The sequence below is a fragment of the Methylobacterium sp. Leaf91 genome, from assembly GCF_001422815.1.
In the GTDB taxonomy this organism is placed as follows: Bacteria; Pseudomonadota; Alphaproteobacteria; order Rhizobiales; family Beijerinckiaceae; genus Methylobacterium.
This window is the reverse complement of sequence record NZ_LMMP01000011.1, coordinates 53,850-109,298: the sequence shown is the minus strand read 5'-3', so window position 1 is coordinate 109,298 and position 55,449 is coordinate 53,850. Positions and strand designations below refer to the sequence as shown.

The following is a 55,449-nucleotide window of genomic DNA, read 5'->3' as shown; positions in this document are numbered from 1 at the left end:
AGACCAACCTCCCTCACCGCTCGACCATTCCGGGTAAGATGCACGCCTGCGGTCATGACGGCCACACCACCATGCTGCTCGGCGCGGCCCGCTACCTCGCCGAGACGCGGGATTTCGACGGCACCGCCCTGTTCGTGTTCCAGCCGGCGGAGGAAGGGCTCGGCGGCGCCCGCGCCATGCTGGCCGACGGGTTGTTCGAGCGCTTCCCCTGTGACGAGATCTACGGGCTCCACAACACCCCCAGCGGCCCGCACGGCAAGCTCAAGATCCGCCCCGGGCCGATGATGGCGGCGGCGGACTTCTTCGATATCCGCATCACCGGACGCGGCGCCCACGCGGCCGAACCGCATCGCGGGCTCGATTCCATCGTGGCGGCCTCTGCCCTGGTCCAGGCGCTGCAATCCATCGTCTCGCGCAATGCCGACCCGCTGAAGAGCGCGGTGCTCTCGGTGACCCAGATCCATGCGGGCGCGGCCTACAACGTCATTCCCGAGGGCGCCCATCTCGCCGGCACGGTGCGGACCTTCGATGCCGGCGTGCGCGCGCTCGTCTCGCGCCGCATCCGCGAGGTCGCGCAAGGCATCGCCCTCGCCCACGGCGTCGAGATCGGGGTGGAGATCCGCGACACGTTCTCGGTTCTGGAGAACAGCGCCGCCCATGCCGCCGCGGCGGCCGAAATCGCCCGCGAGATCTTCGGGGCCGCGAGCGTCGACGACGACGCAGTGCCGCGCATGGGCAGCGAGGATTTCGCCGATATGCTGATGGTGGTGCCGGGCGCCTATGCCTGGATCGGCGGGACGCCGGGGCCCGGCCTGCACAACGCGGCCTTCGATTTCGACGACAGCATCATCCCCCTGGGCAGCTCCTACCTCGCCCGCCTCGTCGAGAAGCGCACCGCCGCATGACCAGCCTGTTCGATTTCGCCCCCAAGGCCGCCGACGGCACGCCCTATCCCCTCGACCGGCACCGGGGGCAGGTCGTGCTCGTGGTCAACACCGCCTCGAAATGCGGCTTCACCCCGCAATACGAGGGGCTGGAAGCGCTCTGGCGTAAGCACCGCGAGGAAGGGCTCGTGGTGCTCGGTTTCCCCTGCAACCAGTTCGGCGCCCAGGAGCCGGGCGATGCCGGGGAGATCGCGCAGTTCTGCAGCCTGACCTACGATGTCAGCTTTCCAATCCTCGCCAAGGTGGAGGTGAACGGGGCCGGCACCGACCCGATCTTCGCCCATCTGAAACAGGAGAAGCCCGGCCTCCTCGGCACCAAGGGCATCAAATGGAACTTCACCAAGTTCCTCGTCGGCCGCGACGGTAAGGTCATCGGCCGCTACCCACCCACCGCCAAGCCCGCGGATCTCGAAGGCGACATCGCGAAGGCCCTGGCCGGACACTGAGCTTCAGGCGGCGGAGTCCTTCGCCTGGATCTCGATGAAGACGCGTTTCACCGCAGGATTGCGCGCCTTCAGCCGGGCATCGAGGCGGCCGACCATCGCCTCGACCTCGCCGGCCTTGAGGTCGTCCTCCATGTCGAGGCTGACATTCACCAGGATGTCGGAGGGGCCGAGATGCTGGGTCAGCACCGCGTTGACGTGGCGGACGCCGGGCTCCGTCCGCACCGTCTCCTCGATCGCCGCCACGGTCTCGGGGGCGGCCGCCTCGCCGACGAGGAGGCCGTGCGTCTCGATCATCAGGAACAGCGCCATCCCGATCAGGATCGCGCCGATGCCGATGGACGACCAGCCGTCGAGGGCGGGCATCTGCAGCCATTCGGCGAGGATCACGCCTGCCAGCGCGACCGTCAGACCGAGAAGAGCGGCGACATCTTCGATCAGGACCGTGAACAGGGCTGGATCCTTGCTCCGGCGGATCGCGGTGATCGCCTCCCGATCGCCCTTCTCGGCCCAGAACGCCTTGAGGGCGACGGCGCAGGAATAGCCCTCGGCCAGCACCGCGAAGCCGAGGATCGAGAGGTTGACCCAGAAGCCCGGAATGGTGCGGCCGAAGATCACCGCGTCGGCAGAGGCCTCCGGGTAGTGGATCTTGTGGATGCCCTCGTAGACCGCGAAGGCGCCGCCGCCGAGGAAGATGAACAGCGCGACGATGAAGGCGTAGAAATAGACCTCGCGCCCATAGCCGAAGGGAAAGCGCGCATCGGCCGGTTTCTTGGCCCGCGACAGGCCGACGAGGAGGAGGATCTGGTTGGCGGTGTCCACCAGCGAATGCACGCCCTCCGCCAGCATGGCCGAGGAACCGGTGAAGAAGGCGCCCACGAACTTCGCCGCCGCGATGGCGAGGTTGGCCCCTGCGGCGGTGTAGATCGCGCCGTTGCTCTCATGCGCCATGCCGGCGAAACTCTCATCGAAGGGACGATCCCCTCGCCGTGGACGCCGGGGGCCAGTCTGTGCAAGGTCCGGCCGGAAAACCGCAGACGCACATCCGCGATGGAGACCGGCCCATGCCCTCAAACGTCGAAGCTGCGCAGTATGATCCCGACAACGTCTTCGCCAAGATCCTGCGGGGCGAAATTCCCGCCCACAAGGTCTACGAGGACGAGCACACCCTCGCCTTCATGGATGTGATGCCCCAGGGGCCGGGCCATACTCTGGTCATCCCCAAGGCCCCGGCGCGCGGCCTGCTCGATGCGGATCCCGCATCGCTGGCCGCGACCATTGCCACCGTGCAACGCGTCGCCCGCGCGGTGAAGACGGCCTTCGCGGCCGATGGCCTGACGGTCTTCCAGTACAACGAGCCCGCCGGCGGACAGACGGTGTTCCACCTCCACATCCACATCGTGCCGCGCTTCGACGGCGTGGCGCTGGGCCGGCATACGGGGGGGATGGCCGACAGCGATCTTCTCGGCATCCACGCGGCGCAGATCCGGGCGGCCCTCGACGCGGCGTGAACGATCAGGCGACGCTGGCAGGCGCCGGCGTCGCGGCGATCAGCCGGCGCAAGGCGGCGTTCTCGGCTTCGAGTTCGGCGATGCGACGGATCAGGGCCAGCATCGCGGCCGGATCGTCCTGGGGCGGCGGAACCGGAGTGGCGGCCGTGGTCTCGTCCGCGAAGGCGACACCGATGCCATCGGCGCGGCGCCAGCGCAGGTTCGCCTTATAGGTCCGCTCTTTCTGGGGGATGAAGAGGTCGAACATCTCCGGAAGGGTCGCGGTCTCCGTCAGCGCGAGGCGCGCACCGGTCGCGGACATATCGCGGACGAGGCAATCCATGCTCGACGCGCCGTTGTTGAAGATGATGCGGCCCTTGAGGAACGTCCTCTGCCGCGCTTCCTTGCGATTGTCCGACATGACGGCCGGTCTCCGGCTCCGCTTGGTGCGACCGGCGGGACACTCGCATGGGGCCCCTTAAGGAATGATCGCCGCGGCGAGGGCGCACCCGCTCAGTTGAAGCGCCGGTCCATGGTCTCGAACAGGTAGAAGCCGTTGAAGCGCACCGCAGTGGTCGCGGCCCGCTCGTCGAAATCGGCCGGGGCCTCGGCTTCGTCGCGCAGGCGGCCGCTGAACGCCCAGTTCCGTGCGCTCAGAAAGCTCGGAACGGCACGGCACTCCGGTACCGCGCAGCACAGGCCGCTGACGGACTTCAGGCAGAACACGTTGTAGCTTTGCATCGGTCGGTCTCCGACTGGCCACCCCGACTCAGCCGATAGTGCCATAATCGGACCGGACTATGTCGATCAGTTTTCGGGGACGTTGCGGGCGAGCTCGTCGAGCCAGATCCGGGCATTGCCGTCGGAGGGTGCGCGCCAGTCGCCGCGCGGCGAGAGCGAGCCCCCGGCCGCGACTTTCGGGCCGTTGGGCATGGCCGAGCGCTTGAACTGGCTGAAGCCGAAGAAGCGCTGCAGGAACACGCCGAGCCAGGCGCGGATTTCCGGCAGCCCATAGGCCTGACGCTTGCCCTCGGGAAAGTCCGGTGGCCATGCGCCGCGCTCCGCATCCCCCCAGGCATGGAGGGAGAGGAAGGCGATCTTCGACGGTTTGAAACCGTAGCGCAGGGTATAGAACAGGTTGAAATCCTGCAGCGCATAGGGGCCGATCTTGGCCTCCGTGCTTTGCGGCGTGCCGCCCTCCTCCGTGGGTACGAGTTCGGGCGAGATCTCGGTGGCGAGGATCGCCTGCAGGGTGGCGTTGGCGCCCTCGCCGATCTGGCCGCTGGCGATGACCCAACGGATCAGATGCTGGATCAGCGTCTTGGGCACCCCGGAATTGACGCCGTAATGGCTCATCTGGTCGCCGACGCCGTAGGTGCACCAGCCGAGCGCCAGTTCCGACAGGTCGCCCGTGCCGATGACGATGCCGCCATTCTGATTGGCCAGCCGGAACAGGTAATCGGTCCGCAGTCCCGCCTGCACGTTCTCGAAGGTAACGTCGTAGACCGGCTCCCCCTGCCCGAACGGGTGGCCCATATCGGCGAGCATCTGCCGCGCCGCCGGCCGGATATCGATCTCCCCCGCCGTGGTGCCGAGGGCTGCCATCAGCGCGTGGGCATTGGCCTTGGTGGCGTCCGAGGTGGCGAAGCCCGGCAGGGTGTAGGCGAGGATGTTCGTCCGTGGGAGGCCGAGCCTGTCGAAGGCCTTGGCCACGACGATGAGGGCATGGGTCGAATCGAGGCCGCCCGAAATACCGATGACTGCTTTCTTCGTGCCGGTGGCGGCGAGACGCTGGGCGAGGCCCGCCACCTGGATGTTGTAGGCCTCGTAGCAATCCTGGGCGAGGCGGCCGATATCGGCCGGTACGAAGGGGAAGCGCTCCACCCGGCGCCTCAGGCCGAGATCGCCCGAGGGCGGATCGAGCCGGAGGCGGATCGTGCGGTAGGACAGCCCACGCCCGCGTGCATTGTCGTCGAAGCTTCCGGTCTGGAGCCGTTCCTGGGCCAGGAGATCGAGGTCGATATCGGCCAGCGTCGCCACCGGACCGGCGGCGAAGCGCTCGCCCTCGGCGAGGCGGATGCCGACCTCGTCGATGCTGGTCTGGCCGTCCCAGGACAGGTCGGTGGTGGATTCGCCGAGGCCCGCCGCCGCGTAGACATAGGCGCAGGAGCAGCGCATCGAGGCCGACCGCGTGAGCATGGCCCGTGATTCCGCGCGCCCCACGGTGATCGGGCTGCCCGACAGGTTGGCGAGCACGGTGGCGCCGGCCAGGGCCGCATCCGTGCCGGGGGAGGCGGGCACCCAGAGGTCCTCGCAGACCTCGATGCCGAGGGTGAAGCCGGGCAGGTCCTCGGCCGAAAAGAGCAGGTCCGGACCGAAGGGGACGACACCGCCGCCAAGGGTGATCGACTCGCCGAAGAGACCGGCGCCGGAGGCGAAATGGCGCTTCTCGTAGAATTCCCGGTAATTCGGCAGGTAGCTCTTGGGCACCACACCGAGCACCCGGCCCCGGTGGATGGCGACCGCGCAATTGTAGACGCGGTGGCGCCAGCGCAGGGGCGCGCCGACGACGAGGATGGGGGTCAGCTCGGCCGAGGCGGCGGTGATGCGAATGAGTGCCGTCTCCACTGCGTCGAGCAGGGTCGCCTGCAGCAGCAGGTCCTCGATGGAATAGGCCGAGACGCAGAGTTCCGGGAACACGGCGAGGACCGCTCCCGCTCGATGGCATTCCTCGGCGAGCGACAGAATTCCATCGGCATTGCTCTCCGGGTCGGCCGGATGGCTACGCCCGGCACAGGCCGCCACACGGGCGAAACCGTGACGATAGAGGGACTTGAAGGCGGTTCTTCGTGTCGTTTCGGCCAAGGGGCAGGGGGCCTCTAGCGAGTGTGACGCACTATCTGCATGGCGCGGGGACGGACCGGCAGGGTCGCCGAAGGAAACCCGTGTGATCCGAAGCGCTTCATTGGGTTCCCTAACCTAACCGGTTACGCGCCGGGGCTCCAGGGGGAGGCGGCGTCGCGTTCCCTCGGCAATCCGACACTTCGCGGGATACGGGCAAGCGTCTGTTAACGACGTTGGCCCTAGCTTGGGGAAGAACCGCTCCTGTCGAGGACGCGGACCGGTACCCTACGAGTCAATTCAGAGCATCATGCGCGCATCGGGACGGCCTCCCTATTCTCATCGTGATCCCTCTCGGCCCGGACGCGGTGGTGACCGCCCCGGCCTGACCTTGGGCGCCCTCGCGCACAGGCTGATCAGCCTGCGCGCAAGCCTGACCCGGCGCCTCGCCGGACCGCCCCAGCGCCCGAGCCTGGTCTCGCCGCGCCCGGCGCAATCCTGGCTCACGGCCCCCCGGGACATGGTGCACGACGCCCCTGCTCCCCAGGCCCAGCCTTGGTTGGAGCAGGGCAAATGGGCCGAGGCGCAGGCCTGGCCGGACCACGTCTTCGACGACCGCGCCACAACCGATCTCGCCCGCTCCTCGGGCATCGCGGCCATGGACTCGACCGGCGAGAGCCGGATCGACCACGGCGCATCGAGCCCGCGCGTGCTGATCCGTTCGCCGCGTCGTCCCGCCTCCATCACCCCGGAGGGCTACGACGCGCCGGCCCATTCCGCGCCCGAGCAGGATGCCCCGGCGGTACGCTACACCCGCACTCCGGATCCGGTGCTGCAGGAGCGTCGCCAGCGGGCGCTCGATGCCGAGCGCCTGGCGCAGGAGGAGCAGGTCCGCGCCGCGCGGCAGGCCGAGGACGAAGCACGGCAGGCCGCCGAACGCGCCGCCCTCGCCGCCGCGGAAGCGGAACGTGCCGCCCAGGAGGCGGCCGAGGCCGCGCTTCTCGCCGCGATCCCCCCTGAGCCGCCGCAGCCCCTGTGGCGCCAGCCCTATACCCCGCCGCCCGGCGTGCGCTTCTTCCGCTCGCCCGATCGTCGCCCGCAGGCCGTCCTCGCCGCCATCGTCGATGAGCCCCTTCCGATCCCCGCATCGGTGAGCGAGCCGGTGGCCGCCGCCGAGCCGGCGCCGCTGCCCGTCGACCGCGATTGGACCGAGGTTCCGGATTGGGCCGCCATGCGCGCCTGGTTCGATGGCGAGGATTCGACCGCCGTCGAGACATGGTCGGCGATCCAGGCCGATTCCGATGAGGCTGTGGCTCAGGCCGTGCCGGAAGTTTCTCCCGTGCCGGAGATGTCTCCGGTGCCAGCGGTTTCTCCGGTGCCGGATCTCGCTCCGGTCAGCGCGCAGGAGGACGAGACCTCACCCTTCATGGTCTCGCCGCCCGTGGACATCTCGCTCCTGCGCCCGCTGCCGCCCAGCCCCGTCTACGTCCTCGACCGGCTGATGCGGTTCGACCGCGGCGGCGCGCCCCTGCCCGCCAATGGCCAGGATAACGGCCAAGACTATGGCCAGTCCGCGCCCGTCCGGGACGAGCCGAGCCACGAGGACCGCGTCGCCGAGGTCGCCGAGGCGGCCACCCTGGCTCTCGTCATCGAGCAGACCGGGCCGGCTCCCCAGCGTTCGGTTGCCGTCTCCGCCATGGCCGCCCGCGCGGCGATCCGCCCGGCCCGCATGCCCGCCGCCCCGGTGGCGCAAGCTCCCGTCATGCAAGCTCCGGTGATGCAGCCCCCCGTCGCGGAAGCTCCCGTCATGGACGCCTCCTTCGCGCAAGCCACTCCGATGCAGGCCCCCTCCCCTGCCAGGGCCGCTCCGGTCTTCACGCCACTGCCGCCGCGCCCGGTCCTGCTGCGCAACCCTAAGGCCGCCGCCCCGGCTCCGGAGCCCGAGCCTCAGGTGGCGGAAGCGCCAGCCGTCCCCGAAGCCGCCGCACCGGTCGAGATGGAGGAAGCCCCGGCTCCCGTCCTCGCCCTGCCGGCTCCGCCGCCCGCCCCGTCTCCGTCGCGCGCGATCTTCCCCGAGCCCCGCGCCACACTGATCCCGGCCGGCCGGCATACGCCGATGTCGCTGGTGGAGAACGAGGATTACGAGCACCCCTCGCTGGAATTGCTGGCCGAGCCGCCGGTGACCGGCACCGAGGAGGTCGATGCCGACGTGCTGGAGCAGAACGCGCTGAACCTCCAGCAAACGGTGCAGGATTTCGGCGTGCGCGGCGACATCCTCGCCGTGCGCCCCGGCCCTGTCGTGACGCTGTACGAACTGGAGCCGGCCCCCGGCACCAAGTCGAGCCGCGTCATCGGCCTCTCGGACGACATCGCCCGCTCCATGTCGGCTGTTTCGGCCCGCGTGGCGGTGGTGCCCGGCCGTAACGTCATCGGCATCGAACTGCCCAACGAGACCCGCGAGACCGTCTACCTGCGCGAGCTGTTGTCCTCGGCCGATTTCTGCATCAGCAAGCACAAGCTCGCTTTGTGCCTCGGCAAGAACATCGGCGGCGAACCGATCATCGCCGATCTCGCCAAGATGCCCCACCTGCTGGTGGCCGGCACCACCGGCTCGGGCAAGTCGGTGGCGATCAACACCATGATCCTGTCGCTCCTCTACCGGATGAAGCCGGAAGAGTGCCGCCTGATCATGGTCGACCCGAAGATGCTGGAACTGTCGGTTTATGACGGCATCCCGCACCTGCTCTCCCCCGTCGTCACCGACCCGAAGAAGGCGGTCATCGCCCTCAAATGGGCCGTGCGCGAGATGGAAGAGCGCTATGACGGCATCCCGCACCTGCTCTCCCCCGTCGTCACCGACCCGAAGAAGGCGGTCATCGCCCTCAAATGGGCCGTGCGCGAGATGGAAGAGCGCTACAAGAAGATGTCCAAGATCGCGGTCCGCAACATCGACGGCTACAATGCCCGGATGGCGGAAGCGCGGGCCAAGGGCGAGATCATCACTCGCGAGATCCATACCGGCTTCAACCGCGAGACCGGCCAGGCGGTGTTCGAGACGGAGGAGATGGACCTCTCGGCCCTACCCTACATCGTCATCGTGGTCGACGAGATGGCCGACCTGATGATGGTGGCCGGCAAGGACATCGAAGGCGCGATCCAGCGTCTCGCGCAGATGGCGCGCGCAGCCGGCATCCACCTCATCATGGCGACGCAGCGTCCCTCGGTGGACGTCATCACCGGCACGATCAAGGCGAACTTCCCGACCCGGATCTCCTTCCAGGTCACCTCGAAGATCGACAGCCGGACGATCCTCGGCGAGATGGGCGCCGAGCAGCTGCTGGGCCAGGGCGACATGCTGTTCATGGCGGGTGGTGGCCGTACCACCCGCGTCCACGGCCCGTTCTGCTCGGATTCGGAAGTCGAGAGCGTGGTCGCCCATCTCAAGCGCCAGGGCCGGCCGTCCTATCTCGAAGCCGTCACCGTGGACGAGAACCCGCCCGAGGAGAAGCCGGCCAAGGCCTCTAAGGCCGACAAGGCGGCGGCCGCCGAGGCCGAGGAGATCGACGCGCCGATCTTCGATGCCGGCGCCTATGCGGGCGGCGGGATCGATGCGGGGGCCGACCTCTACGACCAGGCGGTGCAGGTGGTGATGCGGGACCGCAAGGCCTCTACCAGCTACATCCAGCGCCGCCTGCAGATCGGCTACAACCGCGCCGCCTCGATCATGGAGCGGATGGAGGTCGAGGGCATCGTGGGCCAAGCCAACCACGCCGGCAAACGCGAGATCCTGATGGAAACCGCGCCGTCCAGCATGGGGTCGATCTCCATGTCCTCGTCGATGATGGACGATGACGAGTGAGACATGATCCGCTGGACCGATTCCGTCGAACCGGCTGATCATCGAAGAACGAGATGTACCGCGGGTACCCTCTCCCACACGGGAGAGGGAGCCCCGCGGCGACCGCTCGATCCGAGGCGATCGAGCGGAGAACGGTGTGAGTACCGTCCGTCTCCCTTTTGGGGCGAGGGAGGTCCCGTCCCATATTCGCCACAGGGTCGAGTTCTAAGCCGAACCCCACCCGACTTCGGAGAACGCCCCAGGATGACCGGCCGACGCCACCTTCTCGCCGCCGGCTCGCTCCTCGTGCTGGCGGCCAGCCTCCAACCCGCGCCGGCCACGGCGCAGGTCTCGTCCTTCCTCGACGGCCTGTTCGGCCGCAAGGAGCAGCCCGCGCCGGCCCCCGCTCCCGAGCCGGAAGTGCCCCCGGCCGCTCCCACCGCGCCGAAGAAGCCGGCGGCCCAGGCGCCCAAACCCGCCAAGGACGCCAAGGCGGGGGCGGACAAGGCCGCCTCCGGCGCGAAACCCGCCGCGAAGGCTGCGCCCTCGGACGCGCCCGCCAAGGTCGCCGCCGTCGGCGCCCCCACCGCCGCGTCGTCCATGCTGGATGCCGAGCCCGCCGCCGTGCTCGCCCAGGCCAATGCCTATTTCAACGGAATGACCACGCTCAGCGGCAACTTCGTCCAGATCGCCGCCGATGGGCGCCGCATCGGGGGCAAGCTGACGCTGGCCAAGCCCGGCCGCTTGCGTTTCGACTACGACCAGCCCTCCCCTATGGAGGTGGTGGCCGACGGCACGTCGGTGGCGGTGAAGGACCGCAAGCTGAAGACCCAGGACCTCTACTTCATCTCGCAGACGCCGCTGAAATTCCTGCTGCGCGACAAGATCGACCTCGCCCGCGACCTCACCGTGTCGGACATCGCCAACGATCCGGGCGGCATCCGCATCTCGCTGGAGGACCGGGCGACACTGGGCGGTACCTCGAAGATCCAGCTGTTTTTCGACGCCGAGGTGAAGACGCTCAGCCAGTGGCGGATCACCGATCCGCAAGGCTACCAGACCACGGTCCAGCTCTCGAACCTGCAGAAGGGCAAGGCCATCGACGGCAGCCAGTTCTTCATCAATTACGGGCGCAGCGAGGACAAGGCGATGGAGAAGCAGATCAAGGCGCAGTGATCGCGAGCGCCTCCCTTCTCCCCTCTGCGGGAGGAGGTGGCCCGCGTCAGCGGGTCGGATGAGAGGCGTGAGCCATTCGGAGAGGTCGCGCCCTCTCACGCCTGCTCCGCAGGCACCCTCCCCCGCTGAGGGGGGAGGGCTTTCGATCAGGACGCCTGAAGCTCCATTGTTGTTCCGCTCCGCCAACGGTTCAGCTCGGCATCGATCGCGTCTTGCGTGCCCCGCATGAACTCTCCGCCCGAGAGGCCCGGCTTCAGGGTTTCCAGGTAGCTCACCACCACCGTCCCGGGGATGTGGCGCGAGCCGCCATGCGGCCAGTACAGGCCCGAATTCACCGCCACCGGCAGGACGGGCAGACCGAGCTTGGCATAGAGCAGCTCGACCCCGCGCTTGAACTGCACCGGCGCGTCGATGGTGCTCCGGGTGCCTTCCGGGAACATCAGGATGGAGCGGCCTTCCGCGATGGCGAGGCGGCTCTCGTCGATCATCGTGCGCAGGGCCTGGGTGCCGTTGGCCCGGTCGATGATGATCATCGGCGAGCGGCGCAGGAACCAGCCGACGATGGGAATCGCCACGAGTTCGCGCTTGGCCACGATGGCGACGTTCGGGATCAGGATGAGAAAGGCCAGGGTCTCCCAGGCCGATTGGTGGTTGGCCACGATCAGGCACGGCTCGGAGGGGATGCGCGCGCGCCCCTCCTCCACATAGGTCAGGCCGACGATGTGACGCAGGCCGAACAGGATGCCGCGCGACCACAGCCGCGTCGCCGCACGGATCGGCCGTGTCGGGCAACCGAGGATCGCGAGCACCACGAGGGGCAGCGCGAAACAAGCGGTCCAGGCGGCCCAGTAAATATTGAAAAGCGCAGAGCGGGTGCGCGACACGACGGGCGATCCTTCCAGTATCTGCGACGGCGCATCCCTCTCGACGATGGAACGCGGCAATTGTGCGGCGACGGGCGGGCCGATCCGGTCTATCGAAGCGGCCGGTCCCGATCCTTATGACATATGTGAGCTAGACCCGTTGCGCCTCTCCGTCACCACCTGGAACATCAATTCGGTGCGGCTGCGCATCGATCTCGTCCTTCGGTTTCTCGCCGAGGTGAAGCCCGATGTGCTCTGCCTGCAGGAGACGAAATGCCCGGACGATGCCTTTCCCCTCAAGGCCTTGCGCGGCTCGGGCTACGAGAACGTCGTGTTCGCCGGCCAGAAGGGTTATAACGGCGTCGCCATCCTGTCGCGCTTTCCCCTGCTCACCCGCGACGTCATGGCCTTCTGCGGGAAGCCGGATGCCCGCCACATCTCGGCGGCGCTCGGGCCGGAGGCGGGCGCTGCCGCCGGCTTCGTGATTCATGACTTCTACGTTCCGGCCGGCGGCGACGTTCCGGATGCCGGCCTCAACCCGAAATTCGCCCACAAGCTCGATTTCCTCCGCGACCTGCGTGAATGGGGCGGGCGGCGCATGGCCGGCCCGGCGATCCTGGTGGGCGACCTCAACGTGGCGCCGCTCGAGCACGACGTCTGGTCGCACAAGCAGCTTCTCTCCGTCGTCAGCCACACGCCGGTAGAAACGGAAGCGCTGGAGCTCCTGCGTGGTGAGGCCGGCTGGATCGATACCGCCCGCGTCCTGACGCCTGAGCCGGAGAAGATCTACACGTGGTGGAGCTACCGCTCGCCCGACTGGTCCGGCGCCAACAAGGGGCGTCGCCTCGACCATGTCTGGGTCTCGCCGGATCTCGACGGCACCGCCCGCGCGGTGGACGTCTTCCGCGAGGCGCGCGGCTGGGAGCGTCCCTCCGACCATGTCCCGGTCACGCTGACGCTGGAGCTCTGACGAGCCGTCGCATCCCATCTGTGAAGCCGGCCAAGGAACGCAACGCCGGGCCGATCATTGCTCTCCAGACAGGCGGCTCCGGATGGAGCCGTATCTTCTTCCCTTTCCGGAGTGTCGCGCATGCGCAAGCTGATCCTCGCCTTCCTTCTCCCCAAAGTCGTCTCCTACCTCCGTCGCCGCTATTCCGGTCGCTCGGGTCGCCCGACGGCCTGAAGGTAGTTCCCCGCCCGTCCTTCGAGTGTCGGAGGACGGGCGGCAACCATCACTCTCGTCGCGTTGCGGCTGGCCCCGCGCGCTGTTAAGCTTCCCTTTGCATCAAGAGTCGCGGCGACGCCCGACGCCAACCTGCTGATCCGAGCAAGGTGGAGCCCTCATCGACTGGAGGGGATGTGGCCGAACCGGCAACGAAACGGGTTTCGCCACGCGTCGCTTCGGCTTTCCTGCGGGACCGACGGAAGGCGAAGCGATGATGAAGACCGAACCCCAGCAATTCGCCAGCGACAATTACGCCGGCATCTGCCCCGAGGCCTGGGCCGCCACCGAAGCGGCCAATGGCGGTTCGGTGCCCGCCTATGGCGAGGATGCCTGGACGAAGCGGGCATCGGACGCGTTCCGCGACCTGTTCGACAAGCCGGATGCGGAGGTGTTCTTCGCCTTCAACGGTACCGCCGCGAACTCCCTGGCGCTGGCTTCCCTGTGCCAATCCTACCATAGCGTCATCTGCTCGGCCTCGGCCCATGTGGAGACCGACGAGTGCGGCGCGCCGGAGTTCTTTTCCAACGGCTCGAAACTGCTGGTGGCGGCGAGCGCCGACGGCAAGCTCACCCCCGCCCTCATCCGCGGGCTCGCCTCCGGCCGCTCGGACATCCACTTTCCCAAGCCCCGGGTCGTTACGATCACACAGCCAACCGAGACGGGGCAGGTGTATTCGCTCGACGAGATCCGGGCGATCTCCGCTGCCTGCCGTGAGCTTGGTCTGCGCCTTCATATGGACGGCGCACGCTTCGCCAATGCCTGCGCCAGCCTCGGCTGCGAGCCGGCGGAGATGACCTGGAGGGCCGGCGTCGATCTGCTCTGCTTCGGTGGCACCAAGAACGGAATGGCAGCAGGCGAGGCGATCCTGTTCTTCGATCCTGCCCTCGCCGAGGATTTCGGCTATCGCTGCAAGCAGGCGGGTCAACTCGCCTCGAAGATGCGCTTCCTCACCGCCCCCTGGGTCGGAATGCTGGAAGGCGGCGCCTGGCTCCGCAACGCGGTCCATGCCAATGCCTGCGCGCAACACCTCGCCGCTTCGGTGGCGGAATGCCCCGGCTTCACCGCCATGTTCCCGGTGGAGGCCAATGCGGTGTTCCTGAAGGCCTCCCCCGAGCGGCTGGAGGCTTTGCGGAAGAGGGGGTGGGGTTTCTATACATTTATCGGCGGAGGCGCCCGGTTCATGTTCGCCTGGGATTCCGATCCGGATCGCATCGACGCCCTGGTTCGGGACATCCGCGGCGTGAGCGAGGCGCTGACGGCCTGATTCGTCAGGCGCTTCCATCGAGCCACCCGAGGAAGCAGTTGGAAAGTCTCAGTCGGGCTTTGTTGGCGTGGGCATCGCCGCCGTGAATTCCTTGACTGCAGCCTGGGTCTGTAGCTCCACCAGATTCTTCATATCCACCGGAACGACGCACCAGACGATGGCGGCGATGAATAAAGCTGCTGCGATCGTGTACGAAAACGTTTCAAACACACCCAGCCATCCGAGTAAGAGGGGGACTAGACTAAGGATCAGTGAAATGAATGCTGAATGGAATAAGTAGTAGCTTGCGCCAAATGTTAGTGCCGCGAAGGCTATTGGCTTCAGGACTCTTACGGCGATTCTATCCATTGTGTTTCCGTCGATATGGCAGATTGTTCGGCGAAAGGGGGTCTCCGACTAGCTCCAACCATATGAATGTTCTGTTGGTCCGTGACAATGATTGAATTAAGCGCCGACTGTAACACTTCGATGGAAAAGAAATCTGCAGATTGGATGACTCTGTGCTGAATAAAGACGTTGGTGCGGGTGCCGGTCCGGCACAGCAGTGGGGAAATTCTGTTCCCTGGCCGGGCAACGGCCCGGCAACGGCCCGCCGGGGTGGCGCGGGGGGTGGCACGCGACCCGGATTCGTGTATGTGTCTCAGTGCCTCGACCCGGAAACGGGCACGGGGCCAAACCTGCTTGTGAACGCGACCGTGCTGGACGACATCCCGGCACAGGCCCCGTCCCAGGCTGAGGCGGTCCCTCCTGAGGAGGACCGTCTCGACCCGAAAACCCGTATCGAAAGGGAATGCGATGTCGATTTCGGCCGAGCGCAAGACTGCGCTCATCAAGGAATACGCGACCGGCGGCAAGGACACCGGTTCTCCGGAGGTCCAGGTGGCGATCCTCACCGAGCGGATCACCAACCTCACCGGCCACTTCAAGACCCACGGCAAGGACAACCATTCCCGCCGCGGCCTCCTGAAGATGGTCTCGCAGCGCCGCTCGCTGCTCGACTATGTCAAGCGCAAGGACGAGGCCCGCTACCGCAGCCTCATCGAGCGTCTCGGCATCCGCCGCTAAGGCGATTTTCGCGGTCCCGAGCCTGGCTCAGGGCCGCGTTTCATTGACGTCCCGCGCTGCCGGAATGGGTCTGGCCGCGCGACCATCGGGCCGCTTCGAGGCGCACTCGTCGGGGACAGGATCGCCAGGAGTTCTTCGCCGGTAAGGCGCGGAACTCCTCGCCGTCTTGCCCCTGGCGGCGCCGGGCACGCCCGACCGCAGGAAGGCATGACATATGTTCGACGTACAACGTGAAGAGCTGATCTGGGGCGACCGCAAGCTCGTCCTCGAGACGGGCAAGGTCGCCCGCCAGGCCGACGGCGCCGTGATGGCGACGTATGGCGAGACCTCGGTGCTGGCCACCGTCGTGTCGGGCAAGGAGCCCAAGGCCGGAATCGACTTCCTGCCGCTCACCGTGAACTACCAAGAGCGCGCCTACGCCGCCGGCCGCATTCCCGGCGGATACTTCAAGCGCGAAGGCCGTCCCTCCGAGAAGGAGACGCTGGTCTCCCGCCTCATCGACCGCCCGATCCGCCCCCTCTTCGTCGAAGGCTGGCGCAACGACACCCAGGTCGTCGTCACCGTCCTGACCCACGATCTCGAGAACGATCCCGACATCCTCGCCATGGTGGCGGCCTCCGCCGCTCTGACCCTGTCTGGCGTGCCCTTCACCGGCCCGATCGGCGCGGCCCGCGTCGGCTACGTCAACGGCCAGTACATCCTGAACCCGCCGGTTCCCGAGCTCGAGAACTCGACCCTGGATCTCGTCGTCGCCGGCACGCAGGACGCCGTGCTGATGGTGGAATCCGAGGCCAAGGAGCTCGACGAAGAGACCATGCTCGGCGCCGTGATGTTCGGCCACAAGCATTTCCAGCCGGTCATCGATGCGATCATCCGCCTCGCCGAGAAGGCCGCCAAGGAGCCCCGCAACTTCTCAGCGCCCGAGAACGGCGACGTGGAGAAGGCCGTGCTCGACGTCTGTGAAGCGGAACTCCGCGACGCCTACAAGAACACCGTGAAGCAGGAGCGCTACGCCGCCGTCGACGCCGTGAAGGCGAAGGTGATCGCGGCTCTCTGTCCGGCCGAGGGCGAGCAGAAGTTCAGCCCTGAGAAGGTCAAGGCCGCGTTCAAGGAAGCGCAGTCCAAGGTCGTGCGCTGGAACATCCTCGACACCGGCTCCCGCATCGACGGACGCGACGTCCGCACCGTGCGCCCGATCGTGTCGCAGGTCGGCGTGCTGCCGCGCGCCCACGGTTCGTCGCTCTTCACCCGCGGCGAGACCCAGGCCCTCGTGGTCGCCACCCTCGGCACCGGCGAGGACGAGCAGTTCATCGACGCGCTGGAAGGCACCTACAAGGAGACCTTCCTGCTGCACTACAACTTCCCTCCCTACTCGGTGGGCGAGACCGGCCGCATGGGCTCCCCGGGTCGTCGCGAGATCGGACACGGCAAGCTCGCCTGGCGCGCCGTGCACCCCGTCCTGCCGCCGGCCCACGAGTTCCCGTACACGATCCGCGTCGTGTCCGAGATCACCGAGTCCAACGGCTCCTCCTCGATGGCCTCCGTCTGCGGCGCGTCGCTGTCGCTGATGGATGCCGGCGTGCCCCTGCGCCGTCCGGTGGCCGGCATCGCCATGGGCCTCATCCTCGAGGGTGAGCGCTACGCCGTGCTGTCCGACATCCTCGGCGACGAGGATCACCTCGGCGACATGGACTTCAAGGTGGCGGGCACGGAAGCCGGCATCACCTCGCTGCAGATGGACATCAAGATCGCCGGCATCACCGAGGAGATCATGAAGGTCGCCCTGCATCAGGCGCAGGAAGGCCGCGTCCACATCCTCGGCGAGATGGCCAAGGCCCTCACCGATGCCCGTCCCGAGCTCGGCGAATACGCGCCCCGCATCGAGACCATGCAGATCCCCACCGACAAGATCCGGGAAGTGATCGGCACCGGCGGCAAGGTGATCCGCGAGATCGTCGAGAAGACCGGCGCCAAGATCAACATCGACGACACCGGCACGGTGAAGATCGCCTCCAGCGACGGCAAGGCCATCAAGGCCGCCTATAACTGGATCCGGTCGATCGTGGCGGAAGCCGAAGTCGGCATGATCTACGACGGCACCGTCGTGAAGTGCATGGAGTTCGGCGCCTTCGTGAACTTCTTCGGCGCCAAGGACGGCCTCGTCCACATCTCGGAACTCGCTGCCCAGCGCGTCGCCAAGGTGACGGACGTCGTCAAGGACGGCCAGAAGGTCAAGGTGAAGTTCCTCGGCGCGGACGATCGCGGCAAGATTCGCCTCTCCATGAAGGTCGTCGACCAGGAGACCGGCGAGGACCTCACCGAGAAGCTGAAGGCCGAGCGCAACGCCGAGCAGGACCGCGCCCGCGGACCCCGCCAGGACGCGTAAGCCGTCTCAGCCCCGAGGGTTGATCGAGAATGAGAAGCGCGGCTCCGCAAGGGGCCGCGCTTTTCGTTTGGGGCGAGGATGCGTCAACGCCCCGGTCAGATCATGAGGAACACCCATCCTCCCGCCGCGTTCGCCCCGCGATGCAACACGAGGAGTATGTGAGACCATGGCCGATCCGATGATTCCGAGCATCTTCGAAGGCGAGACCAACCTGTCGACCACCGAGCGGGCCGTGTCCGTCGTTCTGGGCCTCGGCATCGCCGCCGCCGCTGCCCAGCCCCGCCCGAACAAGTGGCTCAGCCTGGCGGCCCTGGTGGTCGGCGCCGGCCTCGCTATCCGCGGCGCCACCGGCCATTGCCCGGTCAAGTCGGCCGGCTACATCTCCTGATCCGGGACACGAAAAAGGGGCGCTCCGATGGGGCGCCCCTTTTGTCTGTCCGATGAAACGCGAAAGGCGCGGACCCGAGGCCCGCGCCGTGACGTCCGTTCAGAGGGTGGTGGTGCGGCGGCTGGCGATGAAGCCGTAGATGGCGAGCACGACGATGGCGCCGACCACGGCTCCGATGAAGCCCGCGCCCTGGTTCGGACCGTACCAGCCGAGCGCCTGACCGAGGAAGGTGGCGACGAAGGCGCCGATGATGCCCAGGATGGTGGTGAGGATGAACCCTGCAGGCTCCTTGTCGCCCGGCATGATGAACTTGGCGACGACACCGGCCAGGAAGCCGATGATGATGGTCCAGATGATATCCATGAGCTGATCCTCGAAACGCGGTGGCCGGGATTGTCCCGCCCGGACTTGACCGTTTGTGCTCATGCAACGCCGCATCGCGGGATGGGTTGCGCCGCGGGACGGCGATTGTGTCGCATTCTCGACCTTGGCCGCCGCCCTCCCCTTTACGCGGATGCGTGGCGCGCGGCACAACGCTTGCCCCGACGACGCGCCCGCGCGGCGCCCCATGAAGAGCGATCCATGACCACCATCACCCGTTTCGAATCCGGCGCCCGCATGAGCCAGGCCGTCACCTATGGCGAGATGGTCTACCTCGCGGGCCAAGTGGCGGGGACAACGGTGGGGGCCGGCGTGACCGCGCAGACGCAGGAGGTGCTCAACGAGATCGACCGGCTGCTGGCGCTCGCCGGCAGCGACAAGACCCGGCTCATCTCCGCCACGATCTATCTCGCCGACATGGCGACCTTCGCCGAGATGAACGCGGCCTGGGATGCCTGGGTCTCGAAGGAGAACCCGCCCACCCGCGCCACCGTGGAAGCCAAGCTCGCGGGGCCGGAATACCTCGTGGAGATCGTCGTCGTCGCGGCCAAGCTCCCCGCCTGATCCCGACCCGGTCCCGAGACAAGAGAGCCCGCCGATGCGTCGTATCGTGTTCGCCGTCCTGATGATCGCGCTGGCGCTCAGCCTTCTCGGGTCCCTGTTCCTCGCCTTCGCCCTGCTCAATTCGGCGGGGGCGAAGGCGCAGGAGCGCGTGGTCAACATCTACAACTGGTCGGATTACATCGATCCGAAATCCCTGGAGGCCTTCACCAAGGAAACCGGGATCAGGGTCGTCTACGACACCTACGACAACAACGAGATCCTGGAGACGAAGCTGCTCGCCGGCCAGTCCGGCTACGATCTCGTGGTGCCCACCGGCCCGTTCCTGCAGCGGCTCATCAAGGCCGGCGTGTTCCGGCCCCTCGACAAGGCCAAGATCCCGAACCTGAAACACGCCTGGCCCGAGATCGCCCAGCGCCTCGCGGTCTACGACCCCGGCAACACCTATGCGGTCGATTACATGTGGGGCACCACCGGCATCGGCGTGAATCTCGGCCCCGTGCGCGAGCGCCTCGGCCCCAACCAGCCGCTCAACACCTGGACGCTGGTGCTCAACCCCACCCTGATGGCCAAGCTCAAGGATTGCGGGGTGATGATGCTCGACAGCCCCGAGGACCTGATCCCCAGCATGCTGCCGGCCTATGGCCTCAAGCCCGACACCAAGCGCTGGGACGACATCTCCCAGGTCACCGACGCGCTGTTCAAGGTGCGCGGCTCGGTGCGAAAATTCCACTCCTCGGAATACATCAACGGCCTCGCCAACGGCGATCTCTGCCTCGCGGTCGGCTATTCCGGCGACGTGATGCAGGCCAAGAAACGCGCCGAGGAATCGAAGAACGGCGTCGAGATCGCCTATTTCATCCCGAAGGAAGGCGCGCTGATGTGGTTCGATGCCTTCGCCATCCCGAAGGACGCGCCCCACCCCGAGGAGGCCCACCTTTTCATCGACTACATGATGCGCCCCGACGTGGCGGCGGCCAACACCAACTTCGTCGCTTATGCCAGCGGCAACCTCGCCGCGAAACCCCTGGTGAAGCCGGAGATTCTTTCGAATGCCGGCATCTACCCGGACGAGGCGACGATGCAGCGGTTGTTTACGAACCAGGCCTGGGATGACCGGACGCAGCGGTTCGCGACGCGGAATTGGACGCGGGTGAGGACTGGGCGGTGAAAGGAGGAGTGACTTGTCTGGAGGTCGATATCCAAACGCCACGCGAGACAAGTCCCCCCGTCGTTGCGGAGGCTCATAGGCTCAGAGGACGAAGTCGGAAGTCTGCAGAACGTCGACGATCCCCCGAAGTACGATCTGGAAATCGGTCTTGCCGTCTCCGGTTACATCGCCCTCAATGATCGTTGAGCTACCAGACCTGATGGCATGCAACTCACCGGCCGATTTCGTAAATGCTCCGGACCCGATATAGTTAAAGGGCTTGTCCGAACTCGCTGATGTATTAGCCTGTATCGCTGATAGATCGATGCGGTCGGTTCCAGTCAGAAAATCGCTAACTTGGTCTCTGCCCGCGCTCCCGTTGATGCTGTCGCGGATCGACCTGAAAGTGAAGGTATCTGATCCTGCCCCACCCACAAGGATGTCGCGGCCCGATCCCCCAATGAGGACATCGTCGCCCTCACCGCCGACGAGAGTGTTCGTGAATTTATTACCTGCAATCTTAATACCCAGCGTTCCCGCACTCGCCCGCAGAGTTTCAATGTTTAAATTGTCGCTGAGTGTGTAATTGATACTAGTATACAGCGTATCAACCCCTAAATTTACTACCTCAATGATGCGATCGCCAGGGTTATTGATATAGTAGATATCATTTCCAAGGCCGCCATCCATTGAATCCTCGCCTGCTCCGCCGTCCAAAACGTCGTTGCCGTCTCCACCACGCAGGAAATCGTTTCCTTTGTTTCCACGGAGAATGTCGTCGCCGCCCCAGGCCGTCAGCCAGTCGTCTGCGGACCCACCGATCAGACTGTCGTTACTAGCACCCTCATCTTCGGCTTCACCATCGCTGATATACCAGGAGACGGACACGCCTGCAAGATAGATGGTATCGGCACCAAGCGAGCCAGTAATCGATGCCGTCTGGCCACTATGATATTTGCCGCCGGCGGTCGCTGCAAAATTGGGTCCAACCGTTCCCGCCGACAGCATGGTTATGTCCGATGTGTAGTCAGCAAATATTTTACCAAGGCTGTTTAGCTGTGAGCTAGAAACAGATGTTATGCCTAAGTGTGCAAATTCTATGCTTGTAAATTTTGCGCCGACTGCGTGACCATTAAGGTTGACATGATCGGATCCTTTGCCGCCATCGACTTTTCCAGTTTCGCCGAAGGAAAAGCGCACGTCGAACGAATCGTTTCCGTCTCCGCCACGGAGAATGTCAAAACCACTGCCCGCAAGCGTGTCATTTCCGCTGCCTCCGTCCAGAGTATCGTTGCCTTCACCCCCTTCAAGAGCGTCGTTGCCTGCGCCGCCTGAAAGGAAGTCGTTGCCTTCGTCCCCACGGAGCGTGTCGTCGCCGGTTCCACCGTAGACAACGTCGTTGCCATATCCGCCGGAAAGGAAGGCGCCATTATAAAGAAAATTCTCTCCCCGAAATTTGATATAACTTTCGCCGTCAATAATAACGGTCGGTGACAGAGCTTGCAAAGTATCATTCCCGGCAAGTCCGTTAAGTCCACGCGGGAGTGAATAATAGCTCACATCTCCAGCGCTAATAAGGACGAAATTCATCTTATAATCGTCGTTTCTATTTGTCAGTGCTAATACATCTGATGGATAGACTACGGTGCGCATTGTTGTTCCCCTTTGCTATGAATGGCGATCTTTATTAACCGGTATTGTCAAGTATTATTTGATTTCAGTTTTTGTCAGTTATAGTATATTTGAGGTTTGTATAGCTTACGATTGCCGGTTTGGATTCGTATGCTTGGAATCATAATAATATTCAATTCTGTTTTGGTTATCGCGAATAGTATTATCTTGTTGTTGATTTTGTTGTTCTGGTGGCGGAATAATTTGCATCGATAATGTGCGTCCGTGGTGAGTTCAATTTCCATATGACAAGCGCCATTTGGTTGCATCATCCAAATGAAGGATGTCGCGGCGCTGAGGTCCAAATGGTTTCATTTGCGGGGTAATTGGGCGACAAAAATCGAATAGCATTCACTTTATAAAATTTTTGATTCATTTAGTAGAATATAACTATTATTAAATCTACCATATCTAAGTAAAATTCTTGGTAAATTGATGTATTATTCAAATGACGAGTTGCTGTTATTTGATTTTAGGTATAATTAATGAGTTTTTGTGGAAATTTGAATAGTAAATCTTAAATTTACGGCAAACAAATTTTGCAGGTTTTGGAAGGTCGGTCGCTTAGGCAAGTTTTGCAAGTTAAACGTCTTGACAAAATTCCTATCCCATGCCTATATCCCCACACCTGCCGCCCAGCGAAGGGGGCTCGCCCGGTGACCGACCGGGTGGGCCGAAAGGGGCGGCGGGGCGGTGCCTGCGTCGGTGGTGTCGGTCACCATCGCCCCGGGCGGCGGCTCGATAGTCTGGGGGGCGTGCGGGGCAAAGTCCGTTCGAACAGCCGGGCTGGGATGCAACACGACCACCTCAGGCGCGACGCAACGCGAGGACCGCTGGAGACACCGCGACGAAAAAACAGGCCCCGGCGGGAACGCCGGAGCCTGACGGGACGCCGGGGAACCGGCACACTATTATAGCGCTCAATGGGTTTCGCGGCGTCCCGCGTCCCCTGTTCGGGGCTTCTTCTGGGCCATGCCCCCGGCGCTGTCGCGCGCGGGGGTGAAGGTGTTTGGATCCCCTCGCCCCGCTCGCGGGGAGAGGGACGCGACGACCTCGTCGTCGGCGCGTCGAGGCGGCAGCCGAGGGTGAGGGGGCGATGACGGACGAGTCTCTTTCGGAATCGCCCCCTCACCCCCGCTTCGGCTTCGCCTCTCGCTCATCGCGGACACGACGAGGTGTCCGCGATCCTCTCCCCGCGCGCGGGGAGAGGGGGACGCTCCCCTGCGATCAATCCTTCAGGTCGGCCGGCACCTTGCCGCCATTCTCCTCGAGCTTCTTGATGACCTGCTTGTGCAGCCAGACGTTCATCGTGGCCGAGTCTTCCTTGTCGCCGGTGTAGTGGAGCTCGTCGGCGAGCGACTTGCGGGCGCTGAGGCTCGAATCGATGTCGAGGAGCTTCATCAGGTCGACGATGGAGGTCCGCCAGTTGAGGGTCTGGGAGTTCTTCGCGGCCATGCCGTTCAGCACGGCTTCCACGTCCACCGGCTCGCCGGCCTTCGGAGCGGCCGCCGATTCCGTGGGGGCGGTGGTGGTGGAGCCGGCCGGGGCGTTTGCCGGTGCGGCATCCGCCGAGGTGGTTCCGCCGCCGAACGGATGGAGGATCTTGCTGACGATGCTGCCGAGAAAGCTCATGGCGTCTGTCCTTGTCGTTGGTCGGCCGTCTCGATGGGCGGCCGAGGCCTTGCTCTTCACGAGGTCCTGCCTCTCAACTGAATACGGCCAAGGCCGTTCCGGCCGGACGCCCGGGGTTGGGGAATAAAGCCTCTCCCCTCAAGCTTGGCCGTGGAAGGGCGTCCTTAGATTCGCAAAGCGGGTCGTTCTTTCGCGCAACGGTGTTTGAAGAACGCGGCTCCTGTGGCATGGCCGGGCCACGGCTCGCCGCGAGCCGACCTGCTTTCCCGGAATCCGGACCCTTCGATGCGCCCTGCCCTTCCCGTCATCGCGACGATCCTGGCCTCCCTGGCCGGTTGGCTGATCGCGGCCCCCGCCTCCGCCCAGACGGCTCCGATCCCCATGCGGATCGGCGTCATCCCGGTCATCGGCGCCTCGCCGATCTTCGTCGCCGACGGCGAGGGCTGGCTCAAGGAGGCGGGCCTTAGCCCCTCCTTCACCACCTTCGAATCCGGCCCGAACATGATCCAGGCCCTCGCCTCAGGCACGATCGACGTCTACGTGGCCGGCGTCGCGCCATTGGCCGTGGCGCGCACCAAGAACATCGATGTCCGCGTCGTCGCCTCCACGGCGGTGGAGGAGATGGTGTTCGTGGCCGGGCCGAAGCTCGCCCCGTTCTTCGCCAACGGCGCCAGCAAGGCCGAGGCCTTCGCGCAGTTCAAGGCCAAGGAGGGTCGCTCCGCGCGGCTCGCCACCCAGCCCCTTGGCTCGGTGCCCAACACCACCCTGCAGCATTGGCTGTGGCAGGTGGCGAAGGCCGACAAGGCCAATGCCGAGGTGGTGCCCATGGGCATCGACGCAACGCAGCAGGCGATTCTCGCCGGCGCCGTCGACGGCGCCTCGATCCGCGAGCCGGCCCTCACCATCATCCAGGGCCGCAATCCGGGCGTGAAGCTGATCGCCAACGGAGCCGAGATGTTCCCCGACCAGCCGGGCACGGTGGTGGGCGTCTACGGCGCCTATGCCGACCGGAATCCCGGCGCCGTGGAATCCCTGGTGCGCTCCCTCATCCGCGCCGACACCCTGCTGAAATCCGACTCGGCCAAGGCCGCGCCCCACGTGCTCGCCGCCCTCGGCAAGGGCATCGTCGACCTCGCCACGATCCAGAAGGCCCTCACCTCCCCGGCGGCGAAGTTCACCGTCGATCCGCGCGCCATCATCGTCGCCACCAAGGCGATGCAGGCCTATCAGGTCTCCATCGGCGCCCTCGAGAAAGACGTGCCCCTCGATGGGCTGTTCGACTCGCGCTACTACGAGAAGGCGATCGCGCGCTGATCGGATGAAGGCCCTTCGCGCACCCGCCCTCGCGGCTCTCGGACTCGTCGCCTTCCTCCTGTTCTGGGAGGCGATGCCTCGGCTCGGGCTGATCAACCCGGCCTTCCTGCCGCCGCCGAGCACGATCCCGGCCGCCTTCCTCAACGAGATTCGTCTCGGGGTCTGGGGCGAGGCGGTGTTGTCGAGCCTGAGCCACTACCTCGTCGGCCTCGCCGTCGGCGCAGGGGCGGGCATCGCACTCGGCATCCTGGTGGGCATGTTCCGGGGCTTCGAGGCACTCACCGCCTGGGTCGTGCGCCTGCTGCGGCCCATTCCCGGCCTCGCCTGGGTGCCCTTCGCCATCATCTGGTTCGGGGTCCAACCCTCGGCCGCCGTGTTCATCATCGCCATCGGCGTGTTCTGGATCGTGTTTTTCGCGACGCAGGGGGCGGTACGCGGGGTGGACCGGGATCTCGTGGAGGTCGCCCAGGCCTTCGGCTTCCGTTCGCCCCTGGCGCGTCTCACCAAGATCCTGCTGCCGGCCGCGACCCCTGGCATCCTCGTCGGCCTGCGCACGGCGCTGGGCCAGGCCTGGATGGCGGTGGTGGCCGCCGAGATCTTCGGTGTGCCGGGTGTGGGGGCGCGCATGATGCAGGCCTCCAGCCTCCTCTCCACCGATATCGTGGTCGTCTACATGCTCACCATGGCCGGCCTCTACGGGCTGTTCGATACCGGCTTCGTCGCCCTCCAGAGCTGGCTCCTGCGGTGGCGCGCCTGATGGACCCGATCATCGACATACGCGGCCTGAGCCTCGCCTACGAGCGCGACGGGGTGCGCAACGTCATCCTGTCGGAGCTCGACCTTTCCATCGCGCGCGGGGAGTTCGTGGTCATCGTCGGCGAATCCGGCGTCGGTAAATCCACCGTCCTGCGCGTTCTCATCGGCCTCGCCGCCCCCAGCGGGGGAACGGTGCGCCTCGCCACGCGCGAGGGCTGCCGCACGCCAATGGCGCTGGTGTTCCAGGACGCCCGCCTGCTCCCCTGGCGCCGGGTCGTCGCCAACGTGGCATTCGGCCTGGAAGGCAGCGGCCTGTCGAAGCCTCAGCGCCTCGCCAAGGCGCAGGAGATGCTCGACCTCGTCGGACTTGGCGAATACGGCCAGCGCTGGCCACACCAGCTCTCGGGCGGGCAGCGCCAGCGCGTCGCCATCGCGCGCGCCCTCGCCGTCGACCCGGACGTGCTCCTGATGGACGAGCCGTTCTCCGCACTCGACAGTTTCACCCGCGAGGGCCTGCAGGACGAGTTGCAGCGCATCCAGGCCGCCACCGGCAAGACCATCCTGTTCGTCACCCACGACATCGACGAGGCCGTGACCCTGGCCGACCGCGTCGTGGTCTTGGCAGGAAGCCCGGGCCGGGTCGCGGCCGACATGACGATCGACGTGCCGCGTCCGCGCCGCCGCCGCGACGAGGCGCTCACCCAGGCTGCCCGAAACCTGCGGGCCGAGCTTTCGGGGCGGTCCGCGGAGCTGTGACCGCACCGTAAGGCCGCTTCCCGAGACGGTCGGCGCCGTCTGTATCGAATCCGTCGCCCCATCCGCGGCGATGCCGCCGGATGCGCCATTGCATCCTGCGGCCAATGATTGCATCGCTCCGCACCCGAGACCGCCTGGACGGTCGATCGGCAGAGAGACCCTACCATGACGCCCGACGAGATTGCCGACCTCAACCGCGCCCGCGCCAGCCTCTCGCGACAGCGCAACGCCTTGGCCAAGCGGATCGGTTCGAGCGAACTCGCAGCTGCCTCCGCCGCCGAGGATTTCATGCGCATCCTCCTCGCCATCGAGGCGGTGGACCGGGCGCTGACCAATGCCGGGCAGCCCTACATGCCGCCCGATGCCGGGGCCTGAACCATGGCCGATACGAAGGATGCCAACGGCACCAAGCTGGCCGACGGGGATTCCGTCACGCTGGTCAAGGATCTCAAGGTGAAGGGCACCTCCACCACCCTGAAGCGCGGGACGCTCATCAAGAACATCCGCCTCACGGAGGATCCTGAAGAGATCGAGTGCAACGCCGAGAAGGTGAAGGGCCTCGTTCTGAAGACACAGTTCCTTAAGAAAGCCTGAGGATCAATCGCCGGACTCGCTGCTGATCGCGCGGGCCGGCGACCGGCTCAGGCTTCGAATGGCGCGGGACGGGCGGCCCGACTTCTCGGCGATGGCGCGGTCCTGCTCCTCGATCAGTTGCCGGGCGGGCTCGTCACCGTCGAGCCCTCCGAGGATTTCCATGGGAACCCGACGGTTCGAGGCACGGGACTCGTCTTCATAGACCACGTCGAACAGGACTGAGCCCCGCTCCTGCGGTTTCGACTTTGTACGCTTGGCCATGACAAATGCTCGATGATGCGATCGGGGAATGTGATGTCGAGGGTTCGGTAGGCGAAATGTTCGACGTTCGACCGTCTGGTCCCGCCGACATTCCTGCGCCGTGACCGTCACCGTTGGGAGACGCCACGACCGAACTCGCAGCGCTACATGGTCCCGGCGAAACAGGTTGGCAACCCGCCTTTCTGGACGCGCAGGCGCGGTAGACCCGCCTGTGGCATGATGCGTGCGCGCCGCCGGGCAAGACCGGCCTGCCGTGGCGGCCGGTTTGATGATGCCAGGAGCCAAGCCGACGATGACCGATCCGACGCCGCTGACACGTTTTTCCGTCGCACCCTTGGCCCGGATGACCCGGCATCTCGCCGGCGTCGCCGCGGGGCGGGCGGAGCCCGATCTCGTCATCACCGGCGCACGTATCCTCTCCACCTATTCTGAGCGGATCCGGCCGGACAGTGAAGTCTGGATCGCCGGAGGACGTATCGCCGCCGTAAAGCCTGCCGGTGCCTATCACGGGAGTGCCCCCCGTTACGATGCGGGCGGCGGTATTCTGGCGCCCGGCCTGGTGGATCCACATCTGCATATCGAGAGCAGCATGGTGACCGCCTGCGCCTATGCCGAGGCGGCGCTCCTCAACGGCACCACGACCGTCGTCTGCGACAGCCACGAGATCGGAAATGTCCTCGATGCGGACGGCATCGCCTGGATGCTGGAGGATGCCCGCGAGGCGCCGCTCAACATCTACCTCACGGTGCCGAGCACGGTCCCGGCCACGTCGCCAGCCTTGGAAACCGCCGGTGGCGACCTGACGGCCGAGAAGATCGGAGCTTTGTTCGATGCGTGGCCGGAGGCGATCGGCCTTGGCGAGAAGATGGATTTCGTCGCCGTCGCCGAGGGCGATGAAAGGGCGCATGCCATCATCGCGGCCGCTCTGCAACGGGGGCGGCCGGTCTCCGGCCATATCTACGGCCGCGGCTTCGTTGCGGCCTACGCGGCCAGCGGGGTCACTGATACCCACGAAGCCATCGACAGGGACATTGCCGACGACCTGCTCGAGGCGGGTTTGTGGATCTACCTGCGCGGCGGCCCGCCGACCACGCCCTGGCACAGTTTGCCCAAGGCTATCGGCACGATCATCGAACTGGGAGCCTCGGCCAAGCGGGTCTGCGTCTGCACCGACGACCGGGATGCGCAGGATCTCCTCGCTTACGGCCTGGATTGGGTGGTGCGCGAGGCAATCCGCATGGGCATCCCCCGCGAACAGGCATGGTCAATGGGCTCGCTCCATCCGGCGACCCGGTATGGGCTCGATGGCGAGATTGGTGGGTTCGGCGGGGGACGTCGGGCCGATCTAGTCCTCCTCGATGATGACTTGATCCCGCAGACCACATGGTATGGCGGACGGTGCGTGGTCGAGAACCGTGCGGTTACTCCCCTCCTCGATGCGGCACTCTCGCGACCCTATCGATATCCTGCACCAGCCTATGCAACGATGCATCTGCCACAGCCGCTTCCTGCCCTCGTCCCGCCGTTTCCCGAAGGCCGCTGCATCGTCAACGCCATTCGCACCACGCTTCCCGGCATCGAGTTGACCCACGAGCGCTACGATCTGACTCCCGGCCTCGATTGGGTAACGACATTGTGGGACAACGACCTGTGCTTCGTCACCGTGATCGAGCGCCATGGCAGGGCCGGGAACGTCGCGCACGGATTGCTGCGCGCCTTTGGTCTGAAACAGGGCGCTGTCGCGAGCAGTGTCGGCCACGATTCGCACAACGTAATCGTGGCCGGGCTGAATGAAGAGGACATGCGCGTCGCTCTAGATGCGCTGTCGACGATCCAGGGGGGCGTCTGCGTGGTCGAGGATGGGAAGGTCACTGCGATGGTTCCGTTGCCTGTGGCAGGACTTCTCTCCGACAAGCGCGTCGGTCTCGTCGCCGAAGAAGTCCGTTTGCTGAAGGTGGCCTGGGAGCGGGCCGGCTGCACGATCCCCTATATGGGGTTCAACCTAATTCCGCTGTCTGTCATTCCAGAGATTCGGATCACCGACAAAGGCCTCGTGCTGGTGCCGGCCATGAAGATCGTACCGCTTTTTGAACCTGCAGAGAGATAAGATCTACAACTGGGAACCAGGACGCTGCCAACAACGTTGAAACATCAGGTCTCAACAGCCTTTCCCGTGTCGGCTTTCACAAGCCGTGCTATTACCGAATCGGCCAGCTGAATTGTCCGTTGAGGCGATTGGCTGGCCGTTTTACGTTGTCTCCTATGGGCTTGCGCCCTGTCTCCAGGAGAGGACGCTCTTTTTTTGGAGTGAGTTGATGCGGAATCTTCTGACGCTTGTCGTCCTCGGCTTCGTCGGCTTCGTCCTTGTGGCGATGTTCGTCGCACCAACCCAGCCGGATCTGAAGGCTTGGTACCTCAAGAATGCATGCGAACATCTCGATAAGGTGTCTGCGAAAATCTGTGATCCCATGCGTCAGAATGGCGGACAGGCGCTGTGACGGTATCACCGTTCAGCGCTTTTAAGCGGCGGTGACAAACCGGTTTCTCGTGCGCGCGAAGGAGCAGATTTATTGAATTGGGCGGTCCCAACGCTATTTGTCCCAGCCAAGGTGGGGGCGGGTGGAAACGTCACCAGCTGGCCGTTCTTCGCCGGTACAAGTGCAGTGCGGGTTGCAGCCCAACACAATACCGATCCTGCCGAATACCGGTATGACCCGGCACGGTCGGGTCGGAAATACCGGATCTGCTATCGCCTCGATATAGAACGTTATTCGCGAGTAATACCGTACCAATAGCTGATGCTAGATAGTTCTTGAAACAAAAATAGCCCAGTGCCAAATGATGGCGCTGGGCTATCCCCATTTAGCTCAATTAAAAACTAACGCCGGTGTGATATTCAGTAACCGCAGCACAGAGCCCAAAGACGGGTATCTTAAAAGGATGCTCACGACGAATTTCCTGGCGAATGGTCTCTCGGCGCAGATAACAGGCGCTGCTATCGGAACCGTACTCAACGTGTTCAACGGTGCTCCACGGAGCGGACCGCACCTCGTCGAGCTGCATGGGCGCAGCCTGGGTTGTCGAAGCGAAGATAGTGCAGGTTTTGAATGCCGTCAGACAGGCAACCCGCAATGATGTCAGCGCTTTGTATGCCGCCGGGTCCTAAGTTGGCGAGTCAGAACCCGACGGAGGTAGAAAATAACTACCGCTACTGAATCTCTATTACGCCCGCCTGGCCCTCAGACCAGATACAGGGTTGCCGTAGCACGGAACACCTTGGGGCAATGGGCCTCGTTCACGATGCGGAGCGCCTCATCCACCGTGATCTGGCGGTTGAGGGCAAGTTCCTCGAGGGTCATCCAAGTCGATGTCATATGTTTTATCCCTTGCTGTCGGTGACTCAACATGCAGAGGGCGTATTGGTTCATCGAGAAGGTCCGCTGGCAGCCATCGGATGACCAGCAATGTGTATGCTTGAGAACTCGTCATGACCGTCCATCGAAAGACAGAATGCGAGCTCCAGATACGACGAAGGCCGCCCGAAGGCGGCCCATCGCGTATGTTCTGATGGTTGGATGAATTGGAGCGGGCGAAGGGATTCGAACCCTCGACCCCAACCTTGGCAAGGTTGTGCTCTACCCCTGAGCTACACCCGCTCACTATGCCGTGCCGCTTGAGGAGAAGACCCGCCGGCGGCCCCGGACGGCGTCTCTAAACAACATTCCGGCGGGCGTGGCAAGAGCTGTTTTTCGGTTCTTTTGCCGGCGGGCAACTTTCTCGCGTTCTCACCACGTGGCCGTTGGGGAGAGTCCATGGACGATCTCGTCGAGGCGGCTGTGGGTGGCCCGCGTCGTGTCTTTGGGCAAGGCGTCGAGCGCGAAGAAGTCGCTCTGCGCGATTTCCCGGTCTGGCGCCTTCGGTCCGAGGAGTGTGAAGGTGGGGGCGACGTAGACAGCGATGTGGTCGCGGCCCGTTGCGGCGGTGCTGCGGAAGAAGCCATGCAGGCGCAAGGTGTCTGCCGCCTCCACGACGATCTCGGCCTCCTCCCGAAACTCTCGAACCATGGCGTCGACGGCATTCTCGCCAATCTCGATGCCACCCCCGGGCAGGTGCCATCCCTCCACATAAGTATGGCGCACGAGGCAGACGCGGCCCTGAGCGTCGAAGGCGACGCCCCGCACGCCGAGGGTCATTCCACGGGACACGAGGGCGCCGAACTGGAATAACCGTTGGATCAGCGGCCGGTTGAGGAGGGAGCCAATCATACGACGTTGAGGCGGATGGCACCGAAGCCTTCGATGGCCGCCTGCATCACTTGTCCGCGCTCGACCGCACCGACGCCTGAAGGCGTACCGGTGAAGATCAGGTCACCGGGATGGAGCTCGAAATAGGTGGAAAGGAGCGCGATCTGGTCGGCTACGGACCAAATCATCTCCGATAGGTCGCCGGCTTGGCGGGGATTGTCGTCCACCGAGAGTGTGATGGCGCCGCGCATCGGATGCCTGCGACCTTCGACCGGGTGGAGTGGTCCGATGGGTGCCGAGGCATCGGCCGATTTGGCGAGGTCCCACGGGCGGGAAAGGCGCTTGGCTTCGTCCTGAACGTCGCGTCGGGTCATGTCGAGCCCGACGGCGTAGGCGTAGACATGATCGAGGGCATCGGCCGTGGGGATGTCCTGCCCGCCGCGTCCGAGGGCTGCTACGAGTTCCACCTCAAAATGGTAATTGGCGGTGCGGGGCGGATAGGGATGGTCTACTGCATCCGCGCCCGGGACGATCTGAAGCGCGTCCGCCGGTTTCATGAAGAAGAACGGCGGCTCGCGCTCGGGATCCTTCCCCATTTCGCGGGCATGGGCGGCGTAGTTGCGTCCCACGCAATAGACGCGGCGCACAGGGAAAAAGTCCTCGCTGCCAACAATGGGCAGGGCGGTACGGGGTGGGTTCGGGATCACGGACAGCATCGGTTGGGCGCCTCCTCCGGGTTTGCGCTGATCGGTTGCGGCACGGCTCCGTGCCCTGCAAAGACGGGTCACGAACCTTATCATAGGAGGTGAGTTCGCAGCCGCCATCGTGACGGTCCGGCCTCCCCACTTCGTGTTACCCCTCGATCTCCCGCCCAGAGCTGCCCGTGACTGCTCCCGCCGATCTTCTCTTCCGTCTCACTGAGCGCTTGGGGGAGAAGCACGTCCTCACGGCCCCCGCAGAGATTGCACCCCATCTCCGGGAATGGCGCGGCCTCTTTCACGGCAACGCGCTCGCCGTCGTTCGGCCGGCCGATACCAGCGACGTCGCGTTCGTTGTTGCGGCCTGCGCCGACGCTGGAATCGCCATCGTTGCTCAGGGTGGTAATACCGGGTTGGTGGGAGGCGGAGTGCCGCATGGCGGGATCGTCCTGTCGCTTGGTCGCCTCTCGTACATCCGCGCCATCGACCCGTTGAGCGCCAGTATCACCGTCGAGGCGGGCGTCCTGCTCGCCGAGGCTCAGGCGGCGGCCGACCAGGAGGGGATGCTGTTCCCCCTGTCACTGCCCTCGGAGGGCTCGTGCACGATCGGCGGCAACCTCGCCACCAATGCCGGCGGAACCGGCGTCCTTGCCTATGGCAACATGCGCGATCTCGTGCTCGGCCTCGAAGTGGTGCTGGCAGACGGCCGGGTCTGGAACGGGTTGAGCGCGCTGCGCAAAGACAATGCGGGCTACGACCTGAAACACCTGTTCGTTGGATCGGAAGGGACCCTTGGAATCATCACAGCGGCGGTGCTGAAGCTCTATCCCAAGCCTTCGTCGCGGGCAGTCGGCTTTGCGGGTCTTTCGTCGCCGCATTCCGCTCTGGCCTTGTTCGACACGCTTAAACGGACCGCTGGCCATAACCTCACGGCATTCGAGTACATTCCGCGCTTCGGACTCGAAATCGTACTGAAACACAGACCCGCTTTTCCACGTCCCCTTCCCGGGGATCATGCGGGCTACGCGCTCATCGAAATGTCTACGACGCACGCTGGGGCAGAGGCCTCGGATGCCATCGAGACGGCGCTTGCCGCAGCTATCGATCGTGGTCTCGTGGAAAACGCGGTCATCGGGTCGAGTGAGACGCAGAACGCGAGCCTATGGGCGCTCCGAGAAAACTTGTCTGACGTTCAGTCGCTCGAAGGCGGCTCGATCAAGCACGACGTCTCGGTGCCGCTATCGCGTCTCGCCGATTTCCTAGATACGGCGATCGCGGCATGCGAGGCTGAAATGCCTGGCCTGCGTGTCTGCGCCTTCGGGCATTTCGGCGATGGCAACATCCACTTCAACCTTAGCCAGCCTCTCGGCATGGACAAGGCTACGTTCCTCAAGGAATGGGGACGCTTCAACAGGATCGTTCACGACATCGTGCATCGGATGGGCGGGTCCATCGCCGCCGAACATGGCATCGGCCTAATCAAGCGAGACGAACTGGGCCTCTACGCCGATCCGGTCGGCCTGGACCTGATGCGCCGGCTCAAGTGCGCCCTCGATCCGCGAGATTTGCTGAACCCCGGGAAGGTGATCGCGTTGTCAGCGAACCCTCCCCCGGCGCTTCCGAAGGAGTAAGCGCCGGGGGCGTGTGACTTCGCCGCATAAGCCATCCAGACACTCACGGCGTTGTTCACATGCCCCATTGTGCGTCGCACAAGAAAAGATCACAATCGATCTCGCGATGCGCCATGAAACGGCTTCAAGTCCTGATCTAAAGCGTTATTGCGATGAGAGTGCTTCATGGGTGCGCTGCAGCGTCTTATGGGGACGTTAACGGTCCTGACCCCTTCAGTAAGAGGCGGATCGCACCCTCAATGAAGGTCTGCAGCCCAGCGACAACGATGCACCAGCTGCGTCCATGGATTTCAGGGACCGAAGGAGACAAGACGATGCCGATCTCGCAGGCGAGAGTTCCAACTGCCGAGGCAAGCCGCTACCTGAAGCAGCTCTGCCGCCATTGGAGCCATAAATTCCCCGTGGAAGCGACGGACGCGGCCGGTACGGTCCCGTTCGGCGAAGATCGCGTTTGCACGTTCCAGGCAGAGGCCGATGCTTTGTTGATGCGTGTCGCGACTCCTGATCCAGCTGGTCTGACGCGGCTGGAAAACGTGGTGGCCGACCATCTCATGCGTTTCGCCTTCCGCGAGAATCTCGGCGAAATCACTTGGTCGCGCGCTGCTTGACCATCTCGCTGCGAGTCCCGCGCTTGAATCAGCATCACGAATCCCGATCTTGCTGAACGCCCGCCCCGTGGCATATGCGGGATGGAGCTGAGGAGATTGGTGATGACGACGAGCACTGGGGCTGACACGACCGCCCTCTCCTTCGACGAGCGGATCAGCCGCCTCGCCGAGGTGGCGGTCCGCATTGGGCTCGGACTCCAGAACGGCCAGGAATTGGTGATGACGGCGCCGCTCGAAGCCGCGCCTCTCGCCCGTGCGATCACCACCGAGGCTTACAAGGCCGGCGCGTCCCTGGTGACTACTTTCTATTCCGACGACGCTGCGACCTTGGCGCGCTTCGCCCACGCACCTGAGGACGCGTTCGATACGGCGGCGGGCTGGCTCTACAGCGGTATGGCCGACGCGTTCCGGAACGGAGCCGCAAGGCTTGCGATCGCCGGGGATGATCCGTCGTTGCTGGCTGGACAGGACGCCCAGAAAGTCGCCCGCGCCAATCGCTCGCGCTCGAAGGCCTATGTGCCGGCTCTCGAACTCATCGCGAATTTCGCCACGAATTGGACGATCGTTTCAGCGGCGACCCGCCCTTGGGCACGGACTGTTTTCCCGGATTGCGCCGAGGACGAAGCCCTCTCACGCCTGTGGAACGCGATCTTTGCGGCGTCTCGCGTTGACGGTACCGACCCGGTGGGCGAGTGGAAGGCGCATAACGACGCTCTCCACGCCCGCACTAAGATTCTCAACGAGCATCGCTTCGCTGCCTTGCGGTTTCAGGGACCGGACACCGACCTCACCGTCGGCCTTGCCGACGATCACGAGTGGTGCGGTGGGGCCTCCGTTTCGCGCAGCGGGATCCTGTGCAACGCCAATATTCCCACCGAGGAGGTGTTCACCACGCCTCACAAGTCGCGGGTGGACGGCCACGTGGCAAGCACCAAGCCCTTATCCTACCAGGGTACGCTGATCGACGGCATCCGGGTAAGGTTCGAAGATGGGCGCATCGTCGAGGCGACGGCTCGCACAGGGGGCGATGTCCTCGCGCGCGTCCTCGACACGGATGAGGGGGCTCGCCGTCTAGGTGAGGTCGCCCTGGTGCCGGCTTCGTCTGCTATCTCCGCTTCTGGACTGCTATTTTACAATACCCTGTACGACGAGAATGCGGCGAGCCACATCGCCTTGGGGCAGGCGTACAGCAAATGCTTCCGCGACGGCGGTGAAGGCTTCAGTGAGGACGATCTCACGGCACGGGGTGCGAACCGCAGCCTGATCCATATCGACTGGATGATTGGCTCGGCCGAGATCGACGTCGATGGCCTCACCGCCGAAGGGCGCGCCGTGCCGGTTATGCGCGCTGGGGAATGGGTGGGCTGAAGCGTCGAAGGCAGTAAGCGGGCCAAGGCTCAGAAACTTGGCCCCTTCGTCGCGCCGAGAATGCGGGCGGGATGGGCAAGCGTCCCACTCTGGAGCATGACCACGTAGTTGTCGGCATGACCTGAACAAGCGAGGCTACGCGGGAGCTCGAAATGCGCGGCCTGGCCCATCCAGGCTCCGACCTTGTGCATCCCGCGCACCATGTTCACGTAATCGACCACCTGTCCCTTGTTCTCACCGTGCCCGACTGCCGTCCTGTGCCTGCGCAGGATCGGGAGTAGCCAGACCTCGCCGCTTCCCCGTCCGGCGCCGATATCGATGGTGATACGGTCCCCCTGGTCCGTCGCTTTTACCAGCACGATAAGGCCCCACGACTGCCGCGCCGTGCGGAGGCTACGGTCGAGGAAGGCTTGGTCTGACCTGACCGGGGATGGCTCGCCGTTGACGATGGCCTGCGGTGCGAAAAGCTGGCGCTCGCCATGGCTCAGAGCATAGGCGCGCTGGCGTTCGGTGAAGGCCGGGATCGCGAGTTCGTCCTTCCAGCCAAGATAGTCCCAGTAGGTGACCGGAAGGGTCAGGGCGATGATGTCGGCCTGCTGGGCGTAATCCCCCATCATCCGCGAGGCCTTCTGGCAGGCGCCGCAACCTTGGCTAGTGAAGAGCTCGATACCGCGCGAGGCGGCTCGGCGTGTGCCGGGCCTGTCATGTACGGAAGGAGAAGTGTCAGTGCGAGAGGGTTCAGCGCGGAGCTGAGTAGCCGTAAAGCGGATCGGACCATATCCCTATGTGACAGCGCCTCAACCGGAAACGGAAGTCACGTTGCCTCGATGGGCCGTGGATGGATTAGACTGTTTAACTGGAGCAACCTTGGGCTTGGGCAGCATGTTCGGCCGCCACCGCCTGTGCATCCACAACCACTGACCCGGATTTTCCCGAACCCATTCCTCAACCACGCGTGTCATCGCCTGCATTGCGCCCTGCACATCAATTTCGCCCTTGGCATCGCGGGGTAGGTCGAGGGGAGGCGTGAGTTCGAGATGGAAGCGGGCATTGTCCTTGCGCACCACGCGGACTCCGTGAACGGGGCATTCGTAATGCTTGGCGAGCTTGGCGAGCAGCGGATTCACCAGAACGGGTCGATCAAAGAACTCCACGACTACGCCACGGGTGAAATGCTGATCGATGAGCTGGCCGAGATGGCCGCCGCGTTCCACGACGCCCTGCATGGAAAATACGGCGCCCTGCCCCGCCGCTGCCAGGCCACCCATGGTCTCTCGGCGCACCTCGGCGACGAGGCGAGCCGAGGCTATATCGTTGGGCGGCCGGAAAATCGCCGTGGCCTCGAGGCCGTAGCGAGCGGCGCAGATCGCCGGCAATTCCCAGTTGGCGAGGTGTGCGGCGAAGATCAGCCCCGGCTTGCCGTCGTCGCGCAAAGCCTCGAAATGCTCCGCGCCGGCAACGGACATGCGCTGACTTGCTGGATCGGTGGGGTCGATATCGAATAGGGTTGCAAGATGTGCGTATTCCGCTCCCGTCCGGCCTAGATTGTCCCAGGCTTGGCGCGCGAGCGCCCTGATCGCGGCCTCATCTTTCTCGGGATAGGCGGCACGCAGGTTCGCCAATGCGATGCGGTTCGCGGGTAGGAACGGACCTACTCTCCGTGCAATCGCCCCGCCGGTCCGGCTCGCCCGCTCGGTCCCCAGCAATCGCGCTAGCCAGAAGAGGCAGCGGACCAACGGAATCATGGCGATCCCCGCCATCCGGGGCAGATGGCGGTTCAGGACGAGGGCAAGACGCAGCACGAGACTATCCGGGAGTGGCTATCGCGCTCGTGTAGAACATTTTCCGGGTAAGGGGCAGCCTGAGGTGAATGCGAGTCTCGCCGCCCAGGCGACATATCAGTCGATCGCCACGAGGATTTTCCCGAACACCTTGCGCGATTCCAGGCGTTCCAGCCCCTGTGAAAAGTCCGCGAGTGGCAGCACGGTATCCACTACTGGCGTGATCCCCTCGGCCATTTTCGCCAGGGATTGGCGGATGTTGGCCATAGAGCAGCCGAAGGACCCGGTAATGCGGTACTGTTGCTGGAACAGCTGCATGAGGTTCATGGTCGTAGAGACACCGGAGGTGGAACCACAGGTGACGAGGCGGCCGCCGCGCTTGAGGCATAGGAGCGAGCCGTTCCAGGTATCCGGGCCGACATGCTCGAACACTACGTCTACACCCTTTCGCTTGGTCAGGCGGCGGACCTCGCCTTCGAAGCGCTCGTCGCGGTAGTTGATGACGTGATCGGCGCCCAGCGCCTTGGCCATCTCGCCCTTCTTGTCGTCCCCCACCGTCGTGAACACAGTGCAGCCAATGGCTTTGGCCATCTTGATCGCGGCGGTACCGATCCCCGAGCCACCGGCATGAACGAGGATGCTCTCGCCAGGCTCCAGCTTGGCATTGTCGAACAGCATGTGCTGGACAGTGCCGAAGGCGATTGGAGCACAGGCTGCATCGGTGAAGCTCACCCCATCGGGTACCTTCACTACGAGACGTGCTGGCATGGTGACACGCTCGCGCGCGAACCCGTCGATATGGAAGCCCATAACGCCGGAGACGTCCTCGCACAGGTTGTCTCGACCCTCCCGGCAGGCCTTGCAGCGACCACACGTCTGCGCGCCGTACATCACCACGCGGTCGCCCTCACGCAGATCCGTGACGCCCTCGCCAACGCAGACGATCTCGCCCGAGGCTTCGGCCCCTACCGTGAGCGGCATCTTGCGCTTGGCGAAGGCCATGCCGCGAAAGCCCCAGACGTCGATGAAGTTCAAGCCCACCGCGCGCACGCGGATCTGAACCTCGCCCCCGCCGGGAGCTGCCGGCGGATCGACCTCGCTGAGGCGCAGGTCGCGGTCACCGAAGAGTTGGAGGGCTTGCATCGGGCTTGTCTCTCGTCGGGCGCTTCGGGCTCCGAACCTCCTTCGTACCACCTCATCCTGAGGTGCCCGCGTGGGCGGGTGTAGAGGGAGGGCTACGGGGCCCGCGTGCCGTCTGGAGTCCTCCTTCGAGGCCTCCACAATGCTCCGGCACCTCAGGATGAGGGAACGGAATGGGTAGGGCGCCTTATCGACTGAAAGTCGGCTCGGCTCAATCCGGCGCGAGGTAGCGTCGCCGCGCCCAGCCGAGGATTGGGCCGGCCTTGACCCGACACCAGGTGAGACCGCTCGGCGTCTCGTTGGTGCAGCCGAAGCCGCGCAGGCGCGCGCCTTCTGGTGCCTGGCCCAGTACGGGCGCGGAAGCATCCGGGGTCTCGCGGATACTCAACGCGTCGCCGCGCGGAAGACCATCGACGCGGAAAGCGCCGGTTTCGGCGATTGCCGGAGCTGCTGTCAGAACCAGCGCGTAGATGAGGCGAAGGCGCAATGGATCGTCCACCTCAAGTCCGATGGATGCCCATCATCGCTGTCAGCCCACCGTCTACCGGCAGAACGGCGCCGGTGATGTAGGCGGCGCCATCTCCCATGAGGAAGGCCACCAGCGCCGCCACTTCCTCCGGCTTGGCGAAGCGTCCGGACGGAATCTGCTTCTCCATGCCGGTGCGGTGCGCGGCATAAGGAGCCATCATGTCAGTGTCGATGAAGCCCGGCGCGATGACGTTGACGGTTACCCCACGCTTGGCAGATTCGATCGCCAGCGTCCGGCAATAGGAGATCAGCGCACCCTTCGTCGCCGCATAAGCGGCATTACCCGGATTGGCCTGGAGGGCCGCCACCGAACCGATGGCGACGATGCGGCCGGAGCGTCCGCGGATCATGCCGCGCACCAGCGCTTTCGCCATGCGGGTCAGCGACCAGAAGTTCACCTGCATCGCCGCCTCGGCTTTGTCCTGCGCCATCATCGCGGCCAGCACGTCGTAAGATTGGCCTGCATTGTGGACCAGCCCGTAGAACGCTTCCCCCTCCTGGGCCTCGCAGAAAGCCTCTAGGGCATCGCGATCGGCGAGGTCGAGAGGGTGGGCGGTGATCGCCCGTTCGGGGTGTGTCTGAACGAGTTCGGCGACAAGTCGCTCCGCCGCCTCGCCCGATGACCGATAGGTGAAAGCGACGTCGTAGCCGGAGGTGACCAGCGCGCGTACGATGGCCGATCCGAGGCCGGAGGCGCCGCCCGTGACGAGGACGCGGCGGGACACTTCGTTCGTCATGCCGGCTCGTCCCCGAGGACGAGGCAGGTATTCTGCCCGCCGAATCCGAAGGAATTGGACAGAACCCGGCTGACCCGTGCGTCGCGTGCGCTCGTTACCACGTCGAGGGAGAGAGCTGGGTCCGGCACAGCGTAATTGATCGTCGGTGGGATGCGGCCATGGGTGACGGTAAGGAGCGAGATCACCGCCTCGATAGCCCCCGCGGCTGTCAGCGTATGACCGATCATCGACTTGTTCGATGAGATCGGCAGGGAGCGGATCCGCTCACCGAATACGGCAGCGCAGCCCAACGCCTCCATCTTATCATTTTCCGGCGTCGACGTGCCGTGGGCGTTGATCGTGTCGATCGAATCCGGCTCGGTGCCAGCATCGTGCAGGGCTGCGCGGATGGCGGCGATGCCGGGCGCCCCGTCCGGGCTCGACCGGGTACGGTGAAAGCCGTCACCCTTCTCGCCGCAACCGAGAACGTAGCCGAGGATCGTCGCGCCGCGTGCACGCGCTGCCTCGGCATTCTCGAGGACCAGGGCGGCGGCCCCCTCCCCCATGACGAAGCCGTCGCGGTTCTTGGAGAACGGCTTCGAGGCCCCCTCCGGCGGATCATTCTGGGTCGAAAGTGCGGAGAGCAGCGAGAATCGGATCAGTGATTCCGGGTTCACCGAACCGTCGGTGCCGATACACAGGGCCGCCTGCATCTCGCCCCGCCGGATCGCCTCGACGCCGAGTTGGATCGCGGTGGCGCCGGATGAGCAGGCGGTGGACAGCGAGATCGGCGATCCTTTGGTGCCGAACCGATCGGCGATGTTGTCGGCCACGGTAGCGAAGATGAAGAGATCGTGCCAGGCGTCGAACCGTCTGCTCGATGCCGCTCGCTGGAGGTCGGAATAGGTGATGTCGCCGTTCTGGCCGGACGCCTGTGCCAGCGACTGGCGCTGCGGCCATTCCATTTCCACCGGCGGTACGGCGATGAACAGCGCGCCGGGGAAATTGCCCTTCGTCCCGATGCCGGATTGGGTGATCGCCTCCTCGGCCGCCTCTTCGGCGAAGCGCTGCGACAGGGCGGGCGCCACGAGCGGGTCGGTATCGAGGAAATCTACCGTGCCGGCGATGCGGGTGCGCAGGCCGTCTGTAGAAAAACGGGCGATGCTGTGGATGCCGGACCGGCCGGCGGTGAGCGCGGTCCAATTGTCGACCTGTCCCTGCCCCAGGGACGTGACGATGCCGAGGCCTGTCACGGCGACCAGCGGCCTGCCATGGCTGTCCCGGAAGTTCCGTGAATCGGGGGGAGAGGAATTCGTCATCGCGCCGTCTTGCTATCGTTCCGACCGAACGGCCTTGAAGATGCCCCGCCCCGAACATTCGGGCCGATCAATCACGGTTGCACCGGTCTTAGCGGAATTTCCGTTCGCTGACAGCCACATCCCTGCCGGTCACGACAGCGCGCTTAACCGGATCACGCCCTCACCACGGCGATGGCCGACGGTGGTGATCGTGATCTCGCGCGCCGTTCCTTCCGAAATGAGTGCGGCGGCGAGTGCCGCCCCCAGCGGCGCCGTAACTTCGAGCGAATGGCCGGTAAGGTCCCCGAGGGCTGTGATGGGGGTTCCGGGCGTCAGTACGTCCAGGGCAGCACGCTCCTCGGCAGTGATCTCTTTGACGCCGGTGGCACCCGAGATCACCAGATCCGGCTTGGAAGCGGCCTCGCCCCACAAGGTGGAGAGGCTACGCCCTACGCTGCCGGCCTCGCGCCGGGGGCGATCGCTTTCCACTGGGAGAAGGCGGGCGAAGATCGTCGCCTCGCGCGCCGCTGCGGTCTCGGCGGCTTCCAGCATGAGGAAAGCGGCGGTACTTCCCAAAATGACGCCGGCCTCGCCTTCACCCTCGCGCTCGAAAACCGGTCGGTAATCGCCCTTCCGCAGGTATCCGCCCATCTCGTGGACGACGAGAACGTCGGGGCGTTCCGCGCTGTAGGAGCCGCCCACCAGCATCGTATCGATCTGGCCCGAAGCGATGCGGCTCTGGGCGTTGCGCAAGGCGTCGACGCCCGAAGCCTCCTCGCCCATGAACGTGCGTGAGGCGCCCGTGACACCATGGACGATGGCGATGTTGCCGGCGAGCAGGTTCGAGAGTTGGGCCAGGAAGAGGGTCGGGCGTAGGTCGTTCTGCAGGTGCTCGTTGAGATAGGCGCCCGGGTCGGCCGCGTCGCGCAGGCCGGTCAGGATCGCACCGTCCACCGCCGTATCACGCTCGCCGCCGCCGCAGGCGACGACGAGATGCATCGCTGCCTTGAAGGCGGCGTCCTGTTTCACTCCAGCCGAGTCGAGGGCAAGCCCGGCCGCGTAGACGCCCAGGCGCTGCCACGCCTCCATCTGCCGCTGGTCGGATTTCTTGGGGATCTGTCCATCGAGCAAGAGCGGCGGGGCCGGATGGACGGGATAGGGCGCAAAGCGCTCCGTATCCGTAGCCTTCGGCCTGCCCGCTGCGAAGGCTTCGAGGTGGGCGGCGATTCCCTCTCCGGCACAGGATACGAGGCCGATGCCGGTGACGACCACGTCGCGCCGGTCCATGCTAGTCTTGCTCATGCCGGAACCGCTCCCCCGGGGGGAGCTCCTGCCGCAACCGCGCGATCCATCAGGCCGATCCGCTGCGCGCGTTCGCGCATGGGAGCATCGAGCCCTGCGGGAAACGGCATGGTTCGGAAGCGCAACTCTGCATCGGCCAGAGGTTTGCCCTCGTGGCTGATGGAAGCCTTGGTCACCGCGTAGCCAGAGCCGTCATGCTCCAGACTCGCCTGCACGACGAGCGTCGCCCCAGGGCCGACGAAGGAGCGGAACCGCGCCTTGTCGACCGCCATCAGGAACGGCATCTGCACGAAGTCGAGATGGGCGAGGAGCAGGTATCCCGAGGCCTGGGCCATGGTCTCCGTGAGGAGCACCCCGGGCACCAGGGGATGACCGGGAAAGTGACCCTCGAAGACCGGGCTCTCCATCGGCACGTGAGCTAGCGCCTCGATCCGGCCGGCGGCCTTGTCGAGACTCGTCACCGTGTCGATCATCTCGAAATATTCGAGGCGCATGGCGTCAAAGGCTCCGCTGGGGACTAGAGGCTCCGCTGGACTCTCAAGGGGTCAGCCCGGCCGGGCTCGCCCTTCAAGCCTTGGCGGCCTTCTCGGCCACCAGCGCGTCGATGCGGGCGCAAAGGTTCTTCAGCACGAAATACTCCTCGGCCGGCACCTTGCCCTCGTTGACCTCCTGGGTCCAACGCTCCAGCGGCAGCTTGATGCCGAAGGCTTTGTCCACCGCGAAGGCGATGTCGAGGAAGGCGAGCGAATCGATGCCAAGATCCTCAATGGCGTGACTCTCGGGCGAGATGGTGTCGCGCGGGATGTCGGCGGTGTCGGCGATGATGTCCGCGACGCGGTCGAACGTAGCGGTTGTCGGCTGGTCAGACATGCGTTCTCGCCGTTTTCTTCTCTGTGGCGCGCCGTGGCAGATCCGGTGTCGGATCCCATGGCGGGCGCGGCCGGTCCGAGGCTGGCGCGTGAACCCGGCGCCCCCCGGGTCGCGCAGCATGCCCCCGAAGCGGCGTCGCGCCGCTTCCGATCGAAGGCGGTCCCTTACACGAGGGGGTGGTGCCGGGCAACCTTGACAGATACTCGGCTCGGGCTCGCGCCTTCGTGCGCCTGCGGGGCGCCCCGGACCATTCCACCCGTCGATGCCTTGACCTACATGCGGACACGCGCCCGTTCGGCGTGGGCCTGTGCTCTACTTCCTGCGCGAAACCATCGAGCGTGAGGCATGCCAGGAGGCGGCAGAGGTGACGAGAATGGAACGACCGACATCTGTCGATGCGGCGGAACTGCCGACGGACCATCGCAGCCGCGCCCAAGGAGGCGCGCGCATCGCCCTGGTCCTGGCGCTGTCCGCCCTCGGCCTGTGGGTGCTCCACCCGTTCCTTCCGGCGCTGGCCTGGGCCGTGATCCTCGCCATCGCGCTCTGGCCGCTCTATGCGAAGGCGGAACGGCGCTGGCCGCCCGGTGGCCACAACATCCTGCTGCCGAGCCTGTTCACCCTGGCGGTAGCGCTGGTCTTCCTCGCGCCCCTGGTGGTCCTCGGGGTACAGGCGGCGCGGGAGGCCCATGACGCGATGGCCTGGGCCAAGTCGGCCGAGCGGAGCGGTATTCCCGTACCGGAATTCCTGTCCCACCTTCCCTACGGTGCGGCCAAGGCCAGCGCATGGTGGAGCGAGACTCTCAGCCACCCGTCCGCCGGGTCCGAGATCCTGCACAAGCTCGACAACTCGACCACGATCGGCCTGACCAAGAGCCTGGGGGCTCAAGTCGTTCGCCGGGTTGTGCTATTCGGCTTCACCCTGCTGACGTTGTTCTTCCTGTTCCGTGACGGGCGAACTGTCATCAGGCAGTCGCTGACGGCGAGCGCCCGCCTGTTTGGCCCGCGCGGCGAGCGGGTGGCCCGCCAGATGGTGGCTTCCGTCCATGGCACCGTCGATGGGCTGGTGCTGGTCGGCCTCGGCGAAGGCGTTCTCCTTGGAGTCGTTTACTATTTTGCGGGCGTTCCGCATCCGGTGTTGCTCGGCGCGCTGACGGCTGTGGCGGCGATGATCCCCTTCGGAGCGCCGCTGGTCTTCGGCATTGCCGCGCTGATCCTGCTCGCCGGCGGTGCTGTGATCCCGGCGGCGGTGGTGGTGGTGGCAGGCTTTGTCGTCACCTTCGTCGCCGACCATTTCGTGAGGCCGGTCCTGATCGGCGGCACCACCCGCCTGCCCTTCCTCTGGGTGCTGCTCGGCATCCTCGGCGGGGTCGAGACGTTCGGTCTGCTCGGGCTTTTCCTCGGCCCGGCGGTGATGGCGGCCCTGGTGCTATTGTGGCGGGAGTTCACAGATGGGGACGCGGCGCAGGCCACATCCATAGGCCCGCGCGGACCGTAATTCGAGCCGCCCGCAACCGCCATAGGACGGCCGAAACGACCGCCATCGGACGGTGTTTCGAGGGATTGCAAAGGCGGCTCAGATTCCGGTGGAATTTCTGGGCCGAAAGGCCCTCCCCTGACCGGGGAGGGCCTTCCTCGCATCGTAGGCTTACGCCGCCAGCGAGCGCAGGACGTAGGGCAGGATTCCGCCGTTGCGGAAATATTCCAGCTCGTCCAGCGTATCGATCCGGCAGGTGAGCGGCACCTCTGTCTTGGTGCCGTCGGCGGAGGTGATCTCGGCGATCATGGTCTGGCGCGGCTTGATGTCGCCCGAGAGGCCGAGAAGGCTGACGGTCTCGTCACCCTTGAGGCCGAGCGACGCCCAGGACGTCTCGCCCTGGAACACCAGCGGCACGATGCCCATGCCCACGAGGTTCGAGCGGTGGATGCGCTCGAAGCTCTCCGCCACCACGGCGCGGACGCCGAGGAGCTTCGTGCCCTTGGCCGCCCAATCTCGCGACGAGCCGGTGCCGTATTCCTTGCCGGCGAAGACGACGAGCGGCGTGCCGGATTCGGCGTATTTCTGGGCGGCGTCGTAGATGTACATGCGCTCGCCCGAGGGCTGGAACAGGGTCCAGCCACCCTCGACCACATTGCCGTTCTCGTCCCGGACCATCTGGTTCTTGATGCGGATGTTGGCGAAGGTGCCGCGCATCATGACCTGATGGTTGCCGCGGCGGGTGCCGTACTGGTTGAAGTCCTGCACCCGGACCTGATGCTCCTGCAGGTAGGCGCCGGCCGGCGAGGCCGCGCGGATGTTGCCCGCCGGAGAGATGTGGTCGGTGGTGATGGAATCCTGGAACAGGCCGAGGATGCGGGCATCGACGATGTCGGTGATCGGCGCCGGCGTCTTGGTCATACCCTCGAAATAGGGCGGGTTCTGCACGTAGGTGGAGGTCGAATCCCACTTGAAGGTCTCGGCCTCGTTGACCTCGACGGCCTTCCAGTAATGGTCGCCGCTGAACACGTCGGCGTAGCGCGACTTGAACAGCGTCGAGGTGATGTTGGCCTCGATGAATTCGGCGACCTCCGCCGTGGAGGGCCAGATGTCGGCGAGATAGACCGGCTGGCCGTCCGAGCCAATGCCCAGCGGCTCGGTGGTGATGTCGATCTGCATCGAGCCGGCGAGCGCGTAGGCGACGACCAGCGGCGGCGAGGCTAGGTAGTTGGCGCGCACGTCGGGGTTCACGCGGCCTTCGAAGTTGCGGTTGCCGGAGAGCACGGCCGCCGCGACCACGTCGTTGTCATTGATCGCCTTCGAGATCGGCGCCGGCAGCGGGCCGGAATTGCCGATGCAGGTGGTGCAGCCGAAGCCGACGAGGTTGAAGCCGAGGGCGTCGAGGGGCGCCTGCAGGCCCGCGCTCTCCAGATACTCGGCGACCACCTGCGAGCCCGGCGCCAGGGAGGTCTTCACCCAGGGCTTGGAACGCAGGCCCTTGGCGACGGCGTTGCGGGCGAGGAGCCCCGCGCCGATCATCACGCTCGGGTTCGAGGTGTTGGTGCAGCTCGTGATCGCGGCGATCACCACGTCGCCATGGCCGATATCGTAATTCGCCCCGTCGACGGGGTAGCGCTTGGCGATGTCGGCGGCTCGTCTGAACTCGGTCTCCATGGACTGGGCGAAGCCCGGCTTGGCGCCGTCCAGCAGCACCCGGTCCTGCGGCCGCTTGGGGCCGGCCAGCGACGGACGCACGTCACCCATGTCGAGGGAGAGGGAATCGGTGAAGACGGGGTCCGGGGTCTGCGCGTCGCGCCACATGCCCTGGGCCTTGGCATAGGCCTCCACGAGGGCGATCCGGTCGTCGGCGCGGCCGGTCACCTTGAGGAAGTCGATGGTCTTCTGGTCGATGGGGAAGAAGCCGCAGGTGGCGCCGTATTCGGGGGCCATGTTGGAGATCGTGGCGCGGTCGGCCACCGCCATGTCGTCGAGGCCGGGGCCGTAGAATTCCACGAACTTGCCGACGACGCCCTTCTTGCGCAGCATCTGCGTCACGGTGAGCACGAGGTCGGTGGCGGTGGTGCCCTCGGGCAGCTTGCCCGACAGTTTGAAGCCGACGACTTCCGGGATCAGCATGGAGAGCGGCTGGCCGAGCATGGCGGCCTCGGCCTCGATGCCGCCCACGCCCCAGCCGAGCACGGCGAGGCCGTTGACCATGGTGGTGTGCGAATCGGTGCCGACGAGGCTGTCGGGATAGGCGAGCTCGGTGCCGTCTTCTGTCTTGGTCCACACCGTTTGCGACAAGAACTCGAGGTTCACCTGGTGGCAGATGCCGGTGCCGGGGGGGACGACGGAGAAGTTGTCGAAGGCCGACTGGCCCCATTTCAGGAAGGTGTAGCGCTCGCCGTTGCGCTCGTATTCCAGCGCCACGTTGTCGGCCAGGGCCTTCGGGGTGCCGAACTCGTCGACGATGACCGAGTGGTCGATGACGAGATCGACCGGGACCAGCGGGTTGATCTTCTGGGGGTCGCCGCCGAGAGCGACCATGGCGTCGCGCATTGCGGCGAGATCCACCACGGCGGGAACGCCGGTGAAGTCCTGCATCAGCACGCGCGAGGGGCGGAAGGCGATCTCGGTCTCGACCTTGCCGAGGTTGCCGAGCCACGCGACGGTGGCGGAGATGTCGTCCTTCTTCACCGAGCGGTCGTCCTCGAACCGCAGCAGGTTCTCGAGGATGACCTTCATCGAGAAGGGCAAAGCCGTCGCATCGGCGAGGCCGGCCTGCTCGGCATGGGGGATCGAGTAGTAGGTATAGGATTTGTCGCCGACGGTGAGGGTCTGGCGGGAGTGAAAGCTGTCGAGTGATGCCACGGCTTGTTTCTTCCTCACGAGCGGTTGTCGAACACGCGCAGGCATGACCTGCGCCACGAAGTCGTGTTCGGCTGGAGCGCTTCTAAAAAAAGCGCGCGCCGCTCCGGGGGTGCCCGGACAGGATGTTGCGCGACGAGCGATTTGGACGCTCGGGACTCGCGCGGCGCAGCCTGCGCCCCGTATAGAACACTTCGAAACTGGCCGCTACGCCCTGCCGTGACACGAGCGCAGGAGTGTCGGGCTTCGCGTGGACGGTAGGGCACATGCGGGTTATGCAGTCCTCGTTCTTCGACGCTCTCCCGCCGAGGCTACTGGATTTACCCCTCTGCTCTTTGAAGGCAGAGCGCGTCCCTCTCCCCCTTGTGGGGAGAGGTTAGGAGTGGGGGTGGTTCCGCCAGCCTCCACATCAGGAGGGTCGCCCGACCACCCCCACCTCCAACTCCTCCCCACAAGGGGGAGGAGAGCTGCGCTCTTCACGAAATGCGTGGATGCCGTAGCCCGCAGAAGGGAGGGGGCATTCGGTATCGACCTCGACAACAGGGATCCCCGTGCGGCTGACCGCTACGAACCTCGCCGCCCGCCGCTCCGGCCGCCGCATCTTCTCGGGTCTGTCCTTCGCGCTCGGCCCCGGCGAGGCCTTGATGGTGACGGGGCGCAACGGGGCGGGAAAATCCACCCTGCTCAGCCTTCTCGCCGGCCGGTTGAAGCCGGATGCCGGCACCATCGCGGTTGCCGACGTGGGCGAGGCGACGCTGGCCGAATGTCTCCACGTGGTCGGCCATCGCGACGGGCTGAAAAGCCCGCTGACGGCGGAGGAGAACCTCACCTTCGCCCGCGACCTCCTCGGCGCGCCCACCGCGAGCCCGGCCGAAGCGCTGAACGAACTCGGCCTCGGCCATGCCCTGCGGTTGCCGGTGGCCTACCTCTCCGCCGGCCAGCGCCGCCGCGTCGCCCTCGCCCGGCTTCTCGTCTGCCGGCGTCCGCTCTGGCTGCTCGACGAGCCGACCGCAGCCCTCGACACCGCCTCTCAGGCCGTGCTCGCCGGATTGATGGCGCGGCACCGGGCCGAGGGCGGCCTCATCGTGGCGGCCACCCACCAGTCCCTCGGCCTGGACGATGCCCGCGAACTGCGCATCGACGAGGCGTTGAAACCCGCACCCGCCCCAGCCAGCGGGAATGCTGCCGATTCGGAGGTGTGGTGGTGATCGGCGTGATGCGCGCTCTCATCGCCCGCGACCTGCAGCTCGCCGCCCGCGTCGGCGGCTCGGGCGCCCTGTCGCTGGTCTTCTTCCTGATGATCGTCGCCCTCGTGCCGTTCGCGCTCGGGCCCGACCTCAATCTTCTCTCGCGGATCGGTCCGGCCATCCTCTGGCTCGCCGCCGTGCTTGCCACCCTGATCGGCCTCGACCGCCTGTTCCAGGCCGACGAGGAGGACGGCTCCCTCGACCTGATGACCGGCGCTCCGGCTCCGATGGAGATGGTGGTGCTCGCCAAGGTGGTCGCGCATTGGCTCACCACCGGCCTGCCGTTGGCCCTGGCTTCGCCGCTCTTCGGGCTGCTCGTCGCCCTCGACGGCACCGCCATGGGCGCCACCGCCCTGACTTTGCTGGTGGGGACGCCGGCCCTGACCTTCATCGGCGCCGTCGGCGCCGCGCTCACCGCGTCGATCCGCCGGGGCGGCCTGATCCTCGCCGTCCTGGTGTTGCCGCTGATGATCCCGACGCTGATCTTCGGCGTTTCCGCGACCGAGGCGGCGTCTGGCGGCACGGTGCCCTTCACCACGCCCCTGCTGATCCTGTCGGCCCTCAGCCTGATCGCGGCGGTGATCGGGACCTTCGCGGCGGCCGCGGCCCTGCGCTGGTCGGAATGATCAGCGCCCCTCGGCGACCGGGACGACGATCTCGTTGCGCCGCAGGAAAGGGATCGCGAAAGGCGGATCGTAGCTCAGGGCGCTCGACGGACCCGTCGTCTCGCGGGCCATCTTCGCCAGGACTTGCCGGAGAACCGCCTCGCGTTTCTCACGGGCTCTCGCATCGAGTGTGCCGGAGAAGCGGAGCGCGGCGAAGGTCGCGGCAGGCAGCCGAGCGATGCGGACCGCCGGGTCGGTTGGGACCGGCGGTCCGGCCTTCGCGATGGCGGCGGGCAGGAAGAAGCGCATGACGCGCAGATCGCCGCCCTGCTCCACCGGCACGGTCATGGCAATCAGGGTGCCCTGTTCCACCGGCACCGTCATCGCGATGCGGTCGTCTCCCCCATTGGCGCCGGTGATGTACCGGAACAGCCGCCGAAACGCTTCCGTATCGCCCGGTCCCGCCATGTCGGTCTCGACCGCGACACGCGGTTCGTAGCGGCGGATTTCGACGTTGCGGGGCAGTTGCTCGACCACCTCGTAGCGCGGCTGCTCGTAGGTGGCACGGATGCCGACCACGGACAGGACCGATTCCGCGAAGGTCAGGGCGTAGTAGAGAGCTTTGTCGAGCATGGCGTCGGCTCAACGCCCCATCGACGGCCGCGTTTCCAATCCGGCCGCCAAACGGCGCCATTCCGTCGGCGGCAGGCCGGTCCAGCCACGGAAGGCGCGGGTGAAATGTGCGGCGTCTGGATAGCCGAGATCGAGGCCGATGCTGCCGATCGGCCGGTCCGTCCGCGAGAGGAGGTGCTTGGCCTCCCTGATCAGGATTTGTGTGAGGCAGGCGCCGTAGCTGGTGCCGTGCGCCTCGAACCGGCGCTGAAGCGAACGCCGCGATAGACCGAGCCGGCGGCAGAGCCAATCGATGGAGGGGCGCCTGTCGAGTAGGCCGAGGCGGAGGAGATGCCCCGTGCAAAGGAGGAAATCGCTGGGGTCCGGAACCCCGGCCATGTCCAGGACCGCCGCTGCCTTGGCCGGTCGCGGGTTCCTCGTCGCGATGAGGTCGGCATCGAAGCTCACGACGGCACCCGGCCCGAGGCGAAGCTCACAGCCAAGCACGGTCTCGATCGCCCCGCGATCCTGCAGCATCGCTCCCGAGAGACCGACCTCGTCGGGCACGAAGCCCGGCCCCAGGAATCGGCGGAGCACATCGAGGATGTAGCCGAGCGCCAGCATTTCGTTCTTCTGCCGCCCGACGGGACTTTTGTCCGTGACGGCGTAGGTCACATGGGCGCGGCCCGCCCTCACCGATACGTCCATCCGGGTCGCGGTCTGCAAATGATCGACGATCAGGGTGGTGCCGAGGGCCAGCGCCTCGCCGAGGGTCGCGGAGGCGCAGACGCGGATCCCGTATGGGCCGAGGCTCGGCACGCCCGCACCCAGTGACAGCCGGGCCGGCAGAGCCGCGTCGCCGACCTCGCGGGCCGCCTCCTCCACGATGCGCAACTGGTCTCGCAACAGGATCAGCCGATCCGGCTCGTCGATCAGGGCCATCGGCATTTCGGCCCTGCCGAACACGCGGGCCACCGAACCGCCGGCGCGCTCAACCGCGTCCGCCACCGGCCCCATCGAGCGTGCCTTGGTCAGACCGATCAGCATCCCGTCGCGCCCCCGGACGAGAAGGTCGCCGAGGTGGCACCGGATGGCAAGAAGGTGTGTTCCCGCCCGGCTATCGAAGAGTCGGACGATCAGGCGCCGATGCAGAGCGCTACCGATCTTGGGCAAGGACACGCCATGCGCACGATACATCGAAGCCGCACCGTCGCGCTCGGCGTCGGGATCGCTCTTCTATTGGGCGCCCTGCCCTGTTCCGCCGATCCCGCTCCGAACCTGGCGATGCTGCCGATCCGGATGCTCGACACGTCCGGCGAGCCGAAGGACCAGACCTCCGAACATGCCGCCCGCCTCGCGGCGATGGCCCAGGGGCTCTCCGCCCGCCTCTCCACCAAGGGCTGCTTTCGCGTGGCCGGTATCGACGCGGAGGCCCTGGCGCGGTCCTGCCCCGGAAACGAGCCGGCCTGCATCCTCGGCGTCGCGCGGGCGAACGGCGCCGGGCTCGCCTTCGTCGGCGTGATCCACAAGAGCAGCACGCTGATCATGCAGATGTTCGCCCGTATCGTGGAGACCGGCGGCGGCGCGACGATCTTCTCGCGGGAACTCAACTTTCGCGGCGACAACGACGAATCCTGGCAGCGCGCGGAAGTCTTCCTCGCGCGCGAGATCGAGGACGACCGGCCCGGTGGGCAAAACGCGACGACGTGCGCGAAGAAATGATCGATGCGGCTGGGACTGCGCGTAACGCCCGCATTGATGCTGCACCGCACCTTGGGCTAGGTCCACGGACCATGTGGACACGTCTTGCCCATCCCGGTCACTTCCTGCGCTGGACCGGCCCCGTGATGCCCTGGCTCGCGGGGCTCTCGGCCGTGCTGCTCGCAATCGGCCTGTACCTCACTTGGTTCGTGGTCCCGCCCGACTACCAGCAGGGCGAGACCGTGCGGATCATGTATATCCACGTGCCGGCGGCCTGGCTCGGCGTGTTCTTCTACGGGTCGATGGCGATCTCGGCGATCGGCACCCTGGTCTGGCGCCACCCCCTCGCGGATGTGGCGCAGCGCGCCGCGGCGCCGATCGGGGCGGCCTTCACCCTGATCTGCCTCGTCACCGGCTCGCTCTGGGGCAAGCCGATGTGGGGCACCTACTGGGTCTGGGACGCGCGCCTGACCTCGATGCTGATCCTGTTCCTGATCTATTGCGGCATCATCGCCCTGTGGCGCACGATCGAGGATCCGAACCGGGCCGCGCGCGCCATCGCGATCCTGACGCTGGTGGGCGCCGTGAACCTGCCGATCATCAAGTTCTCGGTGAACTGGTGGTCGACGCTGCATCAGCCGGCCTCGATCATGCGCATGGGCGGCTCCAGCATCGACCCCTCGATGCTCTACCCCCTGCTCGAGATGATCCTCGCCTTCACCCTGCTGGGGATCACGCTGCATCTCTACGCCATGCGCACGGAGATCCTGCGCCGCCGCGTCAGGGCGCTCACCATCCGGGAGGCCGAGCGCCTGGATGCCGATCCGCGTCCGGCCCGGCCCCTCGGCCAAGCGATCCGGGGAGTCTGAGCGATGGCTTCCCTCGGGCCGCATGCCGGCTTCATTCTCGGCGCCTACGCCTTCACTGCCCTCGTCATCGGCGCCCTGATCTGGCGCTCGCTGAGTGATCATCGGGCGCAGAAACACGCGCTCGCGGCCCTTCAGGGCGATGCGGGGGAGCGCTCGTGAACGCCGCATCCTCGTCGGCGCCGGTGCGCCGATCGCTCCTCGTCATCGCGCCGCTGGTGATTTTCGCGGCGCTGGCCCTGGTCTTCTTCATCCGCCTGCGATCCGGGGCCGACCCGGCCGCGATTCCCTCGGCGCTGATCGGGCGGCCGGTGCCGGCCTTCGCGTTGCCGGCCTTGCCCAACCTCGTCGGCGGCGAAGGCCAGGCCGTTCCCGGTCTTTCCAGCGCCGACCTCAAGGGCCGCGTGACGGTGGTCAATTTCTGGGCGTCGTGGTGTGCCCCGTGCCAGATCGAGCATCCGCAACTGATGCGGCTGGCGCGTGAGCCGGGCGTGAACCTCGTCGGCATCGACTACAAGGACGCGCCGGAGAACGGCCGCCGCTTCCTGTCGCGCAGCGGCGTCCCGTTCCAGGCGGTGGGCATGGATTCCACTGGCCGCACCGGCATCGATTTCGGCGTCTACGGCGTGCCGGAAACCTTCATCATCGGCCCCGACGGCGTGATCCGCGACAAGCTCGTGGGGATCGTCACGGCGGAGAACTATGCGGCGGTGCTGCAGAAGATCCGCGCGGCGGAGACGATGGCCACTGCGAAACCCTGATCCGGCGACGGGCTTTCCCTACACGTCGGGCTTCGCCTCGGCCTTGCGGTCGTAGCGCATGAGAAGCGGGGTCTGCGACAGGGCGAACAGGATGGTCAGAGGCATGATGCCGACCACCTTGAAATTGGCCCAGAAGGCGTATGTCTGCGTCCGCCAGACCACCTCGTTGATGGCGGCCAGGGCGAAGAAGAACAATCCCCAGCGGAAGGTGAGCTTGCGCCAGCCCTCCTCGGTCAGGTCGAAGACCGAGTCGAGCACCACCGACAGCAGGGACTTGCCGAACAGCAAGCCGCCGAGGAGGATGGCGCCGAACAGGGCGTTCACGATCGTCGGCTTGATCACGAAGAAGGTCTTGTCGTGCAGCGCCAGCGCCATGCCGCCGAAGACCAGGACGACGATGCCGGAGACCAGCGGCATGATCGGCAGCCGCCGCAGCAGCGCGAAGTGGATGGCCAAGGCCACCACCGTCGCCACCACGAACACCCCGATGGCCAGGAAGGTGCTGCTGTCCTCGCTCAGGCCGAACCGCGTGCCGAACGAGTTCAGCAGGAAGAACAGCACCAGCGGCCCCATTTCCAGGGCGAGCTTCGGCACCGGTTCGAGATGGCGGCGCGGCGGCACGGATTCGATGGGCAGGGTCATGATCGTGAGCGGCTCGTGGTTCGGCACGCCCGGACGCAGAGCGGCGCCGGGCGGGACGCCGGATGTAGGACAGTCGCCCCGGCTTTCCTAGCGCAAGCGCTTTTCGCGCAGGTCTCCGGTGCGCCTGTCTATGAATTTAGTCCTTGTCCAACCCCGCGATGGCCCGCGCGAAGTCGCGTGCGGCGAAGGGTTCGAGATCCTCGACGCCTTCTCCGACGCCGATGAAATGCACCGGCAGGCCGAACTTCGCGGCGAGCGCCACGAGGATGCCGCCCCGCGCCGTACCGTCGAGCTTGGTCATGACGAGGCCGGTGACGTTGGCCGCCTTCGAGAACAGCTCGACCTGGCTCAGGGCGTTCTGGCCCACGGTGGCATCGAGGACGAGGAGCACCGCATGGGGCGCCTCGGCGTCGATCTTGCGGATGACCCGCAGGATCTTCTCCAGCTCCGCCATCAGCCCCGTCTTGTTCTGGAGCCGGCCGGCCGTATCGATCAGGAGCACGTCGGTGCCTTCGGTCCTGGCCCGCTGGAAGGCCTCGAATGCGAGGCCTGCGGCATCCGCCCCTTGCGCCCCCGCCACCACCGGAACCCCGGTGCGCGTACCCCAGACCTTGAGCTGCTCGATGGCCGCGGCGCGGAACGTGTCGCCCGCCGCGAGCATCAGGCTGTGCCCCTCCCCCTTCAGCTTCAGGGCGAGCTTGCCGATGGTGGTGGTCTTGCCCGCGCCGTTGACGCCGATCATCAGGATCACGAACGGCTTCTTCGTCGTGTCGATGCTGAGGGGAATGGCGACGGGGGTCAGCGCCCGCTCCACCTCGGCGGCGAGGATGGCCCGGACCTCGTCCGGAGAGATCCCCTTCTCGTAGCGGCCCTTGCCCACGGCCTCCGAGATTCGCATGGCGGTGTCGATGCCGAAATCGGCCTGGATCAGGGCGTCTTCCAGCTCCTCCAGCGTGTCCGCGTCGAGCTTGCGCTTGGTGAAGAGGCCGGTCACCCGCTCGGACAGGGCCGAGGAGGTGCGCTTCATGCCCCCCGTGAGACGGCTCCACCAGCCGCGCTTTTCGGCGACCGGTTCCGGGTCGGAGACCGGCTCGGGCGTGGGGGCCGGGACCGGGGCGGGCTCCGGCGCGAAGGCGACCGTCGTGGTGTCGGCCTGCTCCGCGCCGCGTGCCGGATCGTCGCCCGCCGTACCGGCCGGCGGGCGCTCATCCGCGCCCGCGATGGGCTGCAGGTCCGCCCCCTCGATCTCGTCGGGGATCGTGTTCTTGTCCGGGTCGGCGGGCGCGGGCTCGCTGGGGGGCAGCGGGATCGCCGAGATGTCGTCCGCGCCTGTGGCGAAGTCGGGCTGGCCTTCCGATGCCGAGGCGGGGGACGCGATGGGAGGCGATGCCGGTTCGATGGCCGTTTCAGGTTTCGGCTCGGGCTTGGGATCCGGCGGCTGGACCGGCACCGGCTCGGGCGGCCAGGCCTCCTCCTTCTTCCCGAACATC

56 protein-coding genes, 1 tRNA gene and 1 riboswitch (2 of these 58 running past the window's edge) are annotated in these 55,449 nt (G+C 65.7%); of the genes, 29 read left to right on the top strand and 28 right to left on the bottom strand.

All coding sequences use genetic code 11. The annotated features are described in order from the left end of the window. Nucleotides 1-905: the 3' portion of a M20 aminoacylase family protein gene (locus ASF32_RS10745; protein ID WP_056427595.1), read on the top strand. Its footprint begins 256 nt before the window's first position; 905 of the gene's 1,161 nt are visible here — the last part of the coding sequence; the start codon falls outside the window, past its left edge; its stop codon occupies nucleotides 903-905. Beyond that, nucleotides 902-1,390 (top strand): glutathione peroxidase, encoded by a 489-nt coding sequence (locus tag ASF32_RS10740; RefSeq protein WP_056427591.1) that lies wholly within the window; start codon nucleotides 902-904, stop codon nucleotides 1,388-1,390. Before ASF32_RS10745 ends, ASF32_RS10740 begins: the two co-directional genes overlap by 4 nt. A 3-nt stretch (nucleotides 1,391-1,393) precedes the next feature. Here the strand turns inward: ASF32_RS10740 and ASF32_RS10735 are convergent, their stop codons facing one another. After that, entirely contained in the window at nucleotides 1,394-2,338 is a 945-nt protein-coding gene (locus ASF32_RS10735) for a cation diffusion facilitator family transporter (protein ID WP_056427588.1), read from the bottom strand. Between the two features lie 113 nt (nucleotides 2,339-2,451). Here ASF32_RS10735 and ASF32_RS10730 point away from each other — a divergent pair, with 113 nt between their 5' ends. Then, a complete protein-coding gene (locus ASF32_RS10730) occupies nucleotides 2,452-2,898 on the top strand; it encodes an HIT family protein (protein WP_056427585.1) in 447 nt (148 codons plus the stop codon). Nucleotides 2,899-2,902: 4 nt separating this feature from the next. Here the strand turns inward: ASF32_RS10730 and ASF32_RS10725 are convergent, their stop codons facing one another. The 3 genes from ASF32_RS10725 to ASF32_RS10715 form a co-directional block, all read right to left on the bottom strand. After that, nucleotides 2,903-3,298, bottom strand: a complete 396-nt coding sequence (locus tag ASF32_RS10725; RefSeq protein ID WP_056427582.1) for a PilZ domain-containing protein — start codon at nucleotides 3,296-3,298, stop codon at nucleotides 2,903-2,905. A 92-nt stretch (nucleotides 3,299-3,390) separates the two neighbouring features. Then, nucleotides 3,391-3,618: a hypothetical protein gene (locus ASF32_RS10720; RefSeq protein WP_056427579.1), complete on the bottom strand. Its 228-nt coding sequence runs from the start codon at nucleotides 3,616-3,618 to the stop codon at nucleotides 3,391-3,393. Nucleotides 3,619-3,684: 66 nt separating this feature from the next. Further along, the gene (locus ASF32_RS10715) at nucleotides 3,685-5,742 is read right to left on the bottom strand and encodes an NAD(+) synthase (protein WP_056427576.1); all 2,058 of its coding nucleotides are present in this window, start codon (nucleotides 5,740-5,742) and stop codon (nucleotides 3,685-3,687) included. A 286-nt stretch (nucleotides 5,743-6,028) separates the two neighbouring features. On the opposite strand from ASF32_RS10715, the gene ASF32_RS10710 reads away from it, so the two are divergent. Beyond that, on the top strand, nucleotides 6,029-9,577 hold the full coding sequence (locus ASF32_RS10710; protein WP_056427573.1) for a DNA translocase FtsK: 3,549 nt from the start codon (nucleotides 6,029-6,031) through the stop codon (nucleotides 9,575-9,577). A gap of 243 nt (nucleotides 9,578-9,820) precedes the next feature. After that, nucleotides 9,821-10,732, top strand: coding sequence for an outer-membrane lipoprotein carrier protein LolA (locus tag ASF32_RS10705; protein WP_056427570.1), 912 nt, complete (start codon nucleotides 9,821-9,823; stop codon nucleotides 10,730-10,732). A 146-nt stretch (nucleotides 10,733-10,878) separates the two neighbouring features. Here the strand turns inward: ASF32_RS10705 and ASF32_RS10700 are convergent, their stop codons facing one another. Beyond that, nucleotides 10,879-11,616 carry a lysophospholipid acyltransferase family protein gene (locus ASF32_RS10700; protein ID WP_056427735.1) on the bottom strand — a complete coding sequence of 246 codons (738 nt, stop codon included), beginning with the start codon at nucleotides 11,614-11,616 and terminating at the stop codon, nucleotides 10,879-10,881. Between the two features lie 139 nt (nucleotides 11,617-11,755). On the opposite strand from ASF32_RS10700, the gene ASF32_RS10695 reads away from it, so the two are divergent. Together ASF32_RS10695 and ASF32_RS10690 are read left to right on the top strand one after the other, a co-directional pair. Further along, complete coding sequence (locus ASF32_RS10695) at nucleotides 11,756-12,565, top strand: exodeoxyribonuclease III (protein ID WP_056427567.1); 810 nt, start codon at nucleotides 11,756-11,758, stop codon at nucleotides 12,563-12,565. A gap of 307 nt (nucleotides 12,566-12,872) precedes the next feature. Beyond that, nucleotides 12,873-12,984, top strand: a riboswitch (SAM-I-IV-variant riboswitch). 47 nt (nucleotides 12,985-13,031) lie between these two features. After that, the gene (locus ASF32_RS10690) at nucleotides 13,032-14,084 is read left to right on the top strand and encodes a low specificity L-threonine aldolase (protein ID WP_156467761.1); all 1,053 of its coding nucleotides are present in this window, start codon (nucleotides 13,032-13,034) and stop codon (nucleotides 14,082-14,084) included. A gap of 48 nt (nucleotides 14,085-14,132) precedes the next feature. Here the strand turns inward: ASF32_RS10690 and ASF32_RS10685 are convergent, their stop codons facing one another. Beyond that, nucleotides 14,133-14,432, bottom strand: coding sequence for a hypothetical protein (locus ASF32_RS10685; RefSeq protein ID WP_056427564.1), 300 nt, complete (start codon nucleotides 14,430-14,432; stop codon nucleotides 14,133-14,135). A 447-nt stretch (nucleotides 14,433-14,879) separates the two neighbouring features. On the opposite strand from ASF32_RS10685, the gene rpsO reads away from it, so the two are divergent. The 3 genes from rpsO (at nucleotide 14,880) to ASF32_RS10670 (ending at nucleotide 17,923) form a co-directional block, all read left to right on the top strand. Continuing rightward, a complete protein-coding gene (rpsO, locus tag ASF32_RS10680; protein ID WP_018044126.1) occupies nucleotides 14,880-15,149 on the top strand; it encodes a 30S ribosomal protein S15 in 270 nt (89 codons plus the stop codon). Between the two features lie 214 nt (nucleotides 15,150-15,363). Next, on the top strand, nucleotides 15,364-17,535 hold the full coding sequence (gene pnp / locus ASF32_RS10675) for a polyribonucleotide nucleotidyltransferase (RefSeq protein ID WP_056427561.1): 2,172 nt from the start codon (nucleotides 15,364-15,366) through the stop codon (nucleotides 17,533-17,535). Nucleotides 17,536-17,701: 166 nt separating this feature from the next. After that, nucleotides 17,702-17,923: a DUF2892 domain-containing protein gene (locus ASF32_RS10670; protein ID WP_056427558.1), complete on the top strand. Its 222-nt coding sequence runs from the start codon at nucleotides 17,702-17,704 to the stop codon at nucleotides 17,921-17,923. A gap of 99 nt (nucleotides 17,924-18,022) precedes the next feature. Here ASF32_RS10670 and ASF32_RS10665 read toward each other — a convergent pair whose 3' ends face one another. Continuing rightward, nucleotides 18,023-18,286, bottom strand: coding sequence for a GlsB/YeaQ/YmgE family stress response membrane protein (locus ASF32_RS10665; RefSeq protein WP_056427555.1), 264 nt, complete (start codon nucleotides 18,284-18,286; stop codon nucleotides 18,023-18,025). A 219-nt stretch (nucleotides 18,287-18,505) separates the two neighbouring features. On the opposite strand from ASF32_RS10665, the gene ASF32_RS10660 reads away from it, so the two are divergent. Beyond that, a complete protein-coding gene (locus ASF32_RS10660; protein WP_056427551.1) occupies nucleotides 18,506-18,868 on the top strand; it encodes a RidA family protein in 363 nt (120 codons plus the stop codon). A gap of 34 nt (nucleotides 18,869-18,902) precedes the next feature. Beyond that, nucleotides 18,903-20,036: a polyamine ABC transporter substrate-binding protein gene (locus tag ASF32_RS10655; protein WP_200919089.1), complete on the top strand. Its 1,134-nt coding sequence runs from the start codon at nucleotides 18,903-18,905 to the stop codon at nucleotides 20,034-20,036. An 81-nt stretch (nucleotides 20,037-20,117) separates the two neighbouring features. Here ASF32_RS10655 and ASF32_RS26850 read toward each other — a convergent pair whose 3' ends face one another. Further along, entirely contained in the window at nucleotides 20,118-21,605 is a 1,488-nt protein-coding gene (locus tag ASF32_RS26850; RefSeq protein ID WP_280136554.1) for a calcium-binding protein, read from the bottom strand. Between the two features lie 1,308 nt (nucleotides 21,606-22,913). After that, a complete protein-coding gene (locus ASF32_RS10640) occupies nucleotides 22,914-23,318 on the bottom strand; it encodes a DUF3597 domain-containing protein (protein WP_056427543.1) in 405 nt (134 codons plus the stop codon). A 285-nt stretch (nucleotides 23,319-23,603) separates the two neighbouring features. Here ASF32_RS10640 and ASF32_RS10635 point away from each other — a divergent pair, with 285 nt between their 5' ends. From ASF32_RS10635 to ASF32_RS10615, 5 genes are all read left to right on the top strand, one after another. Continuing rightward, entirely contained in the window at nucleotides 23,604-24,632 is a 1,029-nt protein-coding gene (locus tag ASF32_RS10635) for an ABC transporter substrate-binding protein (RefSeq protein ID WP_056427540.1), read from the top strand. A gap of 4 nt (nucleotides 24,633-24,636) precedes the next feature. After that, the gene (locus tag ASF32_RS10630; protein WP_056427537.1) at nucleotides 24,637-25,389 is read left to right on the top strand and encodes an ABC transporter permease; all 753 of its coding nucleotides are present in this window, start codon (nucleotides 24,637-24,639) and stop codon (nucleotides 25,387-25,389) included. Then, a complete protein-coding gene (locus tag ASF32_RS10625; protein WP_056427726.1) occupies nucleotides 25,389-26,144 on the top strand; it encodes an ABC transporter ATP-binding protein in 756 nt (251 codons plus the stop codon). Before ASF32_RS10630 ends, ASF32_RS10625 begins: the two co-directional genes overlap by 1 nt. Before the next feature lie 165 nt (nucleotides 26,145-26,309). Beyond that, nucleotides 26,310-26,519 (top strand): hypothetical protein, encoded by a 210-nt coding sequence (locus ASF32_RS10620; protein ID WP_056427534.1) that lies wholly within the window; start codon nucleotides 26,310-26,312, stop codon nucleotides 26,517-26,519. 3 nt (nucleotides 26,520-26,522) lie between these two features. Next, on the top strand, nucleotides 26,523-26,738 hold the full coding sequence (locus ASF32_RS10615; protein WP_056427531.1) for an alkylphosphonate utilization protein: 216 nt from the start codon (nucleotides 26,523-26,525) through the stop codon (nucleotides 26,736-26,738). 3 nt (nucleotides 26,739-26,741) lie between these two features. Here ASF32_RS10615 and ASF32_RS10610 read toward each other — a convergent pair whose 3' ends face one another. Further along, nucleotides 26,742-26,999, bottom strand: a complete 258-nt coding sequence (locus ASF32_RS10610; RefSeq protein WP_056427528.1) for a hypothetical protein — start codon at nucleotides 26,997-26,999, stop codon at nucleotides 26,742-26,744. A gap of 292 nt (nucleotides 27,000-27,291) precedes the next feature. On the opposite strand from ASF32_RS10610, the gene ASF32_RS10605 reads away from it, so the two are divergent. After that, nucleotides 27,292-29,106 (top strand): adenine deaminase C-terminal domain-containing protein, encoded by a 1,815-nt coding sequence (locus ASF32_RS10605; RefSeq protein WP_056427525.1) that lies wholly within the window; start codon nucleotides 27,292-27,294, stop codon nucleotides 29,104-29,106. Between the two features lie 208 nt (nucleotides 29,107-29,314). Next, the gene (locus ASF32_RS10600) at nucleotides 29,315-29,497 is read left to right on the top strand and encodes a hypothetical protein (RefSeq protein ID WP_056427522.1); all 183 of its coding nucleotides are present in this window, start codon (nucleotides 29,315-29,317) and stop codon (nucleotides 29,495-29,497) included. A 741-nt stretch (nucleotides 29,498-30,238) separates the two neighbouring features. Here ASF32_RS10600 and ASF32_RS26845 read toward each other — a convergent pair. The 4 genes from ASF32_RS26845 to ASF32_RS10585 form a co-directional block, all read right to left on the bottom strand. After that, nucleotides 30,239-30,373 (bottom strand): hypothetical protein, encoded by a 135-nt coding sequence (locus ASF32_RS26845; protein WP_280136553.1) that lies wholly within the window; start codon nucleotides 30,371-30,373, stop codon nucleotides 30,239-30,241. Nucleotides 30,374-30,580: 207 nt separating this feature from the next. Continuing rightward, a tRNA-Gly gene (locus ASF32_RS10595) sits at nucleotides 30,581-30,655 on the bottom strand. A gap of 129 nt (nucleotides 30,656-30,784) precedes the next feature. Then, entirely contained in the window at nucleotides 30,785-31,264 is a 480-nt protein-coding gene (locus tag ASF32_RS10590; protein WP_056427519.1) for an NUDIX domain-containing protein, read from the bottom strand. Then, entirely contained in the window at nucleotides 31,261-31,959 is a 699-nt protein-coding gene (locus ASF32_RS10585; RefSeq protein ID WP_056427516.1) for a fumarylacetoacetate hydrolase family protein, read from the bottom strand. Before ASF32_RS10585 ends, ASF32_RS10590 begins: the two co-directional genes overlap by 4 nt. Nucleotides 31,960-32,120: 161 nt before the next feature. On the opposite strand from ASF32_RS10585, the gene ASF32_RS10580 reads away from it, so the two are divergent. The 3 genes from ASF32_RS10580 (at nucleotide 32,121) to ASF32_RS10570 (ending at nucleotide 35,548) form a co-directional block, all read left to right on the top strand. Next, on the top strand, nucleotides 32,121-33,572 hold the full coding sequence (locus ASF32_RS10580; protein WP_156467760.1) for an FAD-binding oxidoreductase: 1,452 nt from the start codon (nucleotides 32,121-32,123) through the stop codon (nucleotides 33,570-33,572). Nucleotides 33,573-33,886: 314 nt separating this feature from the next. Continuing rightward, entirely contained in the window at nucleotides 33,887-34,180 is a 294-nt protein-coding gene (locus ASF32_RS10575; protein ID WP_056427510.1) for a DUF2218 domain-containing protein, read from the top strand. A gap of 102 nt (nucleotides 34,181-34,282) precedes the next feature. Beyond that, nucleotides 34,283-35,548, top strand: coding sequence for an aminopeptidase (locus tag ASF32_RS10570; protein ID WP_056427507.1), 1,266 nt, complete (start codon nucleotides 34,283-34,285; stop codon nucleotides 35,546-35,548). Between the two features lie 29 nt (nucleotides 35,549-35,577). On the opposite strand, the gene ASF32_RS10565 is transcribed toward ASF32_RS10570, so the two are convergent. The 9 genes from ASF32_RS10565 to ASF32_RS10525 form a co-directional block, all read right to left on the bottom strand. Further along, nucleotides 35,578-36,165, bottom strand: a complete 588-nt coding sequence (locus ASF32_RS10565; protein ID WP_244478039.1) for a DUF1223 domain-containing protein — start codon at nucleotides 36,163-36,165, stop codon at nucleotides 35,578-35,580. A 180-nt stretch (nucleotides 36,166-36,345) separates the two neighbouring features. Continuing rightward, entirely contained in the window at nucleotides 36,346-37,350 is a 1,005-nt protein-coding gene (locus tag ASF32_RS10560; RefSeq protein WP_056427506.1) for a lipid A biosynthesis lauroyl acyltransferase, read from the bottom strand. Nucleotides 37,351-37,446: 96 nt separating this feature from the next. Next, on the bottom strand, nucleotides 37,447-38,472 hold the full coding sequence (locus ASF32_RS10555) for a zinc-binding dehydrogenase (protein ID WP_056427503.1): 1,026 nt from the start codon (nucleotides 38,470-38,472) through the stop codon (nucleotides 37,447-37,449). Between the two features lie 208 nt (nucleotides 38,473-38,680). Next, on the bottom strand, nucleotides 38,681-38,941 hold the full coding sequence (locus tag ASF32_RS10550) for an SH3 domain-containing protein (RefSeq protein ID WP_244478048.1): 261 nt from the start codon (nucleotides 38,939-38,941) through the stop codon (nucleotides 38,681-38,683). 28 nt (nucleotides 38,942-38,969) lie between these two features. Then, complete coding sequence (locus tag ASF32_RS10545; protein ID WP_056427500.1) at nucleotides 38,970-39,734, bottom strand: SDR family oxidoreductase; 765 nt, start codon at nucleotides 39,732-39,734, stop codon at nucleotides 38,970-38,972. Continuing rightward, entirely contained in the window at nucleotides 39,731-41,032 is a 1,302-nt protein-coding gene (locus tag ASF32_RS10540; RefSeq protein ID WP_056427497.1) for a beta-ketoacyl-ACP synthase, read from the bottom strand. The genes ASF32_RS10545 and ASF32_RS10540 overlap by 4 nt, the downstream gene beginning before the upstream one ends. Nucleotides 41,033-41,161: 129 nt before the next feature. Beyond that, nucleotides 41,162-42,313, bottom strand: coding sequence for a beta-ketoacyl-ACP synthase (locus tag ASF32_RS10535; protein WP_056427493.1), 1,152 nt, complete (start codon nucleotides 42,311-42,313; stop codon nucleotides 41,162-41,164). Further along, nucleotides 42,310-42,807, bottom strand: a complete 498-nt coding sequence (locus ASF32_RS10530) for a 3-hydroxyacyl-ACP dehydratase FabZ family protein (RefSeq protein WP_056427490.1) — start codon at nucleotides 42,805-42,807, stop codon at nucleotides 42,310-42,312. Before ASF32_RS10530 ends, ASF32_RS10535 begins: the two co-directional genes overlap by 4 nt. A gap of 73 nt (nucleotides 42,808-42,880) precedes the next feature. After that, nucleotides 42,881-43,183, bottom strand: a complete 303-nt coding sequence (locus tag ASF32_RS10525; RefSeq protein ID WP_018044158.1) for an acyl carrier protein — start codon at nucleotides 43,181-43,183, stop codon at nucleotides 42,881-42,883. A gap of 373 nt (nucleotides 43,184-43,556) precedes the next feature. Between ASF32_RS10525 and ASF32_RS10520 the strand changes: the two genes are divergently transcribed. Beyond that, a complete protein-coding gene (locus tag ASF32_RS10520; protein WP_056427720.1) occupies nucleotides 43,557-44,678 on the top strand; it encodes an AI-2E family transporter in 1,122 nt (373 codons plus the stop codon). Nucleotides 44,679-44,828: 150 nt separating this feature from the next. Here the strand turns inward: ASF32_RS10520 and acnA are convergent, their stop codons facing one another. Beyond that, entirely contained in the window at nucleotides 44,829-47,528 is a 2,700-nt protein-coding gene (acnA, locus tag ASF32_RS10515) for an aconitate hydratase AcnA (RefSeq protein WP_056427487.1), read from the bottom strand. A gap of 548 nt (nucleotides 47,529-48,076) precedes the next feature. Here acnA and ccmA point away from each other — a divergent pair. Together ccmA and ccmB are read left to right on the top strand one after the other, a co-directional pair. Beyond that, entirely contained in the window at nucleotides 48,077-48,733 is a 657-nt protein-coding gene (gene ccmA, locus ASF32_RS10510) for a heme ABC exporter ATP-binding protein CcmA (RefSeq protein ID WP_056427485.1), read from the top strand. An 8-nt stretch (nucleotides 48,734-48,741) separates the two neighbouring features. Further along, complete coding sequence (gene ccmB / locus ASF32_RS10505) at nucleotides 48,742-49,398, top strand: heme exporter protein CcmB (RefSeq protein ID WP_056427716.1); 657 nt, start codon at nucleotides 48,742-48,744, stop codon at nucleotides 49,396-49,398. Here the strand turns inward: ccmB and ASF32_RS10500 are convergent, their stop codons facing one another. Beyond that, nucleotides 49,399-50,010 (bottom strand): heme-binding protein, encoded by a 612-nt coding sequence (locus ASF32_RS10500; RefSeq protein ID WP_056427481.1) that lies wholly within the window; start codon nucleotides 50,008-50,010, stop codon nucleotides 49,399-49,401. A 9-nt stretch (nucleotides 50,011-50,019) separates the two neighbouring features. Further along, on the bottom strand, nucleotides 50,020-51,162 hold the full coding sequence (locus tag ASF32_RS10495) for an AraC family transcriptional regulator (RefSeq protein WP_244483622.1): 1,143 nt from the start codon (nucleotides 51,160-51,162) through the stop codon (nucleotides 50,020-50,022). A 9-nt stretch (nucleotides 51,163-51,171) separates the two neighbouring features. Here ASF32_RS10495 and ASF32_RS10490 point away from each other — a divergent pair, with 9 nt between their 5' ends. The 4 genes from ASF32_RS10490 to ASF32_RS10475 all read left to right on the top strand — a co-directional run bounded on the left by ASF32_RS10490 (nucleotide 51,172) and on the right by ASF32_RS10475 (nucleotide 53,317). Next, a complete protein-coding gene (locus ASF32_RS10490) occupies nucleotides 51,172-51,711 on the top strand; it encodes a DUF2380 domain-containing protein (protein WP_244478040.1) in 540 nt (179 codons plus the stop codon). Nucleotides 51,712-51,782: 71 nt separating this feature from the next. Continuing rightward, complete coding sequence (locus ASF32_RS10485; protein ID WP_056427478.1) at nucleotides 51,783-52,559, top strand: heme ABC transporter permease; 777 nt, start codon at nucleotides 51,783-51,785, stop codon at nucleotides 52,557-52,559. 3 nt (nucleotides 52,560-52,562) lie between these two features. Beyond that, a complete protein-coding gene (gene ccmD / locus ASF32_RS10480; protein ID WP_056427475.1) occupies nucleotides 52,563-52,718 on the top strand; it encodes a heme exporter protein CcmD in 156 nt (51 codons plus the stop codon). Then, nucleotides 52,715-53,317 carry a DsbE family thiol:disulfide interchange protein gene (locus ASF32_RS10475; RefSeq protein ID WP_056427472.1) on the top strand — a complete coding sequence of 201 codons (603 nt, stop codon included), beginning with the start codon at nucleotides 52,715-52,717 and terminating at the stop codon, nucleotides 53,315-53,317. Before ccmD ends, ASF32_RS10475 begins: the two co-directional genes overlap by 4 nt. A gap of 18 nt (nucleotides 53,318-53,335) precedes the next feature. Here the strand turns inward: ASF32_RS10475 and ASF32_RS10470 are convergent, their stop codons facing one another. Beyond that, nucleotides 53,336-53,953: a septation protein A gene (locus ASF32_RS10470; protein WP_056427707.1), complete on the bottom strand. Its 618-nt coding sequence runs from the start codon at nucleotides 53,951-53,953 to the stop codon at nucleotides 53,336-53,338. A 142-nt stretch (nucleotides 53,954-54,095) separates the two neighbouring features. After that, nucleotides 54,096-55,449, bottom strand: the 3' portion of a protein-coding gene (ftsY, locus tag ASF32_RS10465) for a signal recognition particle-docking protein FtsY (protein WP_056427469.1). Its footprint extends 38 nt past the window's final position; the window shows 1,354 of its 1,392 coding nt (coding positions 39-1,392); its start codon lies beyond the right edge, outside the window; it ends in the stop codon at nucleotides 54,096-54,098.

Excerpts from the sequence above, each read along its gene's own strand:
- ASF32_RS10740 (WP_056427591.1), top strand. The coding sequence starts at position 902 with ATGACCAGCCTGTTCGATTTCGCCCCCAAGGCCGCCGACGGCACGCCC.
- ASF32_RS10735 (WP_056427588.1), bottom strand. The coding sequence starts at position 2,338 with ATGGCGCATGAGAGCAACGGCGCGATCTACACCGCCGCAGGGGCCAAC.
- ASF32_RS10730 (WP_056427585.1), top strand. The coding sequence starts at position 2,452 with ATGCCCTCAAACGTCGAAGCTGCGCAGTATGATCCCGACAACGTCTTC.
- ASF32_RS10725 (WP_056427582.1), bottom strand. The coding sequence starts at position 3,298 with ATGTCGGACAATCGCAAGGAAGCGCGGCAGAGGACGTTCCTCAAGGGC.
- ASF32_RS10720 (WP_056427579.1), bottom strand. The coding sequence starts at position 3,618 with ATGCAAAGCTACAACGTGTTCTGCCTGAAGTCCGTCAGCGGCCTGTGC.
- ASF32_RS10710 (WP_056427573.1), top strand. The coding sequence starts at position 6,029 with ATGCGCGCATCGGGACGGCCTCCCTATTCTCATCGTGATCCCTCTCGG.
- ASF32_RS10705 (WP_056427570.1), top strand. The coding sequence starts at position 9,821 with ATGACCGGCCGACGCCACCTTCTCGCCGCCGGCTCGCTCCTCGTGCTG.
- ASF32_RS10690 (WP_156467761.1), top strand. The coding sequence starts at position 13,032 with ATGATGAAGACCGAACCCCAGCAATTCGCCAGCGACAATTACGCCGGC.
- ASF32_RS10685 (WP_056427564.1), bottom strand. The coding sequence starts at position 14,432 with ATGGATAGAATCGCCGTAAGAGTCCTGAAGCCAATAGCCTTCGCGGCA.
- rpsO (WP_018044126.1), top strand. The coding sequence starts at position 14,880 with ATGTCGATTTCGGCCGAGCGCAAGACTGCGCTCATCAAGGAATACGCG.
- pnp (WP_056427561.1), top strand. The coding sequence starts at position 15,364 with ATGTTCGACGTACAACGTGAAGAGCTGATCTGGGGCGACCGCAAGCTC.
- ASF32_RS10670 (WP_056427558.1), top strand. The coding sequence starts at position 17,702 with ATGGCCGATCCGATGATTCCGAGCATCTTCGAAGGCGAGACCAACCTG.
- ASF32_RS10665 (WP_056427555.1), bottom strand. The coding sequence starts at position 18,286 with ATGGATATCATCTGGACCATCATCATCGGCTTCCTGGCCGGTGTCGTC.
- ASF32_RS10660 (WP_056427551.1), top strand. The coding sequence starts at position 18,506 with ATGACCACCATCACCCGTTTCGAATCCGGCGCCCGCATGAGCCAGGCC.
- ASF32_RS10655 (WP_200919089.1), top strand. The coding sequence starts at position 18,903 with ATGCGTCGTATCGTGTTCGCCGTCCTGATGATCGCGCTGGCGCTCAGC.
- ASF32_RS26850 (WP_280136554.1), bottom strand. The coding sequence starts at position 21,605 with ATGAATTTCGTCCTTATTAGCGCTGGAGATGTGAGCTATTATTCACTC.
- ASF32_RS10640 (WP_056427543.1), bottom strand. The coding sequence starts at position 23,318 with ATGAGCTTTCTCGGCAGCATCGTCAGCAAGATCCTCCATCCGTTCGGC.
- ASF32_RS10635 (WP_056427540.1), top strand. The coding sequence starts at position 23,604 with ATGCGCCCTGCCCTTCCCGTCATCGCGACGATCCTGGCCTCCCTGGCC.
- ASF32_RS10630 (WP_056427537.1), top strand. The coding sequence starts at position 24,637 with ATGAAGGCCCTTCGCGCACCCGCCCTCGCGGCTCTCGGACTCGTCGCC.
- ASF32_RS10625 (WP_056427726.1), top strand. The coding sequence starts at position 25,389 with ATGGACCCGATCATCGACATACGCGGCCTGAGCCTCGCCTACGAGCGC.
- ASF32_RS10620 (WP_056427534.1), top strand. The coding sequence starts at position 26,310 with ATGACGCCCGACGAGATTGCCGACCTCAACCGCGCCCGCGCCAGCCTC.
- ASF32_RS10615 (WP_056427531.1), top strand. The coding sequence starts at position 26,523 with ATGGCCGATACGAAGGATGCCAACGGCACCAAGCTGGCCGACGGGGAT.
- ASF32_RS10610 (WP_056427528.1), bottom strand. The coding sequence starts at position 26,999 with ATGGCCAAGCGTACAAAGTCGAAACCGCAGGAGCGGGGCTCAGTCCTG.
- ASF32_RS10605 (WP_056427525.1), top strand. The coding sequence starts at position 27,292 with ATGACCGATCCGACGCCGCTGACACGTTTTTCCGTCGCACCCTTGGCC.
- ASF32_RS10600 (WP_056427522.1), top strand. The coding sequence starts at position 29,315 with ATGCGGAATCTTCTGACGCTTGTCGTCCTCGGCTTCGTCGGCTTCGTC.
- ASF32_RS26845 (WP_280136553.1), bottom strand. The coding sequence starts at position 30,373 with ATGACATCGACTTGGATGACCCTCGAGGAACTTGCCCTCAACCGCCAG.
- ASF32_RS10590 (WP_056427519.1), bottom strand. The coding sequence starts at position 31,264 with ATGATTGGCTCCCTCCTCAACCGGCCGCTGATCCAACGGTTATTCCAG.
- ASF32_RS10585 (WP_056427516.1), bottom strand. The coding sequence starts at position 31,959 with ATGCTGTCCGTGATCCCGAACCCACCCCGTACCGCCCTGCCCATTGTT.
- ASF32_RS10575 (WP_056427510.1), top strand. The coding sequence starts at position 33,887 with ATGCCGATCTCGCAGGCGAGAGTTCCAACTGCCGAGGCAAGCCGCTAC.
- ASF32_RS10570 (WP_056427507.1), top strand. The coding sequence starts at position 34,283 with ATGACGACGAGCACTGGGGCTGACACGACCGCCCTCTCCTTCGACGAG.
- ASF32_RS10565 (WP_244478039.1), bottom strand. The coding sequence starts at position 36,165 with ATGATGGGGGATTACGCCCAGCAGGCCGACATCATCGCCCTGACCCTT.
- ASF32_RS10555 (WP_056427503.1), bottom strand. The coding sequence starts at position 38,472 with ATGCAAGCCCTCCAACTCTTCGGTGACCGCGACCTGCGCCTCAGCGAG.
- ASF32_RS10545 (WP_056427500.1), bottom strand. The coding sequence starts at position 39,734 with ATGACGAACGAAGTGTCCCGCCGCGTCCTCGTCACGGGCGGCGCCTCC.
- ASF32_RS10540 (WP_056427497.1), bottom strand. The coding sequence starts at position 41,032 with ATGACGAATTCCTCTCCCCCCGATTCACGGAACTTCCGGGACAGCCAT.
- ASF32_RS10535 (WP_056427493.1), bottom strand. The coding sequence starts at position 42,313 with ATGAGCAAGACTAGCATGGACCGGCGCGACGTGGTCGTCACCGGCATC.
- ASF32_RS10530 (WP_056427490.1), bottom strand. The coding sequence starts at position 42,807 with ATGCGCCTCGAATATTTCGAGATGATCGACACGGTGACGAGTCTCGAC.
- ASF32_RS10525 (WP_018044158.1), bottom strand. The coding sequence starts at position 43,183 with ATGTCTGACCAGCCGACAACCGCTACGTTCGACCGCGTCGCGGACATC.
- ASF32_RS10520 (WP_056427720.1), top strand. The coding sequence starts at position 43,557 with ATGGAACGACCGACATCTGTCGATGCGGCGGAACTGCCGACGGACCAT.
- ccmB (WP_056427716.1), top strand. The coding sequence starts at position 48,742 with ATGCGCGCTCTCATCGCCCGCGACCTGCAGCTCGCCGCCCGCGTCGGC.
- ASF32_RS10500 (WP_056427481.1), bottom strand. The coding sequence starts at position 50,010 with ATGCTCGACAAAGCTCTCTACTACGCCCTGACCTTCGCGGAATCGGTC.
- ASF32_RS10490 (WP_244478040.1), top strand. The coding sequence starts at position 51,172 with ATGCGCACGATACATCGAAGCCGCACCGTCGCGCTCGGCGTCGGGATC.
- ASF32_RS10485 (WP_056427478.1), top strand. The coding sequence starts at position 51,783 with ATGTGGACACGTCTTGCCCATCCCGGTCACTTCCTGCGCTGGACCGGC.
- ccmD (WP_056427475.1), top strand. The coding sequence starts at position 52,563 with ATGGCTTCCCTCGGGCCGCATGCCGGCTTCATTCTCGGCGCCTACGCC.